Source organism: Vibrio sp. 1401 (assembly GCF_033340295.1).
This window is the reverse complement of the sequence record NZ_JAWOWF010000022.1, coordinates 18,174-72,726: the sequence shown is the minus strand read 5'-3', so window position 1 is coordinate 72,726 and position 54,553 is coordinate 18,174. Positions and strand designations below refer to the sequence as shown.

Here is a 54,553-nt window from a genome sequence, read left to right as displayed (position 1 = left end):
GCAAGGTTAGACTCGATACTCTGTGTGTCACGGTTGTCTAGGTTTTTAAGCCCATATTGAACTTGATAATAATCGTTAGCGACATCTTCTAAAGGAATTTTGTAAGAAGCAGTCACGGTTTGCTCTGGCTTAGATAGGGATAAAGCAGTGTTGAAACTGTGTCCTCGGGAGCTCACCCAAGGTTTCTTCCACTTCAACGTTCCTCGAACGCCTACATCCGTTGAGTAACCAATACCCGTCTCGATCTGATTCTTAGAAGCAGGAGATAAAGACACTTTAATTGGCAAGTCTCGGCCATCATCAAGCCTATCCAATTCAGGCTCAACAAAAACTGAGGAAAACCACTCCGTATTTGATAGCTTCTGGTTAAACTCGCCCAGCTTCGAAACGTTGTATGGGTCCCCTTCTTTAAAAGGTTGTAGTGATGCGACACGGTCTTCCCAGATGTGGTTGCCAATAAAAGAAACGTCGCCAAAATTGAAACGTATTCCACTGCTGTAGTGCAAACGGACATTAGCTTCGTTCAGATCAGGGATAACCTCTAATCGACTTAGCGTAAACTCACCATTGAAGTAACCACGCTGAAGCGCCAAGTTACGAATGCCTGACTTAAGGCTGTCGTATTGGCCTTGATTCAAAACTTGACCAACTTTGAGCGGAGAGCGCTCAATAAGTTTTGCAAACTCTTCATCGTCTTTAGCCTCTCCAGTGATGACCACATCCATGACTTTCACTTTCACTGGCAAGCCCGGCTTGATGAGCACAATTAACTCATCATTCGCTTCAGGAATAGAGTATGAAATTTTTGCATGATAATACCCAAGCGCGTTAAGCGCTTCAGTGATACTTTGATCTAATCTCGCTTGAAAACGCAGAGAAGTGGAGTAATCCTTCTCTGGAATAGATGACAGATACGCACTGACATTCTCTTCTAAAGCGCCATCAATGCCTTTCAAAGTCAAAGAAACATCGGCATAGGCACCATGAGAAAAGGCAAACAGGCCAACGATGGTGGGGAGAGCTTTTTTTATCATGCTTTTATGGCTGAATGAGGTTAAGTAAACGTAAATAATGATAACGCCAATTAGATTCTAAGTCTGTAATATTAATAGCTTTAACGCGGTCTATCTCATAACAGCATCAGATACAGACGAAATGAAAAAGTTCGCAAATTTAAGACACGTATTTAAGGACAAATACCATGCTCAACAAACAAACATTGATCAGTATAGAAGATGCCTTGCCAGGTAGAGATCAACCAATGCAGATTGACGATCATCATTTTGTAAATAAATCTAACCTAAAGGCGCCTCTGGCGTCACACCAACAGCAGATTTTGCTCGGAATGGGCTGTTTTTGGGGCGCTGAGCGCGTATTTTGGCAACTCGACGGCGTTGTATCTACTTCGGTCGGTTACGCTGGGGGGCACACACCCAATCCCACGTATGAAGAGGTCTGTACAGGTAAAACGGGTCATACAGAAGTCGTACGAGTCGTTTTCGATGAACGCGTCATCTCATTAGAAAAGCTACTGGCTGTTTTTTGGGAAAAACACGACCCAACTCAGGGAATGCGTCAAGGTAACGACTTAGGTACTCAATATCGTTCTGCAATTTACACTTATTCGACGGAGCAACTCGAGAGCGCAGAGAAATCGAAACTCTTGTATCAACAAGCACTGCAAGAAGAGCAACGCGCGAACATCACCACCGAAATACAACCAGCAGGTCCGTATTACTTTGCGGAAACCTACCACCAGCAATATTTGGCGAAAAAACCTGATGGTTACTGTGGCATCGGAGGAACGGGAGTTTGCTTCCCACCAAGCCTCCAAGGATAAACCTAACCAGCAACAAAAAGAGCGACCGATATGGTCGCTCTTTTCTAAATCTAAGTGGGTACCAAGCTAACTAAGCCGATAATGATGCTATCACTTGGTTGACTTCTTTAAAGATGGTGAGCCTTTTATGATCGTTGACGTCAGGTAGTAACACTTTGCCATTGTCGAACTGAAAACAGCCAACCCCGACAATAAAAAACTGACCTTTGAACAACGTTTTAACAAAACGGGCCACTTGTAATGGTCGATATACAGCAAACTCACGTAGCATAACTCACCTCAATTCCTTTGAGAAAACACGGATTGCTTATTTTTCCTCTGCAATCTTAATGCGCAATTTGCGGCGGACCTCATTTTAGCAAATTCTAAATATAACGCAAGATTACACCACTCCATACGTTAAATAAATGTTATCAACGGTCCTACAAATTTCTAGGATCTGGATATATACTGGAAGCTTCCAAACCTCGTACGGAATATAACAATATGAAAACTAAGACTCTCCTACCTCTATTACTGGCCTTAACGCCAAGCTTGACCTTTGCACACAACTTGTCAGTAGGAAAAAGCGTTCCTCCTGTCAATGTTGCCGCTTACGGCGAGATTGTTTTACAAGGCGAAGGCGTTGCATACCAACCCTGGGCAACTCAACATATGCAAGGCAAAGTTCGTGTTATTCAAGCCATCGCAGGCCGTAGCAGTTCAAAAGAGATGAATGCCCCTTTAATGTCGGCAATAACAGCGGCAAATTTTCCACAAGAAAGCTACCAGACGACGACTATCATAAACCAAGATGATGCAATTTGGGGGACAGGCTCTTTCGTGAAGTCTTCAGCTCAAGACAGCAAAAAAGAGTTTCCTTGGTCATCCATGGTTCTTGATGAAAATGGCGTAGTTGCTAATACTTGGGACCTGAAAGAAGAAAGCTCGGCCATTATTGTTCAAGACAAAACGGGCAAAGTTCTGTTTGTCAAAGAGGGCGCACTTGAGCAAGATGAGATAACAAAAGTCATTGAGCTTATTAAACAGAACATCTAGCTTCATTGAATGGCTCCTTGTTCTTGTTGTAAGGAGCTATATGAATTTGATTAGAAGCATGGGCAGTGATAACTCTGCTCTTTATAAGTGCGACACTTCCATCAGAGAGTATTACCAATATTTTTCGGCACGTATGTGTGGAGTTAAATTTTTCTGCTAGCCAACAAAAGAGTGAACTTTTATTCATTATGGGTGTTATATTATAACAGTCGGTAAGAGGAGCTCAGATGTACCACCACCAGCAAAAAACACTAAGATATTGGTATCGCACTGCTTTATTTTTCAGTGTTGCGTTGCTGATCGCTTGGAACTTTGCGGTTGTACTTCATCAAGTCGATCTGACGCCCGACCATCATACCCATCATCATTGCCAATTATTTTCTGGTGTTCAGCACGGTATAGCAAAGGTACAACCTACCCTCTCTACACCGACTTTTACGCGCGCCCAGCATCATCATGTTTTTTTGCATCTCGTGTACGGCGAAGAAGTTCTTGGCGCTGCTCGTGCCCCTCCTTATTTTGCTTAATTTCCAAACTATTCCACACTCAAAATTATTGAGTTCATTTCCGCACCTAGTGTGTCAGGGAACAATAACTTAGTGAAACTCGAATCTGAGCAATACCGCCTTTGGTTAATGCCAGTAAAATTAGGAAAAATACAATGTCATCAAAACACGTTTTAGCCCTTGCTATTGGCCTCACTTTATCGACAGCAGCGAATGCAAACGAATACCGCCAGCATGGTGCTCATGTGCATGGTCACGTCGAGTTTAATATCGCCCAAGATGGCAAAGATCTGTTAGTAGAGATCACAGCTCCTGGAGCTGATGTTGTGGGTTTCGAACATGCTCCAGAAAACGCACAACAAGAGCAAGCGCTTAAACAAGCCGTCGCTACACTCGAAGACAGCAACGCATTGTTCGCTATTAACTCACAAGCTGATTGTAATATTGAAGAAGCTTACGTGAGCCACAACCTAAGCGAAACTCATGAGGAACATGATCATAGTGAGCACGACCATGATGACCATGCACATCACGATCATGAAGGACACGAACACCATGATCATAATGAACATCATGATAAACATGACCACCATGATGAGGCGCACGATCATGGCGGTCACGGTGAATTTTCGGTGCAATATCGCTTCAATTGCGAACAAGTTAATCAGCTTAGCCAAATCCAAACCGATTGGTTTAACCAATTCCCAACTACAGAGTCCATCAGCGTCAATATATTCACTGATACCATGCAATCAGCAATTAAATTAAGCAAAGATAACACCCAAATCGTAATCAAATAACACGAGTGGCGTGTAAGTACCCACTTACACGCCACAGCTTTGTTGATTTAATATGACTGAAACCACACCAAATGTTGTCGAGCTAGAGGATGCCCAATTTTTCTGGCCCGGTTCAACCAACGCGACCATCCACATCCCCAAATTACACATTACACAAGGCGAACATGTGTTTATCAAAGGTCCAAGTGGCTGCGGTAAATCGACCTTGCTCGCTTTGTTGACGGGGATTAACACATTAACTTCAGGCTCTCTATCTGTACTCGATACTGACCTTGCTAGTTTAAGTGCCAGTCAGAGAGACCGCTTTCGCGCCAATCATATTGGCTACATCTTTCAACAGTTCAATTTATTGCCGTACCTTAACGTACTTGAAAACGTATTATTGCCATGTCAGTTCAGTAAAATACGACGTGACCGTGCCCATTTAGGTGCCTCATCTCAAACGTTAAATGAACAGGCTCAGGCCCTACTAGAACGACTGCACTTGCCAAACGAGCTTCATACACGCCCTGTCTCTGAATTGAGTATTGGTCAACAACAACGTGTGGCTGCGGCTCGAGCTCTGATAGGACATCCAGAGTTAGTGATCGCTGACGAACCAACCTCAGCTTTAGACTATGACAATCGTAAAGCATTTATTGAGCTCCTTATGGAGCAAGCGAATCAAGCCAATGCCACACTGGTATTCGTTAGCCACGACCCAACACTCGAACCCTTATTCGATCGCACGCTCAATCTACCCGACATTAATCAAGTATCTAGCCTAGGAGCCATATCATGAGTGCTGTTGTAAAGCTCGCCTGGAAAAGCTTGATGAACCGCAAAGCGACGGCAATTCTAACCATCATGACCGTTGCGATTTCAGTGGTACTCCTCTTGGGCGTCGAGCGTATCCGAACTCAAGCCAAGGATAGCTTCTCCAATACAATTTCAGGCACTGACCTCATTATTGGTGGACGCTCTGGGCAAGTGAACCTATTGCTCTATTCTGTGTTTCGTATTGGTAATGCGACCAACAACATCGATTGGAAAAGCTACCAAGAGTTTGCCAATCATCGTTCAGTCGATTGGGCTATTCCAATCTCGCTTGGCGACTCGCATAAAGGCTTCCGAGTTATGGGAACCAATCACAGTTACTTTGAGAATTACAAGTTTGGAAGTAAGCAACCACTAACATTTAGCAAGGGCAGAGAATTCAATGGTTTATTTGAAACCGTGCTAGGTTCTGATGTCGCTAAACAACTTGGTTATGATATCGGTAGCGAAATCATCATTGCCCACGGCATTAGCGACGTTGGCTTTAGCCGTCATGACAATCTGCCATTTAAAGTTGTCGGTATCCTTGCACCTACAGGAACACCAGTCGACAAAACTGTCCATGTATCATTGGAAGCCATCGAAGCCATTCACGTCGGATGGGAAAGTGGTGCGCGTTTGGGCCCGACACCCAAGGCACAAGATCTCAAAAACAGAGACTTTCAGCCCAAACAAATTACCGCTATGCTCGTTGGTTTGAAATCTCGTATTCAAACTTTCGCCCTGCAAAGACAAATTAACACCTACCCCAAAGAGCCGCTCAGCGCCATTATGCCCAGCGTTGCGTTGCATGAGTTATGGGGAATGATGTCTGTTGCAGAGCAAGCCCTAATGGCAGTATCTGGTTTTGTCGTGATCGCAGGGTTGTTAGGTATGTTAAGCAGTCTATTAACTAGCCTACAGGAACGCCGCCGTGAAATGGCGATTTTGCGTGCCATGGGAGCAAGGCCTCGTCATGTTTTCTCACTCTTAATTAGTGAAGCCAGCTTGCTTACAGCTGCTGGTATTATTACTGGCGTTACTGGGCTGTATGCCATTCTTGCTATCGCGCAGCCGATCATCCAACAGCACTATGGAATACATCTCACCTTAAGCATCTTATCTACTTATGAGTGGATGCTATTAGGTTTCGTACAATGCGCTGGTATTGTGATTGGTTTCATTCCCGCACTCCGCGCCTACCGACAGTCACTGAGTGACGGAATGACAATAAGGATTTAATAAAATGTGGAAAAAAATACTCGCAAGTTGCTTGCTGGTCGTCGCATTCACAGCGCCTGTTATGGCTAGCGAAGAACCATTAAAGCTTGACTGGATTGACCTTGTTCCAGAAAAAGAGCGTAAATTGTTCGACAGTATAGGCATGCCCGCATCTGATCACAGTGGTGGCGCAGCCCAGCAGTCCAAGATTGGTAACGTTCGACCAGAACTGAACGGAAGCCAAGTTAAAATTCCGGGGTTTGTTATCCCACTTGAAGGTGATGCCGATACCGTCACCGAATTTTTATTGGTGCCATATTTTGGAGCTTGTATTCACGTGCCACCACCGCCTCCAAACCAGATCATTTACGTGAAGTTTCCGAAAGGCGCGCCTGTTCAAGAGTTGTGGGATGTTATATATGTGGTTGGAACGTTGAAAACCGAGACGATAAACCACGAACTGGCAGAAACGGCTTACGTTATTGAGGGATCAGAAATAGAAGCCTACGACGATATGTAATTTAAGTCGTCGATAAGCCTCGCTACACCTAAGGCGTCACACTGGCGCCTTTTTTAGCTTTGTGCTACACGATATAACGAGATAAATACGCTAACACGCCCACATAAATAACCAAAAGAAACGCTATCGACAGGTGCTTTTTGAGTTTACCTGCTTCTGAGAACTTCATAGCCCCTCCAAAATAACGATAACAATTTTAACAACTCATTATCATTTTGAATAGCCCTATTCGTTCAAAAACTGAGAACTCCTGTCTGGTCGCTTGGTCAGATAAGGTGTAAATTTAAACGTGCGAACCGCGCAGTTCTTGGTAGGAAAACGAATGGCAGACCCGACAAAGCAACCTGTTGTCATCGAACATCAGTCAGACACAAAAAAAAATACGCAACAAGAAAAGAAACAAGGCTACATAAAAGACAGTGCTAGTAAGGTAAAAACCATTGCCCAAATACACGGTCTTGACGCCTTACTGCAAACCGAACCGCCAGCCAAATCTGCGTTTGAAAGAGCCCAATTGCGAGAGCAAAGGCGCCAAGAACAGCGACAAAAAAATTTAGAACAGATTTTAAAATTAGCGCACAGTTCATGCCGAGATGAGACAGCGGGAGAGCCAGACCAAGATTGGTTGCATCGATTTTTTGAGATGGCTCAAGACATCCATAACAGCGCGATGCAAAAGCTATGGGCTCAAGTGATGAAACGTGAAGTGACCAATCCGGGTTCAACATCCATGAAAGCGTTGAAAACCCTCAAAGATATGTCACCAAAGGAAGCACAAACTCTGCAAAGAGCCGCCTCTTTAGCATGCAGTTTTGGAGGGGATCACAGCAGAAAACTGCTGATTGGTTACAAAGCCCAAGGAGGCATATTTAGCTTCGGCAAGCGAGACGTCGCCAACAGCCTAAATATGGGAAGTTTTCAACTGCCGTATTCAAGCTTGTTGCTCTTAATTGAATTAGGGCTGCTGCACAGTGCCGAACTTGAATCTGGCGAAATTAGTATCGAGACACCGTTGGTCCTCACCTACCAAGGTAAAAACTTGTCACTGAACGTAAACAGTAAAGGTGTCCGCCTTTTATATTATCGCTTCACACCCACAGGCAATGAGCTCTGTACCTTGCTCGGTAACAAACCACATGCCGAATACTACGACCAAATGCTTGCACTGTTAAATCATAGATTTAGTGTCCATAGTGAAGCTAAGAGTACGGTTCATCATACCGTCTAGCCAGCTTGAGAAGCATTTGACTACCTATGAGCCAAATACTTCTCCAGCTGCTCAAAGAGCTTTAGGTCACCTATGATCTAAATGCTTTTTTTATCGGATCACACCGCGTTGTTTAAGATCGATTAAGCACAAATCCACCAGCTCATCGACACTCTTTTCTCCCGCGGGCAAATCGATTTCAGGGTTCTCTGGCGCTTGATATTCCGAATCAATACCAGTGAAATTAGGAATCTCTCCCGCACGGGCTTTACGGTATAAACCCTTAGGATCTCGACCTTCGCAAACCTCTAGAGATGCATTGACATACACTTCAATAAACTCGCCTTCTGGCAATAAATCGCGCACTAACTTCCGCTCTGCACGATGCGGTGAAATAAACGCCGACAGAACAATTAAACCCGCATCTGCCATCAACTTCGCCAGTTCACCAATGCGACGAATGTTCTCGCGACGGTCCTGTTCAGAAAAACCTAAATCGCTACACAAACCATGTCGTACATTGTCACCATCCAATAAATAGGTATGGTAACCCAATGCTGCAAGGCGATTTTCCAACGCCCCTGCTACGGTTGATTTACCCGCTCCAGATAGACCAGTGAACCACAATACGGCAGGTTTTTGCTTCTTTAATTCAGCACGAAACTGTTTATCAACCGAATGCTGGTGCCAAACAATGTTTTCATCTTTTACCGTCGTTTCGGCAGTCATAACGTATCCTTGTAAATATCGGAATTAAAACGGGAAAAAGACCGGGATCAAAGTAAGTACTAATACAGAGTACACAATCGAAATTGGCACTCCAATTCTCACGTAGTCGGTCAATTTGTAATTTCCTACGCTGTACACCAGCAGGTTAGTTTGGTAACCGTAGGGAGAGATAAAGCTCGCACTCGCGCCGAACAAAACCGCCATGATGAATGGCATCGGATCCACGCCATAACCCACCGCCATGCTATAGCCGATAGGAAAAGAAAGCGCAGCCGCGGCATTGTTTGTCACCAATTCAGTGAGTACCAATGTCATGATATAAGTCGCCACCAAGGCACCAAATACTCCCCAGCCATTAAACGCTTCAATAAACATCACTCCCATTCTTTCTGACAATCCAGAAGAGATCATCAGTTGAGCAATAGACAAAGCGGAACCGACAATCACGACGATATCGATCGGAAAACGGCGGCGCAGTTCTGAAATCTGCACAATACCAAACGCAATAAGCGCGATAAGGTACGCAGCTAGACCTTTAATAATCGGTACTAACTCTAATAGAGCGCATCCAATTACGGCTGCAAAGCCCAGTAATACAATAGAAGACTTATTCGTATCAAGCCGAGCGCTAGAGTCCAAGTCATGCACTAAAACAAACTCTTTACGATGAGCTCGGCGTTCAGACTCAAAACGCTTTCCTGGAACCAGAACTAACGTGTCTCCTGGCGCTAAGGTAATACTACCCAAGCCACCTTCTAGGCGTTCGTGGCCTCGGCGAATCGCCACAACAACGGCATCGAATCGGTCGCGGAATCGGCTCTCTTTGAGGGTTTTGTAGCAAAACGTCGCCGACGAGCTCACCACAACTTCGATAAAGTTTTGCCCATTTAAGTGCTGCTGACCAAACAACTTGAGGCCCGGAATTTCTTGCAGGGTCGCGACGCTCTCAACATCGCCACAAAATAACAGGCGGTCTTTTGCATTGAGCACAAAATCCGGTCCCACAGAAGAAACAGTAACACCATCGCGCACCACTTCTGCAAGAAACAGTTTGCGCAGCGCACGTAAATTATTCTCGCTGATCGTACGCCCAACTAGCGGTGAGCCTGGCTCAACGCGAGACTCAAGAAAGTAAGGTAAATCTTCTTGGTTTTGATCATCATAATTCGGTAGCAAGTAGCTGAGCGGGATAAGAATCAACATCCCTCCCACCAGCACAGCCAAACCTATCATCGTAGGTGTAAAAAAGCTCAGGCTCGGTAAGCCTGCGTCTTCGACAAAGCTGTTGATGATTAAGTTAGTCGACGTACCAATCAAAGTTAACGTGCCACCAAAAATGGCGGCGTAAGACAAGGGAATAAGTAATTTCGAAGGTGCATGCTGCTGATTACGCTTAATCGCCCCAATCAATGAGACAACCACAGCGGTATTATTCGTAAATGAAGAAAGCAAGGCGGTCGACACACCGAGCTTAGCAATCACGCTGCCTAACTGGCCCTCAGAGATACTTCGGCTCACCCAACTGATCAGCAGTGTTTTTTCTAGAGCACAGGATGCAAGAATCAATAAAACCAGGGTTAACAATGAAGAGTTGGTAAAATTGGATGCGATAGTGGCTGAATCCATCATCCCAGCCATGAATGCAATAAAAGCAGCACCCGCAAAGACGTAACTAGGCTTAATTTTCGTGACAAGCAAGCAAGTGATAATGCCAAGCAAAATCGCTAACACAAACCCTTGTTCCCACATAGCCTTTCCTTACCAAATAGCCCCAAAGGGCACAACAACGACTCATTTATCCATGAAACACCGACAAACGAGTAAACAGACAAAAATCAGCGCAAGCGAAAAGAACATCAGAATGCTCGGTTTTCTTGGGCTCCACCGAAGCATTCTGGTATTAGGAGAATACCTAACGACATTTCGCAATTCAGTTAGGTAGCGACGTCCCAAGTACAACAGCAGACAGAGCCTGAAATTATCGTACTTGGGTAAGCCAGTTACTTTTTCAGAAGCTGGCTGACGTCTTTTGCTTCCCAGTGTGGGAAGTGTTTACGGACAAGCGCATTAAGCTCAACTTCAAACGCAGAGATGTCCGTCAAATCGCGCTCAACCACGGCGAGGCTCTCTTTAACCATGCCAGCACCAACCGTCACGTTTGTCAGACGATCGATAATGATAAAGCCACCGGTATCTGCACAGTCTTGATAATTGTCCAGCGCGACTGACTCATTAAGAGACCATTCACACAAACCAATACCATTCAATGGCAGCTCTGCCGAGCTATGAGTCGAGAGATTATTAATGTCATATTGATGACGAATCGCTTCAACATGACCTACGGTTTTCTTACCTGCGATTTTGATGTCATAGTCACGACCCGGTTGCAGGGGTTGCTCTGTCATCCACACCACATCGGCAAGCAAATGGTTTGTGGTTTCCACTTGAGCATTATCTAGAACAATTAAGTCGCCACGGCTAATATCGATCTCATCGCTTAGCGTCAGAGTGACAGCTAATCCGGCACGAGCTTCTTCGATATCACCATCAAAGGTCACAATACGAGCCACAGTTGACGTTTTACCCGATGGCAATGCTTTAATGGCATCACCGACTTTGATCGAACCAGAAGAAATGGTCCCCGCAAAACCACGGAAATCGAGGTTAGGACGATTAACGTATTGCACAGGGAAGCGGAATTCACCCGCGCCTTTTTCTTGATCCACATCGACCGTTTCAAGAAGCTCAAGCAATGATGGGCCTTTAAACCAAGTCAGGTTTTGGCCTTTATCCACCACATTGTCTCCTTCAAGCGCTGAGATCGGGATGATTTGAATATCAATATCCCCTGTCAGATTCTCAGAGAACTTCAGATACTCGTCGCGGATCTCTTCAAAGCGCTCTTGGGAGTAACCCACTAAGTCCATCTTGTTGATCGCCACAACAAAGTGCTTCAAACCCAACAGGTTGGAAATGAAAGAGTGACGACGAGTTTGATCGAGAATGCCCTTACGTGCATCAACCAGAATCACAGCTAAGTCACATGTCGATGCGCCTGTAGCCATGTTACGTGTGTACTGCTCGTGTCCAGGAGTATCTGCAATGATGAATTTACGTTTCTGCGTCGAGAAATAGCGGTAAGCCACATCAATCGTGATCCCCTGCTCACGCTCAGCTTGTAAGCCATCGACCAACAACGCAAGGTCAGGTTTTTCACCCGTGGTGCCCACACGTTGGCTGTCTGAGTGCACTGCCGCTAGCTGATCTTCATAAATTTGTTTTGAGTCATGGAGTAAGCGACCGATTAATGTACTTTTACCGTCATCCACCGAGCCACAAGTCAAGAATCTAAGTAACGACTTGTACTGGTGTTGTGTTAAATAGCCTTCGATACCAAGCTCGGCTAATTGAGCTTCAACTGCACTGTTCATTATCTTTCCTTAGATCCTTTAGAAGTAACCTTGACGTTTCTTAAGCTCCATCGATCCTGACTGATCGTGGTCGATCGCTCGGCCTTGGCGCTCACTCGACGTTGCCACCAGCATCTCTTCAATAATGCCAGTTAAAGTGTTTGCTTCAGACTCGATGGCCCCGGTCAATGGATAACAACCAAGGGTACGGAAGCGCACACTCTTCTCTTCAATCACTTCACCCGGTTGAAGCTCCATACGATCATCATCAACCATGATCAGCATGCCATCGCGTTCAACAACTGGACGTTTGTCCGCGAGGTAAAGCGGCACGATCTCGATGTTTTCTAAATAGATGTATTGCCAGATATCAAGCTCAGTCCAGTTAGACAGCGGGAATACACGAATGCTCTCACCCTTATTAACCTGACCGTTGTACGTCTTCCATAGCTCAGGACGTTGGTTTTTAGGGTCCCATGTATGGTTCTTATCGCGGAATGAATACACGCGCTCTTTCGCCCGTGATTTCTCTTCGTCGCGGCGCGCGCCACCAAAGGCCGCATCAAAACCGTACTTGTTCAGCGCTTGTTTTAAGCCTTGAGTCTTCATGATGTCAGTGTGCTTAGAAGAACCATGAACAAACGGACTACAGCCCATGGCTAGACCTTCTGGATTCTTATGTACCAAAAGCTCAAAACCGTATTTGGCCGCGGTGCGATCACGAAATTCAATCATCTCGCGGAACTTCCAATCGGTGTCGACATGCAGCAATGGAAATGGAATCTTACCTGGGTAAAAAGCTTTACGCGCAAGGTGCAGCATCACTGATGAGTCTTTACCAATCGAATACATCATGACTGGGTTATCAAACTCAGCCGCAACTTCACGGATGATGTGGATACTCTCCGCTTCGAGTTGTTTAAGGTGAGTTAAACGTTGTTGGTCCATGTTTTGTATTTCCTTTTTAAGCTTGAAGGCGCATTACGTCTCTAATCTTTGGTCTGAAATTATATGGAGTTGGCAATAGCACTTTTGTTGAATTCAGTACTAGACAAAAACCAGTCTAACTTTTGAGACAGTCGCACTACCTCTCCGACAACAATCAAAGATGGCGACTGTGCTTCCTTCGATAAATCAGAGAGTTGGGAGAGTTCTCCCGTAAATACTTTTTGTTGAATCTGCGTGCCACGCTCAATAATGGCAATCGGAGTCGACGCTGAACGACCATGCTTAATGAGTTGATTCTGAATATAGTGTGATTTCATCAGCCCCATGTAGATCACTAAAGTCTGATTCCCACGCGCCAACGTGGACCAATCCATCTCATCACTTTCTTCTTTCAAGTGGCCAGTCACAAAGATGGCCGATTGCGCATAATCACGATGAGTCAGTGGAATACCAGCATAAGCGGTTGCGCCAGCTGCTGCGGTAATGCCAGGGACAACTTGAAAACGAACGCCGGCATCAGCAAGCACTTCTAACTCTTCACCACCACGACCGAATACAAACGGATCCCCACCTTTAATGCGCACTACTTTGTAGCCCTGCTTGGCAAAATCCACCAAAAGCTGATTCGTCTTCTCCTGCGGCACACTGTGATGCCCAGCTCGCTTCCCAACGCACACCAAAATCGTATCGCTTGGAATCAATGCCATGATTTCTTCAGACACCAAGTAGTCGTACAAAACCACATCAGCTTGCTGCAAGCAGTTCAGTGCTTTCACCGTCAGAAGTTCAGGATCGCCTGGTCCTGCACCGACTAAGGCGACTTCACCAGGCTGTAGCGATTGCTTTGCAAAACGAGTAACACCAGCGACTGGGTTGTCAGAAACTAACCGGGGCTTTGGTTTAGGAAAAGAAGTGACTGAATCGTTCGTTGCCATGTGCTTGCTCATCGTCCATTGATATCGTTATGCAAGCATTATGGCGGGGCGTTTATATTACCTGAAATTCTAAAATTTCATTTTTTATTCAAAAATCTGCTAAGAAGTTTTTGTTTGGTCTCATTCAAAAGCGTGAAAAAGTCGGCGGTTAATATGAATAAGGTTCAGTAAACTGATTAATGTTCACAGTTTTCTGTATCTTTATCATCGAGTTGCACCTGTGTTTGATACATTACGCAGTACGATTTCCCCTTATCATTGAATTGGAGCACCAAATGAAAGTGGCAGTTCATCCTATTTCCCTCGCTGTATTAAGTGGCATGCTAACGCTTGCTGGCCCAGCAATGGCCGATACCATCAAGCTTCGTATTATCGAAACCACCGACATTCACACCAACGTGATGGATTACGATTACTACAAAGACCAACCATCACAGCAAATCGGTTTAAGTCGCGCTGCGACAATAGTGAGACAGGCTAAGTCCGAGACAGAAAACACGGTACTAGTAGATAACGGCGATTTAATTCAGGGCAGCCCAATGGGCGATTACATGGCGGCAAAGGGGATTAATCCCGGCGACGTGCACCCAGTCTACAAAGCGATGAACAAGCTAGACTACGATGTGGGCAACATTGGCAATCATGAGTTCAACTATGGCTTAGATTTCCTACAAACGACGTTGAAGGGTGCAAACTTCCCTTACATCAATGCAAACGTATTTGATAAACAAACCGGTGAGCATTACTTCAAGCCTTACCTCATCAAAACTCACACATTTAAAGACACAAACGGCGAAGCGCATCAAATAAAAGTGGGTTACATCGGCTTTGTACCACCACAAATTATGGTGTGGGATAAGAAAAACTTAGAAGGCAAAGTCTTTGCTAAAGACATTAAGGAAACAGCAGAGAAACTGATTCCTCAAATGAAGAAAGAAGGCGCAGACGTGATTGTGGCGATTCCACACTCGGGCATTTCTACTGATCCATACAAACTAGGCGCAGAAAACTCTGTTTACTACCTCACAGAAGTTGAAGGTATTGATGCGATTGCTTTTGGCCACTCTCACGCCGTCTTCCCAGGGAAAGACTTCGCAAACCTACCTGGTGTTGATATAGATAGAGGGACCATCAATGGTGTGACGTCAGTGATGCCGGGTCGCTGGGGAAGTCATGTAGGTGTGATGGATTTGATGCTGAAAGAGAAAGACGGCAGATGGCAAGTCGTCGAAGGCCAAGCAGAAGCACGCCCTATCTTCGATAAAGTAAATAAGAAGTCATTAGCTAAAGCCGATGAAGATATTGTGAAAGCGTTAGAAGAAGATCACAAAGGCACTCGTGAATTTGTAAATCAACCAATCGGCAAAGCAAATGATGTCATGTACAGCTTCTTGGCATTAGTGCAGGACGACCCCACCATTCAAATCGTTAACCTTGCTCAGAAAGACTACGTAGAACGCTTTATTCAAGGCGACCCAGACCTTTCTGACATTCCAGTACTGAGTGCGGCAGCACCATTTAAAGTCGGCGGTCGTAAGAACGATCCGAATAACTTTACAGAAGTAGAATCCGGTCAGCTCACCTTCCGTAATGCGGCCGATCTTTACTTATATCCAAACACCTTGGTTGCGATGAAAGTGAAAGGTAAAGAAGTTCGCGAATGGCTAGAGTGCAGTGCGGGTCAATTCAACCACATCGACATCAACAATCCTGAACCGCAATCTTTGATTGATTGGGATAATTTCCGTACGTACAACTTCGATGTTATTGATGGGGTTAACTACCAAATCGACGTTACCCAACCACCGAAGTACGATGCGGATTGTAAAGTGATTAATCCAGCTTCTCAGCGCATTGTGAATCTGACGTTCAATGGTAAGCCTGTCAATCCGAAGCAAGATTTCATCATCGCAACCAATAACTACCGTGCTTATAGCAATACTTTCCCTGGTACAGGCCCAGATTTCATTGCATTTGACGCACCAGATGAAAACCGCTCTGTCGTCGCCACTTATATTTCTCGCGTGAGTGAAGAAAAAGGAGAAGTGACACCAAGCGCTGACAACAACTGGTCTTTCGCACCGATTAAGTCCAATAACAAGCTAGATATTCGTTTCGAAACCTCCCCTAGCGATAAAGCGGCGCAGTTCATCAAAGAGAAAGGACAATACCCAATGAAACGCGTGTCAACAGACGACATTGGTTTCGCAATTTATCAAATCGGTCTGAATAAATAAGGTTGATTTGACAACAACACTAAGCGGCTCTCATGAGCCGCTTTTTTGTTATCAATAAAACCCGTTAAAATAAAGAAAACCGTTTCTGAGTTATCACATGCACAGCGATCTTTTTTCAGACTTAGTCAATCATGGCTTTTTAGAGACAGAAGCAAACCAACTTATTGAAAATGGTGAGTTGCTCGAACTGCCTACACGCCACATTCTTAATCACCAAGGGGAGTTGAGCTCACACCTTTACTTCATCATTGAGGGGTTATGCCACGCAAGCTATCTCACTGAGCACGGCAAAGAATTCAGTAAAGAATTTTATTGGGAGAAGGACTGGGTTATCGGCTTTGAGAGCATAATAAAGGACCAACCTTCGCCTTACTTATTGGAAACGCTGAGCGCTTGTCAGCTATTTTGCTTGCCAATTGAAACGTTGCATCACTGGCGAGCAGAAAAGCACGCCATTTACTTAAAGCTACTCGAAAACCAACTGGTTAATAAAGAGAATAAAGAACGCTTTATGTTGCTCTACTCTCCAGAGGAACGATATCAATTATTTTGCGCTCATTACCCAGATTTAAAGCAACGTATTACCGATAGTCAAATTGCGGCCTACCTGGGCATTACGCCAATCAGTTTGAGTCGAATCAAAGCACGCTTAACCAAAGATCACACTCTCAAATAAACTCAAAAAAGAAAAAAGCTCTTCAAACGAAGAGCTTTGTCTCTGCTATTTGAGCTATTTAAGAATTCGCGCCCGGAACTGGCGCCCTTTCATCTTGCCGTTACTAATGGTCTGTAGAGCCTTTTTAGCCACAGACTTTTCGACGGCAACATAAGCGCGCACAGGGAATAGGTGAATCTTTCCGACTTGAGAGCCTGGAATACCATTTTTTCCTGTCAAACAACCTAAAATATCACCCGGTCGTACTTTCTGTTTCTTACCGCCATCAATGTTAATCGTCACCATTTTCGCTTGGTATGGCTGCTGATTTGATTTGGCAGGCAATGTTGCTGGTACCACGTCCATCTCTAGGTATTCTTCAATACGAGCTACACGTAAACCGTCTTTCTCACCAAAAAAGCTAAACGCTAAACCTTTACTACCCGCACGACCTGTACGACCAATACGGTGCACATGAACCTCAGGATCGCGCGATAGCTCAAAGTTAAAGACAGCATCAAGATTATCAACGTCCAAACCACGCGCTGCAACGTCTGTTGCAACAAGGATAGACACACTCTTGTTAGCAAACTGCACCAATGCTTGGTCGCGTTCACGCTGCTCTAAGTCCCCGTGGATATCGATAACGCTGAATCCTTTGTGATGCAACTCATCTGCGACACTTTGCACTTCTTTTTTGGTATTACAAAAAACAACCGCGGACTCTGGTTGGTGAGTCAGCAGCAAATTCGCCAATGCTTCATCACGCGCTTCCGAGCCTTCAACTTTATAGAAGTACTGCACAATACTTGAAGTATCATGCGTCGATTCCACCTTAATCACTTCCGGTGTCTGCATTATACGCTGCGCAATTTGCTCAATTTTTTCTGGAAAAGTAGCACTGAAAAGTAGAGTTTGACGCTGCTTTGGCGCTGCATCGATGATTGCATCTAATGCGTCTTGGAAACCCATGTCCAACATGCGATCAGCTTCATCTAGCACCAAGGTATTCAGCTCGCTAAGGTTAATTCGGCCTTTCTCAAGGTGATCCAAAATACGGCCAGGTGTGCCGACTAGGATATGCGCACCATGCTCTAACGAACCAATTTGTGGCCCCATAGGCATCCCACCGCAGAGAGTAAGCACTTTAATATTATGAATGCCGCGACCTAAAGTACGAATTTCCTTCGCTACTTGGTCTGCAAGCTCACGCGTTGGACACAATACTAATGACTGGACACGAAAGCGTTTGACGTTGAGGTTCGATAAAACCCCTAAACCAAATGCAGCGGTTTTACCTGAGCCCGTTTTACCCTGCCCGATGACATCACGATGTTTTAGGATTGCAGGCAAGCTCAAAGCTTGAATTGGCGTCATGTGGGTATAGTTCAGGGAATCAAGTGTGGCGAGTAACGCTGGGTTCAGCCCAACTTGATCGAATGTTTGTTTGCTCACGGGGATATCCTCAGGTGAGATGGAAAGAGGGCACATTATCACCAGATTTGGTGGGAAAACCAGTGCTAATTAACCTTTGTTAATGAGTATGAGCTCAAAACAAAGTAAAGTCAGTCACTCTATTCTCATTACGGATAACAACATGCTCACTTGGATTACTTTGCCCTTTGCTCAGCTAACAACCACACAGCTGTATGAAATGATGAAATTGCGTGTGGATGTATTCGTCGTTGAACAAACCTGCCCTTATCCTGAACTGGATGGCAAAGACACATTGGAAGGCGTTTATCATCTAATAGGTTACCACGGTGATGAACTTGTTGCTTGCGCACGATTGCTACCCGCAGGCACTACGTATGACAATGTGAGTATTGGTCGAGTGGTGACAAAGCAGACCGCGCGAGGCGGTGGCTTAGGTCATAAGTTATTGGACAAGGCCTTGGCACAATGCGAAACATTATGGCCAGGACAGACAATAGATATAGGTGCTCAAGAACACCTCATCCAGTTTTATGCTAGTCATGGATTCAAGGTTATCTCAGAGTGCTATCTTGAAGATGGTATCCCTCATGTGGATATGCGGAAAGAATCCGTAGCGCAATAAGCTTCAATTCGATTGGTTACTATGAAAACTAATCGCTATGAAAAACTAACTAAAAAGACGCGATATCTTCGCGTCTTTTCATTTGAAGCGTTTACTTGTTACGTCCAAAGGTCCCATCCGATAAACGGAAAAACATAACGGACCGCCCGCTTTTTTCCAGCTGTAGCATATCTAACTCACCTTCGTCACTAAGCTTAAAGCGAATCAACTGTCCCTGCTTTATTTGGCTTAGCGGCTTATCACTGCCTTCTATTTTGACCAGAGCGCTAAGATCCGCCATAGAGAGCTGATTACTTCTGAAAACCTGCGCTAATGTATCACCATTTTTAACCGTGTACTCTTTCCAGTCTTCAGATTTCGGTCCAGAGTTCTGAGAGGTTCTCTGCTGGCTTAAACTCTGCGCGTTCAGCTCAATCGCTACGCGTTGATGATCGACCTCAGTCTGCTCAACTGGTTGATCTGTTTTATTTGGCAAAGGAATAACAAGGAGTACCAGAATCAATGGCACTAAGACCATCAAAGCACGCTGATGAAATTTAGGCAGACGCAACCAAAACTGCTTAACAGGCTGTATACGCTCCAACCATTGCTCTTTGTTGAACGGCTGCTTCCAGTCGATAGCAGCGAATTTTTGTTTAACCAATTCGACATAGTCGACTTGCTGCTTTTTCTTTCTGCGACGATTCATTGTAATGAGTCCCTTAATACTTCTACGGTCAGTATAAAAATACCGACGCGGAGAGTATATGTTTTTCACCAAACTAAAATGGAATTGGGATTAAATTAGCAGAAATTTCACTTGGAGTAAGAGATAAGTCACAACCTGGCCGCCTCAATTAAGCATTCAGTCGCAATCATTTAAACCTAAGCTCGAAACTGATATCCTGTTACCTTTATCACTCCTAATAAGAGCGACATTCATGTCTGAAATTAAATTTGAAACTGCAGAACAAAAAGCAAGCTACGGCATTGGTCTGCAAATGGGTCAGCAACTTGCAGGCTCTGGTCTTGAAGGTCTTAGCGTTGATGCTATCGCAGCAGGTATTGCAACAGCACTAACTGGTGACATGCCATCAATCGAAATTGATGAAATCAACAAAGCACTACAAGAACTTCACACTCGTGCAGAAACAGCTCGCCAAGAAGCAGCAAAAATTGCGGCAGCAGAAGGCGAAGCGTTCCTAAAAGACAACGCTCTACGACCTGAAGTTAACGTTCTAGACTCTGGTCTTCAGTACGAAATCATTTCTGAAGGTACTGGTGCAGTTCCTACAGCAGAAAGCTCAGTTCGCGTTCACTACCACGGTGAGCTAACTGACGGTACTGTATTCGATAGCTCTGTATCTCGCGGTCAACCTGCTGAATTCCCTGTTACAGGCGTAATCAAAGGTTGGGTAGAGGCACTACAACTAATGCCTGTTGGCTCTAAGTGGAAGCTATACGTACCACAAGATCTTGCGTACGGTGAGCGTGGCGCTGGTGCGGCTATCCCTCCATTTGCAGCTTTAGTTTTCGAAGTAGAACTATTAGATATTATCTAATTGAAACCATTTTCAATTATGATTAAATAAAACGGCGCACTAGCGCCGTTTTTTTGTCTAAACTGAATAGACTTTCTCACCTCTTAACCTTTCACTCTGATAGCCTTTAAAAATAAAATCACTTTTAAAAAACGCTCAACCTTTGGAGGTACTATGCGTAAAACACTCCTAACTCTAGCACTCCTATCAATCAACATTGGTAGTGCGCACGCATTCTTAGATTCAGTCACTCAAAAAAGTAAAGAAAGTGGCCTGATGGACATGGTCGGCAACAGCTTGAACACCGAGTCGTCTCCATTAACAGACATGCTAACTAGCCAATTACCAGTATCCACTGAGCAAGCAGCCGGAGGCAGTGGTGCACTACTCGCTTTGGCTCAAAGCCAGCTTTCGCAAGAAAATAGTAGTGAATTACAGTCTTTGATTCCTGGACTTTCAAACTTGCAAGGAGCACAAAGCTTACTAGGAAATATTGAGAATATCAGTGCAGTAAAAAGTGCATTCGATACGTTAGGTTTAGACCCATCTATGATCAGTCAGTTTGCTCCAGTAATCTTGGATTACTTGAACAAGCAAGGCGCTAGCGAAGGGCTTCTAAGCTCGTTGGGCGGGTTGTGGAATACTAGTAAATAAGCGTAAGTGATAATCACTTTTTAAATTGCCAGTCTGCATGGGTTGAAATAAATGCAGGCTGGATATAAAGGTTTACTGAATTACAGATACAAAAAAGCCGAGCTAATGCTCGGCTTTCTCGTTCTTACGAACTGATTACTCAGCAGCTTCTTCAGCAGCTGGGCGATCTACAAGCTCAATGTAAGCCATTGGAGCTTTATCACCAGCACGGAAGCCAGCTTTTAGGATACGAGTGTAACCGCCCTGACGAGCAGCAAAACGTGGACCTAGTTCGTTAAATAGTTTTGCAACTACTTCGTTGTCACGAGTACGTGCAAATGCTAGACGACGGTTAGCAACACTGTCAGTCTTAGCTAGTGTAATCAAAGGCTCAACTACGCGACGTAGCTCTTTTGCTTTTGGCAAAGTAGTCTTGATAACTTCATGACGTACTAGAGAGCTAGCCATGTTGCTGAACATCGCTTTGCGATGTGAGCTGTTGCGGTTGAGTTGACGACCACTCTTACGATGGCGCATGACCTAATCCTTCTAACTAGTATCGATTAATCTTCAGCGATTGATGCAGGTGGCCAGTTTTCTAGGCGCATGCCCAGAGACAGACCACGTGACGCAAGTACGTCTTTAATCTCAGTAAGAGATTTTTTACCAAGGTTAGGCGTTTTGAGTAGCTCAACCTCAGTACGTTGTACTAGATCACCGATGTAGTGAATCGCTTCTGCTTTCAGACAGTTAGCAGAGCGAACTGTTAGTTCAAGATCGTCTACAGGACGCAGTAGGATCGGATCGAATTCTGGCTTCTCTTCCTTCTCCTCAGGAACTCGTACATCACGAAGATCTACGAATGCATCCAATTGTTCAGCTAGGATTGTAGCTGCACGACGGATTGCTTCCTCAGGTTCTAGAGTACCGTTTGTTTCCATATCGATAACAAGCTTGTCTAGATCAGTACGCTGTTCTACACGAGCTGCTTCTACAGCATAGGCAATTTTGTCTACTGGGCTGTAAGTAGCATCTACTAGTAGGCGACCGATAGGACGCTCGTCTTCTTCGTTATGGATACGCGCAGAAGCTGGAACATAACCACGACCACGTTCAACTTTGATACGCATTGCGATCTCAGCGTTGTCATCCGTTAGGTGACAAATTACGTGTTCAGGGTTAGCGATCTCTACATCACCATCATGGGTGATGTCACCTGCAACCACAGGGCCCGAGCCTGATTTGTTCAAAGTAATGAACACTTCATCTTTGCCTTCGGCAACGCGCACAGCCAAACCTTTAAGGTTTAGAAGAATTTCAAGAATATCTTCTTGAACGCCTTCTTTCGTGCTGTACTCATGAAGTACGCCTTCGATTTCTACTTCTGTTACAGCACAACCTGGCATAGAAGATAGAAGGATGCGGCGAAGTGCATTACCCAGAGTATGACCAAAGCCACGCTCTAATGGCTCAAGAGTTACTTTTGCGTGAGTCGAGCTGATTTGTTCGATGTCAACTAGACGTGGCTTAAGAAATTCTGTTACAGAACCCTGCATTGTGTCCTCTCTTTAGTTTAAACCTTACTTAGAGTAAAGCTCGACGATCAATTGTTCGTTGATGTCAGCTGATAGATCAGAACGCTCAGGCATACGCTTGAATGTACCTTCCATCTTGCCACCATCTACTTCAATCCAAGTTGGTTTTTCACGTTGTTCAGCAACTTCTAGAGCTGCTTTGATACGAGCTTGCTGTTTAGCTTTCTCGCGAATAGAAACAACGTCATTAGCCGCTACTTTGAAAGAAGGAACGTTTACAACTTTACCGTTTACTAGGATAGCTTTGTGGCTAACTAGCTGACGTGCTTCTGCGCGAGTTGCGCCAAAGCCCATGCGGTAAACTACGTTATCAAGACGACCTTCAAGAAGCTGAAGTAGGTTTTCACCAGTGTTGCCTTTTAGGCGAGCAGCTTCTTTGTAGTAGTTACGGAATTGTTTTTCTAAAACGCCGTACATACGACGTACTTTTTGCTTCTCACGAAGCTGAACGCCATACTCAGATAGACGACCGCGACGAGCGCCGTGTACACCTGGTGCGTTATCAATTTTACACTTGGTATCGATCGCGCGAACACCAGACTTAAGGAATAAGTCAGTGCCTTCACGACGGCTAAGCTTCAGCTTAGGACCCAAATATCTTGCCATGATTCTTCTCCAATTGTCCTAGAAACGTTATACGCGACGTTTCTTAGGTGGACGACAACCGTTATGAGGGATTGGTGTAGCATCAACGATGTTTGTGATGCGGAAACCAGCGGCGTTTAGTGCACGAACAGTAGATTCGCGACCTGGACCAGGACCCTTAACCATAACTTCCAAGTTCTTTAGGCCGTATTCTTTAGCCATTTCAGCACAACGCTCAGCAGCAACCTGTGCAGCGAACGGAGTAGACTTACGAGAACCACGGAAACCAGAACCACCTGCAGTAGCCCATGCAAGAGCGTTACCTTGACGGTCAGTAATGGTTACGATTGTGTTATTGAAAGAAGCATGGATGTGCGCAACGCCATCTGCAACTTGCTTGCGTACGCGCTTACGAGCGCGAGTTGGTTGTTTAGCCATTGTACTCTACCTTCCCGATTATTTCTTGATCGGCTTACGCGGACCCTTACGGGTGCGAGCGTTGGTTTTAGTACGCTGTCCACGTAGTGGTAGACTGCGACGATGACGAAGACCACGGTAACAGCCAAGGTCCATAAGACGCTTGATGTTCATAGATACTTCACGACGTAGATCACCTTCTACAGTGTACTTAGCTACACCATCACGCAGTTGATCGATCTGCTCTTCAGTTAGTTCACTGATCTTAACATTTTCAGCAATACCCACTTCAGCTAGGATAGCTTGAGAGCGAGTTTTACCGATGCCGTAGATCGCTGTTAGAGCGATTACTGCATGTTTCTGATCAGGAATGTTAATGCCTGCTATACGGGCCATTATTCACTCCTAAGTGTTTCTATAAAAGAATTAGCCGCAGCAAAGCCCGTTATGGATACGCTGCGGAATACTACTTCTTTTGCACGCAAAAGGTAGGCCGAGGAATATACTCGACCCAACCTTCATTTTCAAGTAAAAATTTCTGCTAATTAGCCTTGGCGCTGTTTGTGCTTTGGCTCACTGCAAATCACGCGAACGACACCGTTACGCTTGATTACTTTACAGTTACGGCAGATTTTTTTAACGGAAGCACGAACTTTCATTGCTAAACTCCGTAAATGAAACTGAGTCTACCGCCGGATTAACGGCCGTAGCCTTTCAGATTCGCTTTCTTCAACACAGAATCATACTGTTGAGACATCAGATGAGTCTGTACCTGTGCCATAAAGTCCATAATTACAACAACTACGATTAGTAGCGATGTACCGCCGAAGTAGAAACGTACGTTCCACGCGACCATCATGAACTCGGGAATCAGACAGATAAAGGTAATGTACAGTGCACCAGCAAGGGTTAGACGTGTCATTACTTTATCAATGTATTTCGCTGTCTGCTCACCTGGGCGGATACCGGGTACGAATGCACCAGACTTCTTCAAGTTATCTGCTGTTTCACGTGGGTTGAAAACCAACGCCGTGTAGAAGAAACAGAAGAAGATAATTGCTGCTGCATAAAGCATTACATACAACGGTTGACCTGGGCTAAGAGCCAAAGACACGTCAGTTAACCAACCGAACGCGCTGCTCTCACCGTTTTGACCAAACCACTGAGCCAATGTTCCTGGGAACAAGATAATACTTGATGCAAAAATCGCTGGAATTACACCTGCCATGTTAATTTTAAGAGGCAAGTGCGAGCTTTGCGCAGCAAATACTTTACGACCTTGTTGACGTTTCGCATAGTTAACGACGATTCGGCGTTGACCACGTTCCATGAAAACAACGAAGTAAATTACTGCAAAAGCTAATACCGCGATTAGCAACAGAAGAAGTACATGCAATTCACCTTGACGCGCTTGCTCGATTGTTTGACCGATTGCAGAAGGCAATCCAGCAACAATACCTGCAAAAATTAGTATCGAAATACCATTACCAATTCCGCGCTCTGTAATTTGTTCACCTAACCACATCAAGAACATGGTACCGGTTACTAAACTTACGGTAGCAATTAGCGTAAACATGGTTTGGTTGATAACAACCAGATTGTCGACCATGTTTGGTAGGCCAGTTGCAATACCTATAGCTTGGAAGGTTGCAAGTACAAGCGTGCCGTAGCGTGTGTATTGGCTTATCTTACGACGGCCTGCTTCACCCTCTTTTTTGAGTTCAGCTAACGCTGGATGAACTACAGTTAGCAATTGGACAACAATAGATGCCGAAATATACGGCATGATGCCCAATGCTAATATAGATGCACGCTCAAGAGCACCACCGGAGAACATGTTAAACATTTCAACGATGGTACCTTTTTGCTGTTCGAACAAATCGGCAAGTACAGCAGCGTCAATACCAGGAATCGGCACAAAAGAGCCGGCTCGGAATACTAAAAGTGCACCAATTACGAATAACAAGCGCGACTTTAGTTCACTTAAGCCGCTCTGAGCACTACGAAAATCTTGTCCTGGTTTCTTAGCCATCTGTACCTCGTTCCTCGAGATTATTCCTCGATTTTACCGCCTGCAGCTTCGATTGCAGCTTTAGCGCCTTTAGTCACACGTAGACCTTTAACAGTCACTGCTTTGTTGATTTCACCAGAAAGAACAACTTTTACAAATTCGATGTTCTTAGTGATGATGTTAGCAGCTTTAAGACTGTTTAGATCAACTACGTCACCAGAAACTTTCGCTAGCTCAGCTAGACGAACTTCAGCAGACACTAGGCTCTTACGAGAAGTGAAACCGAATTTTGGTAGACGTTGTTTCAGAGGCATCTGACCGCCTTCGAAACCTGGACGAACACTGCCGCCAGAACGTGATTTTTGACCTTTGTGACCACGGCCACCAGTTTTACCTAGGCCTGAACCGATACCACGACCTACTCGCTTCGCAGAAGTTTTCGCGCCAGCAGCCGGTGCTAGAGTATTCAAACGCATTCTGATTACTCCTCAACTTTAACCATGTAGTAAACCTTGTTGATCATACCGCGAATACACGGAGTATCTTCAAGTTCTACTGTGTGGTTGATTTTACGAAGACCTAGACCGCGCAAAGTAGCTTTGTGCTTTGGCAGACGACCAATTGAGCTTTTAGTTTGAGTTACTTTAATAGTTGCCATGGTGTTCTTACTCCGAAATAGATTCAACAGTTAGACCACGTTTAGCAGCAACCATTTCTGGTGACTTCATGCTACCTAGTGCATCGATCGTTGCACGAACGATGTTGATAGGGTTCGTAGAACCGTACGCTTTAGATAGTACGTTGTGTACACCAGCAACTTCTAGTACTGCACGCATCGCACCACCTGCGATAACACCAGTACCTTCTGCAGCAGGCTGCATGTAAACTTTAGAGCCCGAATGGCGACCTTTCACTGGGTGGTGAAGAGTGCCTTCGTTTAGAGCGATCGTAGTCATGTTACGACGCGCTTTTTCCATTGCTTTTTGAATCGCTGCAGGTACTTCACGAGCTTTGCCGTAACCGAAACCTACACGACCGTTACCGTCACCAACTACTGTTAGTGCAGTGAAGCTCATGATTCGACCACCTTTAACCGTTTTAGAAACACGGTTAACTGCGATTAGCTTTTCTTGCAAATCATTCGCTTGAACTTGTTGTTCTTTAGCCATCTTCCAACCCTACCTTAGAATTTCAGACCAGCTTCGCGAGCAGATTCTGCTAGCGCCGCTACTCGACCGTGGTATTGGAAACCAGAACGATCAAATGCAACTGCAGTTACGCCCTTCTCTAGAGCGCGCTCAGCAATAGCTTTACCCACTGCTTTAGCTGCATCAACGTTACCAGTGTATTTCACTTGCTCACGGATCGCTTTTTCTACAGTAGAAGCTGCTGCGATAACCTCAGAGCCGTTAGCCGCGATAACCTGTGCGTACACGTGACGAGGAGTACGGTGTACAACTAGGCGAGTCGCACCCAGTTCTGCAATCTTACGACGTGCACGTGTAGCACGACGGATGCGAGATGCTTTCTTATCCATAGTGTTACCTTACTTCTTCTTAGCTTCTTTAGTACGCACATTTTCATCTGCGTAACGAACACCTTTGCCTTTGTATGGCTCAGGCTCACGGTAAGAACGAATGTCAGCCGCAACTTGACCAACTAGCTGCTTGTCAGCACCAGTGATCACGATTTCAGTTTGGCTTGGACATTCAGCTTTAATACCCGCTGGCAACTCGTGCTCAACTGGGTGTGAGAAGCCTAGTGTTAGACCTACAGCGTTGCCTTTGATAGCAGCACGGTAACCTACACCTTTAAGAGTTAGCTTCTTAGTAAAGCCTTCAGTAACACCAACAACCATGTTGTTAACTAGAGCGCGAGCAGTACCTGCTTGAGCCCATGCGTTAGCAACACCTTCTTTAGGACCGAAAGTCAGGTTATTTTCTTCCTGAGCGATTACAACTGCGTTGTTAAGAACGCGAGTTAGTTCGCCTTTCGCACCTTTTACAGTGATTTCTTGGCCGTTTAGTTTCACCTCTACGCCAGCTGGAATAGCGACAGGTGCTTTTGCAACACGAGACATAGTCTACTCCTTATTAAGCTACGTAAGCGATGATTTCACCACCAAGACCTGCTTTACGTGCAGCGCGGTCTGACATAAGACCCTTGGAAGTAGAAACGATAGCAATACCAAGACCACCCATTACAGAAGGAAGTTCATCTTTCTTCTTGTAAACACGTAGACCTGGACGAGAAACACGTTTAAGTTGCTCGATTACTGGTTTAGCTTGGAAGTACTTAAGTGTAACTTCTAGCTCAGGTTTTGCTTCGCCTTCAACAGCGAAGTCAACGATGTAACCTTCAGCTTTTAGTAGTGCAGCAATTGCAACTTTAAGCTTTGAAGAAGGCATTTTTACAGCAACTTTGTTTGCTGCCTGACCGTTACGAACGCGGGTCAGCATATCCGAAATCGGATCTTGCATGCTCATATGATTTACTCCAAATGATTAAGTGGCAATTACCAGCTAGCCTTACGAAGACCCGGAATCTCGCCTTTCATGCAAGCTTCACGAACCTTAATACGGCTTAGACCGAACTTACGTAGGTAACCGTGTGGACGACCAGTTTGGTTGCAACGGTTGCGCTGACGTGATGCACTTGAATCACGTGGAAGAGATTGCAGTGTAAGAACCGCGTTCCAACGATCTTCTTCAGATGCGTTTACATCGCTGATGATAGCTTTTAGCGCTGCACGCTTTTCAGCGAACTTAGCTACTAGCTTCGCACGTTTTGCTTCACGTGCTTTCATTGAATTTTTAGCCATAACAGTAACCCTTCACCTTACTTACGGAATGGGAAGTTAAAGGCAGCCAGCAGAGCACGGCCTTCCTCATCAGTACCAGCAGACGTCGTAATAGTGATGTCTAGACCGCGTACTCGATCAACTTTATCAAAGTCGATTTCCGGGAAGATGATTTGCTCGCGAACGCCCATGCTGTAGTTACCGCGACCGTCAAAAGACTTAGCGCTAACACCACGGAAGTCACGTACACGTGGAAGAGCGATGTTAATTAAACGCTCAAGAAAATCCCACATACGTTCGCCACGCAAGGTTACTTTACAACCGATAGGGTAGCCTTCACGGATTTTGAAACCTGCAACAGATTTGCGCGCTTTTGTGATAAGTGGCTTTTGACCAGAGATCGTTGCCATATCAGACGCTGCATTTTCTAGCAGTTTCTTATCGTTGATTGCTTCACCAACACCCATGTTTAGGGTGATTTTCTCGATTCTAGGGACTTGCATGACGCTTGTGTAACCGAACTGTTTGGTCAGTTCAGCGACTACAGACGACTTGTAGTAATCATGCAGTTTCGCCATAGTAGAACTCCAAATTACTTCTATTAGTTAGAAACGGTTTCGCCGTTAGACTTGAAGAAACGAACTTTTTTGCCGTCTTCAAAACGGAAACCGATACGGTCAGCTTTACCAGTAGCTGCGTTAAAGATAGCCACGTTAGAAACGTCGATAGCTGCTTCTTGCTCTACGATACCGCCTTGGATACCCATAGCTGGAACAGGTTTCTGATGTTTCTTAACTAGGTTGATACCTTCAACGATAACTTTACCAGTTGCTAGAACCTTAGTTACTTTACCTTTCTTGCCTTTGTCTTTACCAGCAAGAACGATTACTTCGTCATTACGACGGATTTTAGCTGCCATTTCTACGTGCTCCTTACAGAACTTCTGGAGCCAGTGAAACGATCTTCATGAACTTATCGCCACGAAGTTCGCGTGTCACAGGACCAAAGATACGTGTACCGATTGGTTGCTCAGTATTGTCGTTTAGCAATACGCAAGCATTTCGGTCGAAGCGAATGACAGAACCGTCAGGACGACGTACGCCTTTACGGGTGCGCACTACCACCGCCTTCAGAACATCACCTTTTTTAACTTTACCGCGAGGGATTGCTTCCTTCACAGTAACTTTGATGACGTCACCGATATGTGCATAACGGCGGTGAGAGCCACCCAGAACCTTAATACACATTACGCTGCGTGCGCCTGAGTTATCAGCTGCGTCCAGCATACTTTGCATTTGGATCATGTTAGTGCTCCGCTAAATATTAATAACTAGACCCATCACGGGTCGGGCTGCCTCTTTAAAAGGGACGCGAATTGTACCACCCTTTTTTGTGATTGGGTAGTCAAAAAATAAACGGCTCCAAAAATATTTTGGAGCCGCTTTAGTTTCATAGAATTAACGAGATTAAATCTTCGCCTTTTCTAGAACTTTTACCAAAGTCCAAGACTTAGTCTTAGACAGTGGACGACACTCTGCGATTTCAACTGTGTCGCCTAGGCCACACTCGTTGTTCTCGTCATGTGCGTGTACTTTAGTCGTACGTTTTACGTATTTACCGTAGATTGGGTGTTTTACGAAACGTTCGATAGCAACAGTGATAGACTTGTCCATCTTGTCGCTAATTACACGACCTTGTTGAGTACGTTTTACTTCGCTCATTATGCGCCTGCCTTCTCAGTCAAAACAGTTTTCACACGTGCGATATCACGGCGTACAGCTTTCAGAGTATGAGTTTGCTGTAGTTGACCAGTCGCAGCTTGCATGCGCAAGTTGAACTGTTCGCGTAGCAAATTCATTAGCTCAGCGTTAAGCTCTTCAACGCTTTTCTCGCGTAGATCTTGTGCTTTCATCACATCACCTGCTTAGTTACAAATGTAGTTTTGAAAGGCAGTTTACGTGCCGCAAGACGGAACGCTTCACGTGCCAATTCTTCAGGTACACCACCCATTTCGTACATAACCTTACCAGGTTGGATTTGGGCTACCCAGTACTCAACGTTACCTTTACCCTTACCTTGACGAACTTCAAGTGGTTTTTCTGTGATTGGTTTGTCTGGGAACACACGGATCCAGATTTTACCTTGACGCTTAACGTGACGTGTCATTGCACGACGTGCCGCTTCGATTTGACGAGCAGTTAGACGACCACGGCCAACAGCTTTAAGACCGAATTCGCCGAAGCTTACATCAGTACCTTTAGCTAGACCACGGTTACGACCAGTCTGAACCTTACGGAACTTAGTACGTTTAGGTTGTAGCATCTGTCGACTCCTTACTTACGGCCTTTACGCTGCTTCTTAGGCTTGTCGCCTTTAGGCTCTACAGCGTTAGCTGCTGGCATACCACCTAGGATTTCACCTTTGAAGATCCAAGTTTTAATGCCGATCACACCGTATTGAGTGTGAGCCGAAGAAGTTGCGTAATCAATGTCAGCACGTAGAGTGTGTAGAGGCACACGGCCTTCACGGTACCACTCTGAACGTGCGATTTCAGCGCCGCCTAGACGACCGCTTACTTCCACTTTGATACCTTTAGCGCCTAGGCGCATTGCGTTTTGTACTGCGCGCTTCATAGCACGGCGGAACATAACACGACGCTCTAGCTGAGACGCGATGCTGTCACCAACAAGTTGCGCATCTAGTTCAGGCTTACGTACTTCAGCGATGTTAATTTGCGCTGGTACACCTGCAATTTTAGCTACAGCTGCGCGTAGCTTCTCAACGTCTTCACCTTTCTTACCGATAACAACGCCTGGACGAGCAGTGTGAATAGTCACACGGATGCTCTTAGCAGGACGCTCGATAACGATACGTGATAGAGACGCTTTTTTCAGTTCACTTGTAAGGAACTGACGTACCTTGAAGTCGCCGTCTAGGTTGTCAGCGAAATCTTTGGTGTTAGCAAACCATGTAGCATTCCAAGGCTTAACGATGCCTAGACGAATACCATTTGGATGTACTTTTTGACCCATTGCTTACTCTCCTAGTCTCTAGCGATCTGCTACAACAACAGTGATGTGGCTTGAACGCTTCAAGATACGATCCGCACGACCTTTAGCACGAGGCATAATACGCTTCATGGTTGGGCCTTCATCTACAAAGATTTTTGCGACATTCAGATCGTCAATATCTGCACCTTCGTTGTGCTCCGCGTTAGCGATAGCAGACTCTAGAACTTTCTTAACTAGTGCAGCAGCTTTTTTGTTGCTGAACGTTAGGATTTCTAGAGCTTGGTCAACAGATTTACCACGGATTAGATCCGCAACTAAGCGAGCTTTCTGAGGCGAAATGCGAGCAAAGTTATGTTTAGCAATTGCTTCCATTATCTACTCCTTAGCGCTTCTTAGCTTTCTTATCCGCAGCGTGACCGCGGTAAGTGCGTGTTGGTGCGAATTCACCCAGTTTGTGACCGATCATTTCATCAGTTACAAATACTGGTACGTGCTGACGACCATTATGGACAGCGATGGTCAAACCGATCATCGTAGGGATGATCATTGAACGACGGGACCAAGTCTTAATAGGCTTTTTGTCTCCGCTTTCCACCGCTTTCTCTACCTTCTTCAGCAAGTGTAGGTCAATAAAAGGACCTTTCTTGAGAGAACGTGGCATGGCGATTCCTCTTTATATAGATTACTTGTTACGACGACGTACGATGTACTTGTCAGTGCGTTTGTTCTTACGAGTCTTGAAGCCTTTAGTAGGCATACCCCAAGGAGATACTGGGTGACGACCACCAGAAGTACGGCCTTCACCACCACCATGTGGGTGGTCAATCGGGTTCATTACAACACCACGAACCGTTGGACGGATACCGCGATGACGTGATGCACCTGCTTTACCAAGTTCACGTAGCATGTGCTCAGAGTTACCAACTTCACCGATTGTTGCACGGCCTTCAGAAAGAACTTTGCGCATCTCGCCAGAACGTAGACGGATAGTTACGTACGCACCGTCGCGAGCAACGATTTGAGCGTAAGCACCAGCCGAACGAGCTAGCTGACCACCTTTACCAGGCTTAAGTTCAACGTTATGTACTGTTGAACCTACTGGGATATTACGCATTGGTAGAGTGTTACCAGCTTTGATTGGTGCATCAACACCAGACTGAATAACATCACCAGCTACAACACCTTTAGGTGCTAGGATGTAGCGACGCTCACCGTCTTTGTAAAGAACTAGAGCAATGTTTGCGCTACGGTTTGGATCGTATTCAAGACGCTCAACTGTCGCTGGAATACCATCTTTAGTACGTTTGAAGTCAACTACACGGTAGTGGTGCTTGTGACCACCGCCGATGTGACGTACTGTGATACGACCCTTGTTGTTACGACCACCGTTCTTAGAGTTTTTCTCTAGAAGAGGTGCGTATGGCTTGCCCTTGTGTAGGTCAGCGTTAACAACTTTAACAACGTGACGACGACCAGGGGAAGTCGGCTTACATTTAACAATAGCCATTTTTAACTACTCCTGTTATTCCGCGCCGCCAACGAAGTCAAGATCTTGACCTTCTTTCAAAGTAACGTACGCTTTCTTAACGTCGCTGCGGCGACCTTGGCGTAGACCTTGACGTTTGGTCTTACCCTTAGTGATAAGAGTATTTACAGACTTAACTTCAACTTCAAATAGCTTTTCTACAGCTGCTTTGATCTCTTTTTTAGTCGCATCTTTAGCTACTTTGAAAACGATAGTGTTCGCTTTCTCAGCTGCCATAGTTGCTTTTTCAGAGATGTGCGGTGCACGTAGAACTTTTAGGATACGCTCTTCAGTGATCATGCTAGCATTTCCTCTACTTGCTTAACTGCTTCTGCAGTCATTACAACTTTGTCAAACGCGATTAGAGATACTGGATCGATACCAGCAACATCACGTGCGTCAACTTTGTATAGGTTACGAGCAGCTAGGAATAGATTCTCATCTACTTCGCTAGTCACGATTAGAGCGTCAGTTAGCTCAAGCTCTTTAAGCTTAGCAACTAGCTCTTTAGTCTTTGGTGCTTCAACTGAGAAGTTATCAACAACGATTAGACGCTCTTGACGAACAAGCTCAGAAAGAATGCTCTTCATAGCACCACGGTACATTTTTTTGTTTACTTTTTGGCTGTGATCTTGTGGTTTCGCAGCAAAAGTAACACCACCTGTACGCCAGATTGGGCTACGGATTGTACCAGCACGCGCACGGCCAGTACCTTTTTGACGCCATGGCTTAGCGCCACCGCCAGAAACTTCTGAACGTGTTTTTTGAGCACGAGTACCTTGACGAGCACCTGCTGCGTACGCAACAACTACTTGGTGTACAAGAGCTTCGTTAAACTCACGTCCGAAAGTAGTTTCGGAAACAGTTAGTGCATCGGCACCTTTAACCATTAGTTCCATTACTTACTCCTGAGACGTTATGCTTTAACAGCTGGTTTAACGATCACGTTGCCGCCAGTTGCGCCTGGGACTGCACCTTTAATAAGAAGCAGGTTGCGCTCAGCGTCAACACGTACGATCTCTAGGTTTTGAGTCGTTACACGCTCAGCACCCATGTGACCTGCCATTTTCTTGCCTTTAAATACGCGACCTGGAGTCTGACATTGACCGATAGAACCAGGAGCACGGTGAGACAATGAGTTACCGTGAGTCATATCTTGAGTACGGAAGTTCCAACGCTTAACAGCGCCTTGGAAACCTTTACCCTTAGATGTACCAGTAACGTCTACTTTCTTAGTTTCGTTGAATAGTTCAACAGTTAGTTCTGAACCAACTTCGAACTCTTCGCCGTTTTCTAAACGGAATTCCCAAAGACCGCGACCAGCTTCAACGCCAGCTTTAGCAAAGTGACCTGCTTCAGCTTTGTTTACACGGTTAGCTTTCTTAGAACCAGCTGTAACCTGGATTGCTGCGTAGCCGTCAGTTTCAAGAGTTTTCACTTGAGAAACACGGTTAGCTTCAACCTCAACAACTGTTACTGGGATAGAAACGCCTTCTTCAGTAAATACGCGGGTCATGCCCACTTTACGACCGATTAGACCAATCATACTTCTAATCTCCCTTAACCTAGGCTAATTTGAACGTCAACGCCCGCAGCAAGGTCTAGACGCATTAGAGCATCAACAGTCTTGTCTGTTGGCTCAACGATGTCGATTAGACGCTTGTGAGTACGGATTTCGTACTGGTCACGTGCTTTCTTGTTAACGTGTGGAGAGATAAGAACTGTGAAACGCTCTTTACGAGTTGGCAGTGGGATTGGACCACGAACCTGTGCGCCAGTGCGCTTAGCTGTTTCAACGATTTCCGCTGTAGAAGCATCGATTAGTTTGTAATCGAAAGCTTTTAGGCGGATACGGATACGTTGGTTCTGCATGAGACAGAGCTCCAAATTTAATAAATTACACAAACAATATCGCCACTCAAACTCGTCAAGACGAGAGAATGCCGATTGATTTATGTGAAACCGTAGCATCCAAGATTAGGACGCATTGTCAGTTAATTTTCGATTAACTATCCCTATATGCCAAAGTCACCTTTGAGGATAGTTTTTCCGAAGAAAAGATAGCTAATTGTATTAACCGCGAACATAAGCTGAGTATACATTACCTCACAAATCCTTAGATTTGCTCGCTCCTCACTGCTCATTGGTTCACAACTGGCTTAACCAGTGCGCTGCATTATACAGATCACACTTTAGGTTGCAAGCACTGAGTGAAAAATAATCGGGAATATTTCAAACCCTATACATCCCTCTTCGCTTGGTAACCATTAAAGTAAATTACCACCTTCTAAAGAAGGTGGCTTTGTGTGAGCCCCCTAAAAGGGGGCCTTTGTTTAGTCCAGCGCCAATTGCTGCTGCTCTACTCGCTCTTGCTTCTCTTGATGTCTTACATATCGGCGTATTATTTCTTCATTGATTCCAACACTATCGACAAAATAGCCTCTTTGCCAAAAGTGATTACCCCAAAGCCTGTTCTTCCTAAGGTGAGGAAACTTGATTGTATCTACTCATGTTATTTGTCCTCTTTGACTTCTGGAAAAATCAAAGATGCATTTAGCATGAGTAGATTTACAGGCAAAGCCGAGGCGGATGATAACCACCTACTGAAGTAGGTGGTTTAGGGCTGAAAACAAAAAGGACGCCGAAGCGTCCTTTTCTAAACTGTAATCGTAATAGCGGCTGCTATTATTTCTTACCGCTTGATAGTGCACCGAAACGCTTGTTGAAGCGATCAACACGGCCGCCTGTATCAACGATACGTTGCTTACCAGTGTAGAATGGGTGACACTTGTCACATACGTCTAGGTGGATAGACTCTTTACCTAGAGTAGAGTTGAACTCAAAAGAGTTGCCGCAAGAACAAGTCGCTTTTACTGCTTTGTATTCTGGGTGGATACCAGCTTTCATGGGATAACCTCAATAGTAGGCCGTGTCGCTATACGAATCTAAGCCGCACACCACACGCAATTAATAATAAAATGGGATACCGCATCAACTAATTGCCGAAGCCATATCTCAAGGCGCGATATAGTAAAGAATCACATTGCTCGGATCAACACATTTGACAACTTTTTCGCCACTTTTTTAGCCAGACTAATCATAGAGGCACGATTCACGCTGAATCATATTGCTTTACTCGAATTTCCATACCGATTTTAATAGACTCTCATTTCCTTTCCCTCTTTTTAATAGCTAAAAATTTATGCGCCCAACCATTGCTAGAGTGGCATTACCCGTTCCGCTCGACAAACAATTTGATTACGCCATTCCGGGGCACCTGTTTCCGATCATTGGCGGGCGCGTATCCGTACCTTTTGGACGTCAAACGTTAGTTGGCATCGTCACCGCAATGGTAAACCACTCCGACTTTCCTAAAGATCAGCTTAAGCCAATCAAAGCGGTATTAGACTCCCAACCGATATGGCCAGAGACGCTTTATTCTCTGCTAAATTGGTGCAGCCAGTTCTACCAATACCCACTTGGAGATACGCTACACAATGCGATGCCAGCAGCTCTACGTAAAGGAAAGCCTGCAGATTTTGCGACGCTACAAGAGTGGCAAATTACCGAATCCGGTAAAGACAAGCTGATGCAAGGGCTTGATCGTCGGGCCGTGAAGCAACAAAAAGTTCTGCAAATCCTGGTAGACGGAGCCGTACCGCACCAAGAATTTGTAGAGCAAGAGATCGCCTCAACAGTGCTGAAATCGGTCGAAGAGAAAGGTTGGATTGAGCGAATTGAGAAAATGCCAACGATTTCAAACTGGCCTCAGCAAGTCGAAAACGACGTCGACAAACCCAAACTTAACCATGAGCAGGCGTTAGCCATCGCCAGCGTCAATAGCCAAAGTGGTTTTGCCTGCTATTTATTAGAGGGCGTAACAGGTTCTGGTAAGACCGAGGTTTACCTCAATCTGATCAAGCCAGTGTTGGAAAAAGGACGACAAGCGTTAGTTCTGGTGCCAGAGATAGGCCTGACACCACAAACTATCAACCGCTTTAAGCACCGCTTTAACGTGCCGGTTGATGTTATCCACTCAGGATTGAATGATACCGAACGTTTAAACGCTTGGTTATCGGCTCGTGCTAAAGCGGCTGGAATTATCATCGGGACACGCTCCGCCCTACTGACGCCATTTGCCGATCTCGGCATTATTATTGTCGACGAAGAACACGACTCTTCATATAAACAACAAGACAGTTTGCGCTACCACGCTCGTGATGTTGCTGTAATGCGTGCGCACAAAGAGCAAGTGCCTATTGTGTTGGGTTCTGCGACTCCGGCTCTTGAAACGCTGCACAATGCGTTGACGGGTAAATATCATCACCTGACACTAACTCAGCGTGCAGGCTCAGCGGTGCCGACCACCAATAAAGTACTCGACGTAAAAGGTCAGTATTTAGAAAGTGGATTGTCTGCGCCACTGATTGCCGAAATGCGTAAACACCTAAAAGCGGGCAATCAGGTGATGCTGTTTCTTAACCGCCGAGGTTTCTCCCCAGCCCTAATGTGTCATGAATGTGGCTGGATAGCCGAGTGTAAGCGCTGTGATGCCTACTACACCTTTCATCAATACAGTAACGAAATACGCTGCCATCATTGCGGATCTCAGCAACCTGTAATTCATCAGTGTCAGGGATGTGGTTCCACTCAGTTAGTAACAGTCGGTGTCGGCACAGAGCAGTTAGAGCATCAATTGATGCAACTCTTCCCAGAATACAAAGCCATTCGTATCGACAGAGACAGCACCCGCCGCAAGGGCAGCTTAGAAGATGCCCTTGAATCGATTCGTAAAGGTGAGTTCCAGATTTTAATTGGTACCCAGATGCTTGCTAAAGGACACCACTTCCCCAACGTAACGCTGGTTGCCTTGTTGGATGTGGATGGCTCTTTATACAGCAGTGATTTCCGGGCATCTGAACGCCTCGCGCAGCTTTTTATTCAGGTTGCGGGGCGGGCTGGTCGTGCGAGTAAGCCTGGAGAAGTAATTTTGCAGACTCACCACCCCGAGCACAGTTTGTTACAAGCACTGCTGCAAAAAGATTACCGCCACTTTGCCATGACCGCATTAGAGGAGCGGAAATTAGCGCAACTGCCTCCCTACAGTTACCTGACTCTATTTAAAGCAGAGGCAAACCAAAGTGAGGTAGTCGAAGACTTCCTGCGCCAAGTTCGTTTTACGCTGGAGTCTCACCCACTGTTTGACGACACTTGTATGGTACTTGGCCCGACCCCCTCACCTTTGGCTAAACGGGCGGGCAAATATCGCTGGCAACTCTTGCTGCAAACCCAACACCGGTCATTAATGCAAAAGTTATTAACCAGTGCCAAACCTGCTATTGAGTTGTTACCTAATGCCAAGAAAGTACGTTGGAATTTAGACATAGAACCACAGGATCTCAGCTAGCAAACGTTTAGCTATGTAATGAATTACCTTTTAATGTGATACATATCACGTTGTCATTGTGGATTTTGTTAAACAGACCGTAACTTTCGCTATAGAAATGAATAGACTATCCCAATTAGTAAAGTCTTAAGTGCTTTGCAGAAAAAGACTTTAAATGAACACCATAGCGATTCCCCAAATTTGAAGTGTTGTTCTGGTAATAAAGACGTACTTTACTCGGCAAATAAACACCAGAAATGTGATGGTAAAGTGCGAATTTATCTGTACTCAATAACAGTAATTTCACTACAGGGAATAACGTCACCTTGGCGAACAATTTGAGAGGTTAAAAAACTATGGCGACAATGAAGGATGTTGCCCAGCTTGCGGGAGTGTCTACCGCGACGGTATCTCGAGCATTAATGAATCCGGAGAAAGTCTCCTCTTCAACCAGAAAAAGAGTTGAAGACGCGGTACTCGAAGCAGGTTATTCACCAAATTCATTAGCGCGTAATTTACGACGAAACGAATCGAAAACCATTGTTACGATCGTTCCTGACATCTGCGACCCTTACTTTTCCGAAATCATCCGTGGTATCGAAGATGCAGCGATGGAGCACGGCTACCTGGTTTTACTTGGAGACAGTGGCCAGCAGAAGAAACGCGAAAGCTCATTCGTAAACTTGGTATTTACAAAGCAAGCAGACGGGATGCTGCTACTTGGTACTGACTTACCGTTTGATGTGAGTAAGCCAGAGCAGAAAAACCTGCCACCAATGGTCATGGCGTGTGAATTTGCGCCTGAGCTGGAACTGCCAACCGTTCATATCGATAACCTGACTTCTGCCTTTGAAGCGGTCAATTATCTGACTCAGCTTGGCCACAAACGTATTGCGCAAATTTCAGGTCCTGATACCGCGGTATTGTGCCAATTCCGTCAGCAAGGCTACCAGCAAGCGCTGCGTCGTGCAGGGATCAATAAAGACCCACAATACAGTATTGTCACCGAGTTCTCTTTTGACGGCGGAGCAAAAGCAGTGCGTAAACTGCTGGAACTAGCGGAACCACCAACCGCGATTTTCTGCCACTGTGACACGATGGCAATCGGCGCCATTCAAGAAGCGAAAAAACTCGGCTTCCGTGTACCACAAGATCTATCGGTCGTAGGTTTTGATGACATCAATTTCGCGCAGTACTGTGATCCACCGTTAACGACTATCTCTCAGCCTCGCTACGAGATTGGCCGACAAGCGATGCTAATGATGTTAGAGCTTTTAAAAGGCCACGATGTGCATTCTGGATCTCGTCTTCTGGAGACTAACCTGATTGTGCGCGGAAGTGCGGCGCCTCCTCAGCGAGCGTAAGCTTTTCTCGCTAAGAGCAGTTAAGTTTCTGTCCATTAAAAGCAGCACTCATTTGGTGCTGCTTTTTTATATGTATCTATCAAGATTAGAGAAACAGGGTGTTTTCTCAACTCGTTCTGGATTAACATATTTGGAAGAATTCTTGATGACCAGAAATGACCGTGGCAAACAAAGATTATGTAAGAAGGGGGCGTGGTACCCCAAAAAAGTCGACAAAAAAACAGCCTTCAAGAAAGAAACCTTGGCGTAGTGGTCTACTGGCAATCGTGCTAGTTGGTGGTTTTGGCTATGGGCTATATTTGCTAAACAATGATCCAGAGCCCCAGCCACAAGTTGTGCAGCAATCAACGGCTCCAGTCAGCAAGCCTAAGGCAAAGACAGATTTACCTCCCCCACCCGAAGAAAAATGGGAATACGTAGAATCTCTCCCAAATCGCGAAGTGGAAGTGGTCGCCAAAGAGATTCAAGTCTCGAAAATCCCTTACATCATGCAGTGTGGCGCTTATAAGACCCAGGCACAGGCAGAAGAGCGTAAGCTCGCCATCGCTTTCCAGGGCTTAACCAGCAAAATTGTTAAGAAAGAAGGCAGCTCTTGGTACCGGATTATTCTAGGCCCATACAAATTTAAGCGCGATGCAGAGAAAGATCGCCATAAATTGCAACGCGCTAAAATCGAGCCGTGTGCGATTTGGAAAGAGAATTTCTAGCGATAAAGTACAACCTGGGGCCAGTTTAATCGGCCCTAGGTCACTAGAAACCTACTCCACCGAAACCCCATCCTTTAATTTCCCCTTGAATCCCCTTTTCCTATCCCCCATATACAATATTACTTCCAAAGAGAAATAATTAAGAGGTCGACTGTGACTACCATTGTATCTGTACGTCGAAATAATAAAGTCGTCATCGCGGGTGATGGCCAGGTATCTCTAGGCAATACCGTAATGAAAGGTAACGCGCGTAAAGTTCGCCGCCTTTACAACAATAAAGTACTGGCTGGTTTTGCCGGCGGTACTGCGGACGCCTTCACCCTTTTCGAGCGCTTCGAAAGCAAACTGCAAATGCACCAAGGCCATTTGACCAAAGCCGCTGTAGAGCTGGCGAAAGACTGGCGTAGTGATCGCGCGCTTCGTAAGCTAGAAGCACTACTTGCTGTTGCAGACGAAACTGCATCTTTAATTATCACCGGTAATGGTGATGTGGTTCAGCCAGAAAATGACTTGATTGCGATCGGTTCTGGTGGTGCATACGCACAAGCAGCAGCAACGGCACTGTTAGAGAACACAGATCTGGATGCTCGTGAAATCGCAGAAAAAGCATTGAACATTGCGGGCGATATTTGTGTATTCACCAACCACAATCACACTGTAGAAGAGCTAGAATCAACTGCAGAGCTGGCCGCTCCAGCCGAGTAATCGTAACGAAGTAAGGAAAGAATATGTCTGAAATGACCCCTCGCGAAATCGTTCATGAACTGAACCGCCATATTATTGGTCAAGACAAAGCAAAACGTTCGGTTGCGATTGCTCTTCGTAACCGCTGGCGTCGTATGCAGCTTGAAGAAAGCCTACGTGTCGAAGTTACACCTAAAAACATCCTAATGATCGGTCCAACTGGTGTTGGTAAAACTGAAATTGCACGCCGCCTCGCGAAGCTTGCAAATGCGCCGTTCATTAAAGTAGAAGCGACTAAATTCACTGAAGTAGGTTACGTTGGTAAAGAAGTAGAAACCATCATCCGTGATCTTACCGATGTTGCAGTGAAGCTCACTCATCAACAAGCGATGGAAAAAGTAAAATTCCGCGCTGAAGAGCAAGCTGAAGAGCGTATTCTTGATGCACTACTGCCACCAGCTCGTGACAGCTGGGGACAAGCAGAACAGAGCGATGATAGCTCACACACTCGCCAGATTTTCCGTAAAAAATTACGTGAAGGTCAGCTGGACGATAAAGAGATTGAAATCGATGTCGCCGCGCCGCAAATGGGTGTCGAGATCATGGCGCCTCCTGGTATGGAAGAGATGACCAACCAACTTCAAGGTATGTTCCAGAACCTAGCGGGCGATACCAAGAAGAAGCGCAAGCTGAAAATCAAAGATGCGATGAAAGCCCTTGCCGAGGAAGAAGCAGCGAAGCTTGTGAACCAGGAAGAGCTGAAAGAAGCAGCGATTTACAACGTTGAAAACAACGGTATCGTCTTCATTGATGAGATCGACAAGATCTGTAAACGTGGTGAAAGCTCTGGCCCTGACGTTTCTCGTGAAGGTGTTCAGCGTGACCTGCTACCTCTGATTGAAGGCAGCACTGTTTCAACCAAACACGGCATGGTAAAAACAGACCATATCTTGTTTGTGGCTTCTGGTGCATTCCAGGTCGCGAAGCCTTCTGACCTTATCCCAGAGCTGCAAGGCCGTTTGCCAATTCGTGTTGAACTTGAAGCACTAAGCAGTAACGACTTCAAACGTATTCTGACCGAACCTAAAGCGTCATTGACTGAGCAATACATCGCGTTGATGAAGACAGAAGATGTAGACATTGAATTTACTGAAGACGGTATCACGCGAATTGCTGAAGCCGCATGGACAGTAAATGAAACCACCGAAAACATCGGTGCTCGTCGTCTGCATACCGTTATGGAACGTCTGATGGACGAAATCTCTTACGATGCAGCAGAGCAATCTGGCGCTAAGTTTGTGATTGACGCTGCCTACGTGCAAGCTCGTCTGGGCGATACAATTGAAGATGAAGATCTAAGCCGCTTTATTCTTTAATAAGCACGCTAATCAACAAAGCCCAGAGATTTCACTCTCTGGGCTTTTTAGTTCTGCGGAGACAATTCAACATCAGTGTATTTGTGCAATCGCCGGCACTCGTGCTTGAAATGCTATTCTCATACTTCAAAATCCAGAACCTCGCTTTTCAACCAACCCTTAACTTCCTGACTCTCTTTGACTTGCTTTAGGTCAATAGCGCATCTGCTTCTTTATGCTTATACTGGACACATCGGTTACTAGCACGAAATATCCATGAAACAATCTCTACAGATCTGGCTCGACGCCGCTCGTCCCAAAACATTACCACTGGCATTAGTCTCTATTCTTACTGGTAGTGTGCTTGCGTATGCTGCGGGTCAATTTTCTCTGCCTATTTCCTTGATGGCGTTTATCACCGCGACTCTGTTACAGATCCTTTCCAATCTGGCCAACGATTATGGCGACGCAGTAAAAGGAACCGACAATGAAAAACGCCTTGGTCCACTGCGTGCTTTACAGTCTGGCGCGGTAACTAAAGAGCAAATGAAGCAGGCAATTGGCTTCAACATCGTGCTAACCGTCATTTCCGGCCTGATCTTAGTGTTTTACTCTTTGAGCTCTCTTGAAAGTATTCTCACCTTCATCGGATTGGGTATTCTTGCCATCCTCGCCGCCATCGCCTACACAATGGGCAGCAAACCGTACGGTTATGTCGGACTGGGTGATATTTCTGTCTTTCTGTTTTTTGGCTTGCTTGGCGTATCCGGTACCTATTTCCTGCATACCGGACATGTCGATACCACCCTATTCTTACCCGCTTTAGGGTGCGGCTTACTGGCCGTCGCCGTTCTTAATATCAATAACATGCGTGATATTGATAACGACCGTGAGTGTGGAAAACGGACCGTAGCCGTGCGCTTAGGACAACAGAAAGCCAAGCAGTACCATTTCATCTTATTAGGTGGTGCTATTCTCGCTTTCGCTGTTTACCTGCTTATTCAGGACAAACCGGTTTGGATCAGTCTGCCATTCTTATTAAGCATTTATTTTGTCGCCCATCATGGCAAAGCCGTTTGGGAAACCGAAAAGCCTGCACAGATCGCACCTATGATGCCAGTGATCGTAAAATGCTCGCTGGTTACCAACGTTTTATTTGCAACAATTGTGGTAGCTCAAACTCTGGTAAGTTAAAAAAGGATTGTCATTGCATTGACTTAATGCCCAGATATACTCAAAGACAACCAGTTTCTGTTTAGAAAGGTACGCTATGGAATACAATACCTCAGCACTCTGTGATATTTACCTCGAGCAGGTAGATGTGGTTGAACCAATGTTCAGTAATTTTGGCGGTCGCGCTTCCTTTGCCGGACAAATCACCACCATCAAGTGTTTTGAAGACAATTCTCTGATCCGTGAAACGTTAGAGCAAGATGGCTTAGGTCGCGTGCTGCTAATTGACGGCGGTGGTTCCTTACGCAAAGCCCTTGTCGACGCAGAAATCGCAACCATCGCAGAAGAAAATGAGTGGGAAGGCATTGTCGTATACGGCTGCGTTCGTGAAGTCGACGAACTGGAAGATATGAACCTTGGCATTCAGGCTCTCGCCTCTATTCCTGTCGGCGCATCTAGCCAGGGTATAGGTGAACTCGACGTACCGGTGAACTTTGGCGGCGTTAGCTTTCTACCAGAAGACTACATTTACGCGGACAGCACTGGCATCATTCTGTCTCCAGAACCGCTCAATATCGACCTAGAACTGGACGAGGAAGTTGAGGAAGAAGAGTTAGAGGAACAAGATCCTAGGCTTTAGCGCTTTTCCCTACACCAAATACACAAACACCCGCTTATAGCGGGTGTTTTCAATTCTGGACAGAAAAGTAGAATTATTCCACTTCTTCCATTTTGCCAAGTAGTGCACGAATGCGCTCTTGCCACTGCGCGTGCTCTTGCTGTGCTTGCTCAGCTTGTTGCTCAAGCTCTTCACGTTGCGTGCGAAGCTCGTTTGCTTGTGCTTCTAGCTTTACTTTATCTTCTTTCAGCTCTTCAACTTCCATTTGAAGAAGAGTGATTGTGTCAACTGCAGTTTGAATTTTAGATTCTAGTTGTGCTAATACTTCAAAAGACATCTTGGCCTACCTATGTTGTTCCGTTGGGATGATGCACGAGACAGGCGCGCACCTTACCTATATGAGGTTCATTCTACTCAGCGTTGCGACGAGAAACACTCACTATATTCGATATTTTGCATCATTCGGTTAAAAAACCGGCGCAATCTCACTAAATGCTGACTTTTCTGATCACCGAAGCATTTTTGAGCAAGGTATTTGCCTCTCGCCACGAGAAAAACGCACTCAGTATTGATCAAATTCAACTTAACCAAAGTAAAAGCTCGGCAAAAACGCAAACGTTTAACACTCGTTATGGTAAAATCGCCGCGCAAATTCTTCTTCCCTCTTGCTTACTTGGAGACATCATGAAACGTGATTTAGCAATGGCATTTTCCCGTGTTACTGAAGGTGCAGCACTGGCTGGTTATAAATGGCTTGGTCGCGGCGATAAAAACGCAGCGGACGGTGCAGCCGTTGAGGTTATGCGCACACTACTGAACAAAACAGAAATCAGCGGTGAAATTGTTATTGGCGAAGGTGAAATCGATGATGCACCAATGCTGTACATCGGTGAGCAAGTGGGTATTGGTGGCGATGAAGTCGATATTGCAGTCGATCCTATCGAAGGCACACGCATGACGGCCATGGGTCAATCAAATGCTTTAGCGGTTCTCGCGGCCGGTGAAAAAGGCAGCTTCCTTAAAGCACCTGACATGTACATGGAAAAACTCGTGGTTGGCCCAGGTGCAAAAGGCGTTATCGATTTGGAGAAGCCTCTAAAAGAAAACCTAGAGAACATCGCCAAGGCCCTGAACAAAACTCTAGACACTTTAGTTGTGATCACGCTGGCTAAGCCTCGTCACGACAAAGTGATCGCAGAAATGCAGGCAATGGGCGTACGTGTATTTGCTGTGCCAGACGGTGACGTGGCTGCTTCAATCCTGACTTGTATGCCAGACAGCGAAGTCGACGTCATGTACTGCATTGGCGGCGCACCAGAAGGCGTAGTTTCTGCGGCGGTCATTCGTGCACTAGATGGTGACATGCTTGGCCGTCTACTTCCTCGTCATGAAGTAAAAGGTAATACAGAAGAAAACCGCATCTACGGCGCAGCAGAACTAAAACGCTGTGAAGAGATGGGTGTGAAAGCAAACGTCGTGTTGAAACTGGAAGACATGGCATGCAGCGACAACGTTGTTTTCTCCGCGACAGGCATCACCAAAGGTGATCTGTTAGAAGGCATTACTCGCCAGGGCAATATCGCGACAACAGAAACCTTACTCATTCGTGGTCGCTGCCGCACCATCCGTCGCATCAAGTCAATCCATTACTTAGAGCGTAAAGACCAAGAAGTGCGCGATATTATTCTTTAATAAATATCAGAGATTTTAGGGCCTGGATAAACGGCCCTAGAATCTCGCTTATCTCACCAAAACTAAGTCAACACTTTTCTTTACAAAACCTATCGCGCATAATATGTCATGACATATAAATGGTGGGAATATGAAAACCGTAGATAGGATATTGCAAATCGTTAAGCGTGACGGCTCTGTCACGGCAAAACTACTCTCTTCTGAACTTGGAATGACCACCATGGGTGCTCGCCAGCATCTGCAAGGTTTAGAAGATGATGGCATCCTGTCTATCTACGACGTCAAAGTCAAAGTCGGTCGCCCGACCAGACACTGGGCTCTCACTCAAAAAGGCCATGAGCAATTTGCCGACCGCCATGGTGAACTCACCGTACAATTCATCGAAGCGGTCGAACACATCTTTGGTAAAGATGGCCTCGAGAAAGTGACCTCTGAACGCGAAAAGCTCACGTTACAAAACTATCGCCTACATCTTGAGCAATGTGACACGCTGGAAAGCAAATTGAAAACGCTCGTCTCATTACGAGAACAAGAAGGCTACATGGCAGAACTAGAGCAAGATGAGCACGGTTTTATCTTAATTGAGAACCACTGCCCTATTTGTAAAGCTGCTACACGTTGTCCTAGTCTCTGCCAGTCAGAGCTAAGTGTGTTCCAAGCACTACTTGGCGATGAAACTCGTGTGGAACGCACTGAGCATATCATTAGCGGCCAGCGACGTTGCGTATACCGTATTCAAGCGTAGGTAATGATTAGAAACACGCTGCTCCTGCCTACAACTCACCTATGAAAATGCTCTCTTATATCTGAGACTACAGAGTCATTTCGCCGTTCTCCCCTTCTCCGTGATATACGCTTTTAATATCGAAGTGTAACTATCCGTATGGATTGGGAGACAAACGATGGCCAATCTGCGTACTCACAAACCGCAACCTCTGCCCTCTTTCGACGAACTGATGCAAATGGCACAAGATGACCCGGAAGCTTTTGAGCAATTCCGACAAGATAAGGCCCGCGAAATGATAGAAGGCGCATCGAAAAGCATGCAGCCACGACTTTGGGCGCAGCAGAGCCATATAGACAGAGTGATCAACAACTGTAAAAACCCAAATCATGTCAACGTGGTATTGATGAATGAACTACAGAAACAAGTGATGAAGTTCAGAGAAGCGTTGCAAGGAACACCACAACCTGAAAAGACACGTAATGTGGTTCAATTCAGGTCAATGAGGGACAATGACGATTATTGTTGATGACTCTCGGATCCTGTAATAATCGCCCTTAAACTTACCAATACGCTCACTCGTCGTCCTAGCGAGCAGCATCATTTATCCAACCGGATCAGGACCGTACTTATTAGGGCCTTTCGTTCCTTTTAATAAACCACATTCAACCAAAATCCATACGCCACAAATTAAAGATATAGAAGCAATGAACAGTTGCGGCGTAGCCGACTCTTGTGAAACTGGACTCGTCATTGGTGTAGCGAGTCGGCCCAAAACCAAAGGAATATTCAGCGCTAACCAATAAATCGATTTATCACGGTCATGCCAGCGCTTTGTGGTAATTGCGAGATCAGGAATAAGCATGACCAAGAGAAAAATAGGCAGCAGAAGGTGAGAAAAAGCCGGAAACAGCTGATTGATACCCACACCAAAACCTAAGATAGAAACGTAATAGATAATGTTCCATATCCAAAACGTTTTACGCCCGATGCGTCCTCGAAAAGAAAACAGTAGCTCTTTAGTCAACATTCACAATTACCCCGAAAATAAAAACTCTAGATTAGCCGAGCCCGTTCACTTTAGGAAGGAACAACGTAAAACTAAAGACACGAGAAACAAGCTGTTTCTATCAATTCACTACTTTTTGAAAACTCTCCACATCCATATCGCGAATGTTCACCGTTAAGCTATGAACATGGCTGGCTTGCTCTTGAAGTACAACCATTAAGTCTCGGGATAACGCACGTTTTTGTTCTGACGTTCTCCCTGCCAGTAACTCAAAGTTTACATGGATAAAATCCAGACTGTCGCCTTCTTCACCTATTAGCCAGTTATGACAGCGGAGTGTTCTTGACTTCACTGATGCCAATTCAAAAAGCCCGCAATCCAACGCTGCTCTATGTAAATCTTCTAGTAAACCTTGAACGTTGACGCGCTCTTCCACTGAGTTCGAATACTCTAAAACCAAATTTGGCATTTTGATTCCTTTCTACAACATTAAAATCCAGTGCGTAGTAATACCAATCCAAGCTGCAATTTCCGAGGAATGAACTATCATTCTGTCTACGTGATCACCAATCGATTGCTTTTGATAAAACTGACAGAAACAAGTGCTACGCTGACCAGATGTACAAAGCCGAACAAGACATGATACCAATCATGATCTGTTCAAATTATTCTGTTATATTCTTTCGTAGATTTTTTACATTAATCATTAATAGATAATACGGAGATATTCCTATGCGTCGTCCTGTAGTTATGGGTAACTGGAAACTAAACGGCAGCAAAGCGATGGTAACTGAGCTGCTAACTGGTCTTAACGCTGAGCTTGAAGGCGTTGAAGGTGTTGACGTAGCAGTAGCTCCACCAGCACTTTACATCGATCTAGCAGAGCGCGTAATCGCAGAAGGCGGTAACAAGATCATTCTAGGTGCGCAAAACACTGACCTAAACAACAGCGGTGCTTTCACTGGCGACATGTCTCCAGAAATGTTGAAAGATTTCGGTGCTACTCACATCATCATCGGCCACTCTGAGCGTCGTGATTACCACAACGAATCAGACGAGTTCATCGCGAAGAAATTTAACTTCCTTAAAGAAAACGGCCTAACACCAGTTTTCTGTATCGGTGAATCAGAAGCTCAAAACGAAGCTGGTGAAACTGAAGCAGTATGTGCTCGTCAAATCAACGCAGTTATCGACGCTTACGGCGTTGAAGCTCTAAACGGCGCAATCATTGCTTACGAACCAATCTGGGCAATCGGTACTGGTAAAGCAGCAACAGCTGAAGATGCACAACGCATCCACGCTTCTATCCGTGCACTAATCGCAGCGAAAGACGAAGCAGTTGCTGAGCAAGTAATCATCCAATACGGCGGTTCTGTTAAACCAGAAAACGCAGAAGCATACTTCTCACAACCAGACATCGATGGTGCTCTAGTTGGTGGTGCTTCTCTAGACGCGAAGAGCTTCGCAGCAATCGCTAAAGCAGCGGCAGCAGCAAAAGCTTAATCTTGTTTTAAACAAGACAAATAACAAAGGGATGCTCAATGCATCCCTTTCTCTATCTCGGTTCAAAACCTTCACGCACCAACATCAAACTACCAAATAAAACACCTTCAAAGGTACAGGGCTTCAAACTTATCGATTTTTTTACCGTAAGCCTCTAACTCTTCAACTGTTTTTTTTCTTCTTGATGAAGACGTGCAAGTTTTTCCTTAGAAATTTCTTAAACTTACGATTAATCTTCTTATGCATTAGGTAAGGGATAAAGTCCGATACCGGAATAAACTCTGTATTACCAAATCCATCAATCAAATAGAGTGTAATAGCCCCTTCAGACTGCCGCACCAACAAGTTCGTCAACACTAAATCGCTTGGTATAACTCGGTTCTCGATCAAGTAATCTTTTAGAATTCGAATCTCCAGCAGCAAATGATCGATATCGAGTTCATTCCCTTGCTGCACAATATATTGTGTAAGGTTTAATGAAACTGACAGGTCCTCGTCCAAAACCACTTGCTGCTTAAAGCCAACTTGAGTCTCTGTTGTCACCTTCCCCAAAAATTCTGGGATATGCGTGAACTGAACGCTTTTCTTTTTTAGTCGCTCAAAAAACTCAATTTCTCGATAGGTTTGCTTCGCGGCGTCTTTCTGGCTCAACTTAACACATTGAGCAGGATTGGAAGGGTTTTGAAAACAAACTCGCTCTGCACCTTTACCGATAACCGTCCAGTTTTGGAATTCATGATCTGATTGCATCTTTAACCTTTACATGTTTTCTCTTGTAATCGACAGCAGGAAAGCGCTTACGTTGTATTTACGAGAGGAACTCTTTGAACTTAATACTAATTGTACCACGAACTTGAAAAACTGTGACGAGTCGCTCGCGTCTTGGTAAGATAAGCCTCGACCTAGCTCATCTCCTCAACACCGTCATTCCGAGAAGTTCCTGCAACATCAGGAATATCCAAACAGAAAGTAAACTAATGCAAATACACTTAACAACAGCTAACTATTTCCGTATATCCTAAACTCTCCTTATTAGCCCTTTAAGGTGGCAATGTTTTTCGGTGCTAACCTCATCGCATTTCGTTACTTTTCCAACTTATTACATCTAATCTACGGAAGCATAAGCCTTACTCTTTCACTGCCTGCTCGCCTATGCTGAATAGTTAAGGAGAAAGCATGACGACACCAATATCAGACATCGCCAGTGTGATCCATCATGGCGGAAAGCATACCGTTACTGGCTCCTGTCATGAGCTTAAGCTCGCCAATGGCAGTATTTTGATTGATTGTGGACTATTTCAAGGCAAGGACTTCAGCTTTGGTGGACGCAATGCCTCACTGAATATCGAGTTTCCTATCGAGCAGATAAAAGTTCTCGTTCTCACTCACGCTCATATAGATCATATTGGCCGACTGCCTTGGTTACTGGCTGCTGGATTTAAAGGGCCAATCTATTGCACGCAAGCAACTGCGGAACTCGTTCCCTTAATGCTTGAAGACGGCTTGAAACTGCAACTCGGTTTAAACTACCACCAGCGAAAACAAGTCCTCAATATCATCAAGAAACAACTCAAACCTTTTGATTATCAGCAGTGGATAGAACTCCCTGTTCTCGCAGATGTTCGCTTTCAGCCCGCAGGTCATATTCTGGGTTCCGCCTATGTTGAGTTTAAACTGTCAAATGGTGAAATCGTCGTTTTCTCTGGAGATTTAGGACCATCGAATACGCCACTTTTACCCGATCCACACCCTCCTAAAAGAGCTGATTACCTATTTATAGAGTCAACCTACGGCGATAAACAACATGAAGACATTGCGACACGTACAAAGCGTTTAAACAACATCATTGATCATGCGTTAAAAGACGGTGGTGTAATTTTGATTCCTGCCTTTAGTGTCGGTCGAACGCAGGAGCTGCTGTTTGACATTGAGCAACTGATTAACCAGCATGATTTGGCATCTTCCTTGCCGATCATCTTAGACTCACCTCTCGCCAAAGAAGTCACCAAAACGTATCGTCGCTTCAAAATGTTATGGAGCCAGGAAGCCAAGCACAGGCTAGAGAATCAACGCCACCCACTCGCGTTTGAACAGTGTATTACTGTAGAGAGTCACACCGAGCATAAAGCCCTAGTCAACCGGCTTGCTTCAACCGATGAACCCGCCATCGTCGTGGCCGCTTCTGGTATGTGTGAAGGTGGCAGAATCGTCAACTATTTAAAAGCACTACTCCCTGATAAGAAAAATGATGTGCTATTCGCAGGTTATCAAGCTCAAGGCACGTTAGGTGAGGAGATACAATCAGGCAATTCAGAGATTGAGATAGATGATCAAGAAGTCCAAGTTAATGCTCAGATTCATACTATTTCTGGTTATTCCGCCCATGCAGACAAAAGTGATTTACTCAAGTTTATTACTGGCATTCCCACACAACCAAAAGCCATTCATTTGATTCATGGGGAAGATGAAGCCCAACAAGTATTGGGGAAGGAGTTAGAGAAGAAAGGATTTACGGTGGTTTATTGATGTATGAGGTTATAGGGCCTAGGACTTAAGTACCTAGGCCCCAACGTAATTAAGCTACCTTCTCGGCAGGCACTTCTTCAACCTGGTTTTTCGAAGGTTTGTTGTAAATATTCTCGAAGCAGTAATTTGTCGCCTCAATATAACCTTCTACGCTACCACAATCGAAACGCTGACCTTTAAACTTGTACGCCAATACGCAGCCGTTCTGTGCCTGCTGCATCAGCGCATCCGTGATTTGAATTTCGCCACCTTTGCCCGGCTCAGTATTTTCAATTAATTCGAATATATCCGGAGTCAAAATATAGCGACCAATGATCGCCAGATTACTTGGTGCGGTGCCCGGCTCTGGCTTTTCAACCATATTGTCGATGCGGAAGATGTCATCTTTGATCATCTCACCCGCAATCACACCGTATTTATGCGTCTCTGTTTCTGGGACTTCTTGTACGGCGACAATCGAACAGCGGAACTGCTTGTACAACTCAACCATCTGCGCCAGCACACCTTTGTCTTCGTTAACACACAGGTCATCGGCCAATACCACGGCGAACGGTTCATCTCCCACAAGCTCACGCCCGGTCAGAATAGCATGACCTAAGCCTTTCATTTCGCGCTGACGGATATAGGTGTAGCTCGCTGAATCAATCAAACTACGAATATCATCTAGCAGCACTTCTTTGCTGCTGCCGCTGATTTGATGCTCTAATTCGTAGTTTTTATCGAAATGATCCATCAGTGAATGCTTGCCACGACCCGTCACAATACACATGCCGTCCATGCCTGCTTCAATAGCTTCTTCGACGCCATACTCGATGAGTGGTTTGTTGACCACTGGCATCATTTCTTTTGGCATGGATTTAGTCGCAGGCAAGAAACGCGTACCGTAACCCGCTGCTGGGAATAGACATTTTTTTATCATTTTTAATTACCAACTGAAAAAAAGCTCCACGGAAGGAGCCTTTAGCTTTAAGAAAATTGAAATTAATCGCTACCAAACAGGTCACGTGTATAGACTTTATCAGCGACGTCAGCCAGTTCTTCTACCATGCGGTTTGAAACGATCACATCAGCAGTCTGTTTAAACTCATTGAAGTCTTTAACCACACGGGAGTTGAAGAACTCCTCTTCTTGAAGAACAGGCTCATACACCAAGACTTCAATGCCTTTTGCTTTGATGCGCTTCATGATGCCCTGGATAGAAGATGCGCGGAAGTTATCGGAGCCGGCTTTCATGATCAGGCGGTAGATACCGACTACCTTAGGCTGACGTTTGATGACCGACTCTGCAATGAAGTCTTTTCGTGTGCGGTTTGCATCTACAATCGCACCAATGATGTTGTTGGGTACATCTTGATAGTTCGCCAGTAGTTGCTTGCTATCTTTTGGTAAGCAGTAACCACCATAACCGAATGATGGATTATTGTAGTGATTACCTATACGAGGGTCTAAACCAACCCCTTCAATGATTTGACGAGCATCTAGGCCATGCGCTTCCGCATAGGAATCGAGTTCATTAAAGTACGCAACGCGCATCGCCAGGTAGGTATTTGAAAACAGCTTAACCGCTTCAGCTTCTGTTGAATCCGTAAACAGGACTTGAATATCTTCCTTTACTGCCCCTTCAACTAACAAACCTGCGAAGGTCTCAGCGCGCTCACTGCGCTCACCAACGATAATACGAGATGGATGCAGGTTATCGTAAAGCGCTTTGCCTTCACGCAGAAACTCGGGAGAGAAGATGATATTTTCGCAACCTAGTTCTTGCTTGATACGAGCGGTATAACCGACCGGTACCGTTGACTTAATGACCATTACCGCATCGGGATTAATGGTCATCACATCGTTGATCACCGCTTCGACTGAAGAGGTATTAAAATAGTTAGTCGTCGGATCATAGTCGGTGGGTGTCGCGATAACAACGTACTTGGCTTCGCGATATGCCGATTCTTTGTCTGTCGTGGCAACAAAGTTGAGTGGCTTATTCGCGAGAAAATCTTCGATTTCCGCATCCACGATTGGGGATTGCTTGTTGTTTAGCAACTCAACCTTTTCGGCAATGATATCGAGCGCTACAACTTCGTGGTTCTGCGCTAACAGCATGGCGTTCGACAAGCCAACATAACCGGTACCTGCTACTGCTATTTTCATCGTTTAATCCTTACGTAATCTCTACTTAGAGCATATCAGAATCGGCAAAGTGCGACTAGCGTTTGCGTCCGCAAAGCCGCGGTGGTCTCGTGGGGGATGAGGTTTTTGCAAAAAGAGCCCCCAAAGGCTTGGGCACATTAGCCCCTTGTCAAAGACCATTCAACAATAGTTAATAAATTCAACATCTTAACAAATATATAATTTTACCCTGAGACAACTTTCTGCCTCAAAATGGCCAATTGAGACAGTTCTTGTTGGCCAAACACTGAGATGAAAACCCGCCTTTTACCCCGTGTCACTCGTGTTTACCACACGCCTGCCTGCGGCGTATCCACCGGAAAAAGCGCCAGAGCGACCGCGCTCAGAGTGAGAAGCGTGCCCCCTCGTCATCGAACTTTACTTGACAATCGTAGTTCATTGTTTATTCTGGATAAATGGGCAATCGTTTACCGTTTGCTCTGTCAAAAGAAACACATAAGACAAAACGGCGGGCAATAACCGCTCGCCCTAAAAAACAAAATGGCTGGCATTAACTGCCGCCCTAAAAAACAAAATGGCTGGCATTAACTGCCGCCCTAAAAAACAAAGCGGCTGGCATTAACTGCCGCCCTAAAAAACAAAACGGCTGGCATTAACTGCCGCCCTAAAAAACAAAATGGCTGGCAT

Annotated in this window: 69 protein-coding genes and 1 pseudogene (1 of these 70 running past the window's edge); 25 read left to right on the top strand and 45 right to left on the bottom strand. The window is 45.3% G+C overall.

Annotated elements, in window-relative coordinates; genetic code table 11:
• Positions 1 to 1,034, bottom strand: partial view of an autotransporter assembly complex protein TamA gene (locus tag R7Z77_RS13120; protein WP_005383121.1) — the 5' portion only. Its footprint begins 679 nt before the window's first position; the window shows 1,034 of its 1,713 coding nt (coding positions 1–1,034); the start codon lies at positions 1,032 to 1,034; its stop codon lies beyond the left edge, outside the window.
• A 167-nt stretch (positions 1,035 to 1,201) separates the two neighbouring features.
• On the opposite strand from R7Z77_RS13120, the gene msrA reads away from it, so the two are divergent.
• Positions 1,202 to 1,840: a peptide-methionine (S)-S-oxide reductase MsrA gene (gene msrA / locus R7Z77_RS13115; protein ID WP_054574247.1), complete on the top strand. Its 639-nt coding sequence runs from the start codon at positions 1,202 to 1,204 to the stop codon at positions 1,838 to 1,840.
• A gap of 70 nt (positions 1,841 to 1,910) precedes the next feature.
• Here msrA and R7Z77_RS13110 read toward each other — a convergent pair whose 3' ends face one another.
• Complete coding sequence (locus R7Z77_RS13110; RefSeq protein ID WP_005379612.1) at positions 1,911 to 2,111, bottom strand: DUF1107 domain-containing protein; 201 nt, start codon at positions 2,109 to 2,111, stop codon at positions 1,911 to 1,913.
• A 215-nt stretch (positions 2,112 to 2,326) separates the two neighbouring features.
• Here R7Z77_RS13110 and R7Z77_RS13105 point away from each other — a divergent pair, with 215 nt between their 5' ends.
• From R7Z77_RS13105 to R7Z77_RS13075, 7 genes are all read left to right on the top strand, one after another.
• The gene (locus R7Z77_RS13105) at positions 2,327 to 2,878 is read left to right on the top strand and encodes a YtfJ family protein (protein ID WP_005383122.1); all 552 of its coding nucleotides are present in this window, start codon (positions 2,327 to 2,329) and stop codon (positions 2,876 to 2,878) included.
• 227 nt (positions 2,879 to 3,105) lie between these two features.
• Positions 3,106 to 3,405, top strand: a complete 300-nt coding sequence (locus tag R7Z77_RS13100; RefSeq protein WP_005379608.1) for a DUF2607 family protein — start codon at positions 3,106 to 3,108, stop codon at positions 3,403 to 3,405.
• A 134-nt stretch (positions 3,406 to 3,539) separates the two neighbouring features.
• On the top strand, positions 3,540 to 4,184 hold the full coding sequence (gene zrgA, locus R7Z77_RS13095) for a zinc uptake protein ZrgA (RefSeq protein ID WP_213885600.1): 645 nt from the start codon (positions 3,540 to 3,542) through the stop codon (positions 4,182 to 4,184).
• Positions 4,185 to 4,236: 52 nt separating this feature from the next.
• Entirely contained in the window at positions 4,237 to 4,965 is a 729-nt protein-coding gene (locus tag R7Z77_RS13090; RefSeq protein WP_042522447.1) for an ABC transporter ATP-binding protein, read from the top strand.
• Positions 4,962 to 6,221, top strand: coding sequence for an ABC transporter permease (locus R7Z77_RS13085; RefSeq protein WP_318136702.1), 1,260 nt, complete (start codon positions 4,962 to 4,964; stop codon positions 6,219 to 6,221). The genes R7Z77_RS13090 and R7Z77_RS13085 overlap by 4 nt, the downstream gene beginning before the upstream one ends.
• A 4-nt stretch (positions 6,222 to 6,225) precedes the next feature.
• Positions 6,226 to 6,720 carry a DUF3299 domain-containing protein gene (locus R7Z77_RS13080; RefSeq protein ID WP_005379600.1) on the top strand — a complete coding sequence of 165 codons (495 nt, stop codon included), beginning with the start codon at positions 6,226 to 6,228 and terminating at the stop codon, positions 6,718 to 6,720.
• Positions 6,721 to 7,042: 322 nt separating this feature from the next.
• The gene (locus R7Z77_RS13075) at positions 7,043 to 7,948 is read left to right on the top strand and encodes a TIGR03899 family protein (protein ID WP_005379599.1); all 906 of its coding nucleotides are present in this window, start codon (positions 7,043 to 7,045) and stop codon (positions 7,946 to 7,948) included.
• Positions 7,949 to 8,038: 90 nt separating this feature from the next.
• On the opposite strand, the gene cysC is transcribed toward R7Z77_RS13075, so the two are convergent.
• From cysC to cobA, 5 genes are all read right to left on the bottom strand, one after another.
• Positions 8,039 to 8,656, bottom strand: a complete 618-nt coding sequence (gene cysC / locus R7Z77_RS13070; protein ID WP_005379598.1) for an adenylyl-sulfate kinase — start codon at positions 8,654 to 8,656, stop codon at positions 8,039 to 8,041.
• 24 nt (positions 8,657 to 8,680) lie between these two features.
• Positions 8,681 to 10,405: an SLC13 family permease gene (locus R7Z77_RS13065; protein ID WP_005379596.1), complete on the bottom strand. Its 1,725-nt coding sequence runs from the start codon at positions 10,403 to 10,405 to the stop codon at positions 8,681 to 8,683.
• A gap of 251 nt (positions 10,406 to 10,656) precedes the next feature.
• Positions 10,657 to 12,087, bottom strand: a complete 1,431-nt coding sequence (gene cysN / locus R7Z77_RS13060; protein WP_318125022.1) for a sulfate adenylyltransferase subunit CysN — start codon at positions 12,085 to 12,087, stop codon at positions 10,657 to 10,659.
• Between the two features lie 18 nt (positions 12,088 to 12,105).
• Positions 12,106 to 13,014 (bottom strand): sulfate adenylyltransferase subunit CysD, encoded by a 909-nt coding sequence (gene cysD, locus R7Z77_RS13055; protein ID WP_005379592.1) that lies wholly within the window; start codon positions 13,012 to 13,014, stop codon positions 12,106 to 12,108.
• Between the two features lie 59 nt (positions 13,015 to 13,073).
• Positions 13,074 to 13,949: a uroporphyrinogen-III C-methyltransferase gene (gene cobA, locus R7Z77_RS13050; RefSeq protein WP_031780800.1), complete on the bottom strand. Its 876-nt coding sequence runs from the start codon at positions 13,947 to 13,949 to the stop codon at positions 13,074 to 13,076.
• 275 nt (positions 13,950 to 14,224) lie between these two features.
• Between cobA and cpdB the strand changes: the two genes are divergently transcribed.
• Both cpdB and R7Z77_RS13040 read left to right on the top strand, forming a co-directional pair.
• Positions 14,225 to 16,186, top strand: coding sequence for a 2',3'-cyclic-nucleotide 2'-phosphodiesterase (cpdB, locus tag R7Z77_RS13045; RefSeq protein ID WP_318136701.1), 1,962 nt, complete (start codon positions 14,225 to 14,227; stop codon positions 16,184 to 16,186).
• 97 nt (positions 16,187 to 16,283) lie between these two features.
• The gene (locus tag R7Z77_RS13040) at positions 16,284 to 16,862 is read left to right on the top strand and encodes a Crp/Fnr family transcriptional regulator (RefSeq protein ID WP_033906009.1); all 579 of its coding nucleotides are present in this window, start codon (positions 16,284 to 16,286) and stop codon (positions 16,860 to 16,862) included.
• A 54-nt stretch (positions 16,863 to 16,916) separates the two neighbouring features.
• On the opposite strand, the gene dbpA is transcribed toward R7Z77_RS13040, so the two are convergent.
• On the bottom strand, positions 16,917 to 18,296 hold the full coding sequence (gene dbpA / locus R7Z77_RS13035; RefSeq protein WP_262646686.1) for an ATP-dependent RNA helicase DbpA: 1,380 nt from the start codon (positions 18,294 to 18,296) through the stop codon (positions 16,917 to 16,919).
• A gap of 142 nt (positions 18,297 to 18,438) precedes the next feature.
• Here dbpA and R7Z77_RS13030 point away from each other — a divergent pair, with 142 nt between their 5' ends.
• Positions 18,439 to 18,900, top strand: coding sequence for a GNAT family N-acetyltransferase (locus R7Z77_RS13030; RefSeq protein ID WP_104976039.1), 462 nt, complete (start codon positions 18,439 to 18,441; stop codon positions 18,898 to 18,900).
• Between the two features lie 91 nt (positions 18,901 to 18,991).
• Here R7Z77_RS13030 and R7Z77_RS13025 read toward each other — a convergent pair whose 3' ends face one another.
• Positions 18,992 to 19,588: a LysM-like peptidoglycan-binding domain-containing protein gene (locus R7Z77_RS13025; RefSeq protein WP_017820296.1), complete on the bottom strand. Its 597-nt coding sequence runs from the start codon at positions 19,586 to 19,588 to the stop codon at positions 18,992 to 18,994.
• Positions 19,589 to 19,820: 232 nt separating this feature from the next.
• On the opposite strand from R7Z77_RS13025, the gene R7Z77_RS13020 reads away from it, so the two are divergent.
• Together R7Z77_RS13020 and R7Z77_RS13015 are read left to right on the top strand one after the other, a co-directional pair.
• Entirely contained in the window at positions 19,821 to 20,441 is a 621-nt protein-coding gene (locus tag R7Z77_RS13020; protein ID WP_005383137.1) for an FKBP-type peptidyl-prolyl cis-trans isomerase, read from the top strand.
• Between the two features lie 153 nt (positions 20,442 to 20,594).
• Positions 20,595 to 21,074: a DUF2780 domain-containing protein gene (locus tag R7Z77_RS13015; protein ID WP_130544802.1), complete on the top strand. Its 480-nt coding sequence runs from the start codon at positions 20,595 to 20,597 to the stop codon at positions 21,072 to 21,074.
• Positions 21,075 to 21,209: 135 nt separating this feature from the next.
• Here the strand turns inward: R7Z77_RS13015 and rplQ are convergent, their stop codons facing one another.
• From rplQ to rpmE, 30 genes and pseudogenes are all read right to left on the bottom strand, one after another.
• Positions 21,210 to 21,590: a 50S ribosomal protein L17 gene (gene rplQ, locus R7Z77_RS13010; protein ID WP_005383141.1), complete on the bottom strand. Its 381-nt coding sequence runs from the start codon at positions 21,588 to 21,590 to the stop codon at positions 21,210 to 21,212.
• Between the two features lie 26 nt (positions 21,591 to 21,616).
• Positions 21,617 to 22,609, bottom strand: a complete 993-nt coding sequence (locus R7Z77_RS13005; RefSeq protein ID WP_005383143.1) for a DNA-directed RNA polymerase subunit alpha — start codon at positions 22,607 to 22,609, stop codon at positions 21,617 to 21,619.
• A 24-nt stretch (positions 22,610 to 22,633) separates the two neighbouring features.
• Positions 22,634 to 23,254 (bottom strand): 30S ribosomal protein S4, encoded by a 621-nt coding sequence (rpsD, locus tag R7Z77_RS13000; RefSeq protein WP_005383146.1) that lies wholly within the window; start codon positions 23,252 to 23,254, stop codon positions 22,634 to 22,636.
• 27 nt (positions 23,255 to 23,281) lie between these two features.
• Positions 23,282 to 23,671: a 30S ribosomal protein S11 gene (gene rpsK / locus R7Z77_RS12995; RefSeq protein WP_001118870.1), complete on the bottom strand. Its 390-nt coding sequence runs from the start codon at positions 23,669 to 23,671 to the stop codon at positions 23,282 to 23,284.
• An 18-nt stretch (positions 23,672 to 23,689) separates the two neighbouring features.
• On the bottom strand, positions 23,690 to 24,046 hold the full coding sequence (gene rpsM, locus R7Z77_RS12990) for a 30S ribosomal protein S13 (protein WP_005383154.1): 357 nt from the start codon (positions 24,044 to 24,046) through the stop codon (positions 23,690 to 23,692).
• Between the two features lie 149 nt (positions 24,047 to 24,195).
• Positions 24,196 to 24,309, bottom strand: a complete 114-nt coding sequence (gene rpmJ / locus R7Z77_RS12985) for a 50S ribosomal protein L36 (protein ID WP_000868186.1) — start codon at positions 24,307 to 24,309, stop codon at positions 24,196 to 24,198.
• A 38-nt stretch (positions 24,310 to 24,347) separates the two neighbouring features.
• Positions 24,348 to 25,682, bottom strand: a complete 1,335-nt coding sequence (gene secY / locus R7Z77_RS12980) for a preprotein translocase subunit SecY (protein ID WP_005379562.1) — start codon at positions 25,680 to 25,682, stop codon at positions 24,348 to 24,350.
• Between the two features lie 20 nt (positions 25,683 to 25,702).
• On the bottom strand, positions 25,703 to 26,137 hold the full coding sequence (rplO, locus tag R7Z77_RS12975) for a 50S ribosomal protein L15 (protein ID WP_005383155.1): 435 nt from the start codon (positions 26,135 to 26,137) through the stop codon (positions 25,703 to 25,705).
• Between the two features lie 5 nt (positions 26,138 to 26,142).
• A complete protein-coding gene (gene rpmD, locus R7Z77_RS12970; RefSeq protein WP_005379565.1) occupies positions 26,143 to 26,319 on the bottom strand; it encodes a 50S ribosomal protein L30 in 177 nt (58 codons plus the stop codon).
• A 7-nt stretch (positions 26,320 to 26,326) separates the two neighbouring features.
• Positions 26,327 to 26,830: a 30S ribosomal protein S5 gene (gene rpsE, locus R7Z77_RS12965; RefSeq protein WP_004745894.1), complete on the bottom strand. Its 504-nt coding sequence runs from the start codon at positions 26,828 to 26,830 to the stop codon at positions 26,327 to 26,329.
• Positions 26,831 to 26,844: 14 nt separating this feature from the next.
• Complete coding sequence (gene rplR, locus R7Z77_RS12960; protein WP_005379568.1) at positions 26,845 to 27,198, bottom strand: 50S ribosomal protein L18; 354 nt, start codon at positions 27,196 to 27,198, stop codon at positions 26,845 to 26,847.
• Between the two features lie 9 nt (positions 27,199 to 27,207).
• Positions 27,208 to 27,741: a 50S ribosomal protein L6 gene (rplF, locus tag R7Z77_RS12955; RefSeq protein WP_005379570.1), complete on the bottom strand. Its 534-nt coding sequence runs from the start codon at positions 27,739 to 27,741 to the stop codon at positions 27,208 to 27,210.
• A 13-nt stretch (positions 27,742 to 27,754) separates the two neighbouring features.
• Positions 27,755 to 28,147: a 30S ribosomal protein S8 gene (gene rpsH / locus R7Z77_RS12950; protein WP_005379572.1), complete on the bottom strand. Its 393-nt coding sequence runs from the start codon at positions 28,145 to 28,147 to the stop codon at positions 27,755 to 27,757.
• Between the two features lie 29 nt (positions 28,148 to 28,176).
• The gene (rpsN, locus tag R7Z77_RS12945) at positions 28,177 to 28,482 is read right to left on the bottom strand and encodes a 30S ribosomal protein S14 (RefSeq protein WP_004410442.1); all 306 of its coding nucleotides are present in this window, start codon (positions 28,480 to 28,482) and stop codon (positions 28,177 to 28,179) included.
• A 17-nt stretch (positions 28,483 to 28,499) separates the two neighbouring features.
• Complete coding sequence (gene rplE / locus R7Z77_RS12940) at positions 28,500 to 29,039, bottom strand: 50S ribosomal protein L5 (protein WP_005379573.1); 540 nt, start codon at positions 29,037 to 29,039, stop codon at positions 28,500 to 28,502.
• A gap of 23 nt (positions 29,040 to 29,062) precedes the next feature.
• On the bottom strand, positions 29,063 to 29,380 hold the full coding sequence (gene rplX, locus R7Z77_RS12935) for a 50S ribosomal protein L24 (protein ID WP_005379574.1): 318 nt from the start codon (positions 29,378 to 29,380) through the stop codon (positions 29,063 to 29,065).
• Positions 29,381 to 29,393: 13 nt separating this feature from the next.
• Entirely contained in the window at positions 29,394 to 29,765 is a 372-nt protein-coding gene (gene rplN / locus R7Z77_RS12930) for a 50S ribosomal protein L14 (protein WP_004410450.1), read from the bottom strand.
• 162 nt (positions 29,766 to 29,927) lie between these two features.
• Complete coding sequence (rpsQ, locus tag R7Z77_RS12925; protein ID WP_140367210.1) at positions 29,928 to 30,182, bottom strand: 30S ribosomal protein S17; 255 nt, start codon at positions 30,180 to 30,182, stop codon at positions 29,928 to 29,930.
• Positions 30,182 to 30,373, bottom strand: coding sequence for a 50S ribosomal protein L29 (gene rpmC / locus R7Z77_RS12920; RefSeq protein WP_005379576.1), 192 nt, complete (start codon positions 30,371 to 30,373; stop codon positions 30,182 to 30,184). The genes rpsQ and rpmC overlap by 1 nt, the downstream gene beginning before the upstream one ends.
• Positions 30,373 to 30,783: a 50S ribosomal protein L16 gene (gene rplP, locus R7Z77_RS12915; protein WP_005379577.1), complete on the bottom strand. Its 411-nt coding sequence runs from the start codon at positions 30,781 to 30,783 to the stop codon at positions 30,373 to 30,375. Before rplP ends, rpmC begins: the two co-directional genes overlap by 1 nt.
• 11 nt (positions 30,784 to 30,794) lie before the next feature.
• Positions 30,795 to 31,493, bottom strand: a complete 699-nt coding sequence (gene rpsC / locus R7Z77_RS12910) for a 30S ribosomal protein S3 (protein ID WP_005383161.1) — start codon at positions 31,491 to 31,493, stop codon at positions 30,795 to 30,797.
• A gap of 18 nt (positions 31,494 to 31,511) precedes the next feature.
• Positions 31,512 to 31,844, bottom strand: coding sequence for a 50S ribosomal protein L22 (rplV, locus tag R7Z77_RS12905; protein ID WP_005383164.1), 333 nt, complete (start codon positions 31,842 to 31,844; stop codon positions 31,512 to 31,514).
• Between the two features lie 10 nt (positions 31,845 to 31,854).
• Entirely contained in the window at positions 31,855 to 32,133 is a 279-nt protein-coding gene (gene rpsS / locus R7Z77_RS12900; protein ID WP_004394525.1) for a 30S ribosomal protein S19, read from the bottom strand.
• A gap of 21 nt (positions 32,134 to 32,154) precedes the next feature.
• Complete coding sequence (rplB, locus tag R7Z77_RS12895) at positions 32,155 to 32,979, bottom strand: 50S ribosomal protein L2 (protein WP_005383168.1); 825 nt, start codon at positions 32,977 to 32,979, stop codon at positions 32,155 to 32,157.
• A gap of 15 nt (positions 32,980 to 32,994) precedes the next feature.
• Entirely contained in the window at positions 32,995 to 33,297 is a 303-nt protein-coding gene (rplW, locus tag R7Z77_RS12890; protein WP_004398471.1) for a 50S ribosomal protein L23, read from the bottom strand.
• Entirely contained in the window at positions 33,294 to 33,896 is a 603-nt protein-coding gene (rplD, locus tag R7Z77_RS12885) for a 50S ribosomal protein L4 (protein ID WP_005379556.1), read from the bottom strand. Before rplD ends, rplW begins: the two co-directional genes overlap by 4 nt.
• A 17-nt stretch (positions 33,897 to 33,913) precedes the next feature.
• Complete coding sequence (rplC, locus tag R7Z77_RS12880; protein ID WP_005379555.1) at positions 33,914 to 34,543, bottom strand: 50S ribosomal protein L3; 630 nt, start codon at positions 34,541 to 34,543, stop codon at positions 33,914 to 33,916.
• Positions 34,544 to 34,557: 14 nt separating this feature from the next.
• Entirely contained in the window at positions 34,558 to 34,869 is a 312-nt protein-coding gene (gene rpsJ, locus R7Z77_RS12875) for a 30S ribosomal protein S10 (protein ID WP_004410492.1), read from the bottom strand.
• Between the two features lie 461 nt (positions 34,870 to 35,330).
• Positions 35,331 to 35,492: pseudogene (locus R7Z77_RS12870) on the bottom strand (transposase); the annotation flags it as partial.
• A 190-nt stretch (positions 35,493 to 35,682) separates the two neighbouring features.
• Positions 35,683 to 35,904 carry a 50S ribosomal protein L31 gene (gene rpmE, locus R7Z77_RS12865; protein ID WP_005379546.1) on the bottom strand — a complete coding sequence of 74 codons (222 nt, stop codon included), beginning with the start codon at positions 35,902 to 35,904 and terminating at the stop codon, positions 35,683 to 35,685.
• A gap of 295 nt (positions 35,905 to 36,199) precedes the next feature.
• Between rpmE and priA the strand changes: the two genes are divergently transcribed.
• The 7 genes from priA (at position 36,200) to rraA (ending at position 44,306) form a co-directional block, all read left to right on the top strand.
• Entirely contained in the window at positions 36,200 to 38,404 is a 2,205-nt protein-coding gene (gene priA, locus R7Z77_RS12860; protein ID WP_318136700.1) for a primosomal protein N', read from the top strand.
• Positions 38,405 to 38,739: 335 nt separating this feature from the next.
• Positions 38,740 to 39,747 carry a DNA-binding transcriptional regulator CytR gene (cytR, locus tag R7Z77_RS12855; protein WP_014230660.1) on the top strand — a complete coding sequence of 336 codons (1,008 nt, stop codon included), beginning with the start codon at positions 38,740 to 38,742 and terminating at the stop codon, positions 39,745 to 39,747.
• A 161-nt stretch (positions 39,748 to 39,908) separates the two neighbouring features.
• Positions 39,909 to 40,454: an SPOR domain-containing protein gene (locus R7Z77_RS12850; protein ID WP_014230659.1), complete on the top strand. Its 546-nt coding sequence runs from the start codon at positions 39,909 to 39,911 to the stop codon at positions 40,452 to 40,454.
• A 153-nt stretch (positions 40,455 to 40,607) separates the two neighbouring features.
• On the top strand, positions 40,608 to 41,159 hold the full coding sequence (gene hslV / locus R7Z77_RS12845) for an ATP-dependent protease subunit HslV (RefSeq protein WP_014230658.1): 552 nt from the start codon (positions 40,608 to 40,610) through the stop codon (positions 41,157 to 41,159).
• 23 nt (positions 41,160 to 41,182) lie between these two features.
• Complete coding sequence (gene hslU / locus R7Z77_RS12840; RefSeq protein WP_014230657.1) at positions 41,183 to 42,514, top strand: HslU--HslV peptidase ATPase subunit; 1,332 nt, start codon at positions 41,183 to 41,185, stop codon at positions 42,512 to 42,514.
• 255 nt (positions 42,515 to 42,769) lie between these two features.
• Positions 42,770 to 43,687 carry a 1,4-dihydroxy-2-naphthoate polyprenyltransferase gene (locus R7Z77_RS12835; RefSeq protein ID WP_014230656.1) on the top strand — a complete coding sequence of 306 codons (918 nt, stop codon included), beginning with the start codon at positions 42,770 to 42,772 and terminating at the stop codon, positions 43,685 to 43,687.
• Between the two features lie 76 nt (positions 43,688 to 43,763).
• Positions 43,764 to 44,306: a ribonuclease E activity regulator RraA gene (gene rraA, locus R7Z77_RS12830; RefSeq protein ID WP_014230655.1), complete on the top strand. Its 543-nt coding sequence runs from the start codon at positions 43,764 to 43,766 to the stop codon at positions 44,304 to 44,306.
• Positions 44,307 to 44,379: 73 nt separating this feature from the next.
• Here rraA and zapB read toward each other — a convergent pair whose 3' ends face one another.
• A complete protein-coding gene (gene zapB, locus R7Z77_RS12825; protein WP_318136699.1) occupies positions 44,380 to 44,622 on the bottom strand; it encodes a cell division protein ZapB in 243 nt (80 codons plus the stop codon).
• Positions 44,623 to 44,969: 347 nt separating this feature from the next.
• Between zapB and glpX the strand changes: the two genes are divergently transcribed.
• The 3 genes from glpX (at position 44,970) to R7Z77_RS12810 (ending at position 47,230) form a co-directional block, all read left to right on the top strand.
• A complete protein-coding gene (glpX, locus tag R7Z77_RS12820; protein ID WP_025532746.1) occupies positions 44,970 to 45,977 on the top strand; it encodes a class II fructose-bisphosphatase in 1,008 nt (335 codons plus the stop codon).
• 130 nt (positions 45,978 to 46,107) lie between these two features.
• Positions 46,108 to 46,722 (top strand): helix-turn-helix transcriptional regulator, encoded by a 615-nt coding sequence (locus R7Z77_RS12815; RefSeq protein WP_025532745.1) that lies wholly within the window; start codon positions 46,108 to 46,110, stop codon positions 46,720 to 46,722.
• A gap of 157 nt (positions 46,723 to 46,879) precedes the next feature.
• Entirely contained in the window at positions 46,880 to 47,230 is a 351-nt protein-coding gene (locus R7Z77_RS12810) for a DUF3135 domain-containing protein (protein ID WP_025532744.1), read from the top strand.
• A 75-nt stretch (positions 47,231 to 47,305) separates the two neighbouring features.
• Here R7Z77_RS12810 and R7Z77_RS12805 read toward each other — a convergent pair whose 3' ends face one another.
• A complete protein-coding gene (locus R7Z77_RS12805; protein WP_025532743.1) occupies positions 47,306 to 47,731 on the bottom strand; it encodes a DUF805 domain-containing protein in 426 nt (141 codons plus the stop codon).
• 100 nt (positions 47,732 to 47,831) lie between these two features.
• On the bottom strand, positions 47,832 to 48,179 hold the full coding sequence (locus R7Z77_RS12800; protein ID WP_025532742.1) for a 5-carboxymethyl-2-hydroxymuconate Delta-isomerase: 348 nt from the start codon (positions 48,177 to 48,179) through the stop codon (positions 47,832 to 47,834).
• A gap of 263 nt (positions 48,180 to 48,442) precedes the next feature.
• Between R7Z77_RS12800 and tpiA the strand changes: the two genes are divergently transcribed.
• On the top strand, positions 48,443 to 49,213 hold the full coding sequence (gene tpiA, locus R7Z77_RS12795; RefSeq protein WP_014230647.1) for a triose-phosphate isomerase: 771 nt from the start codon (positions 48,443 to 48,445) through the stop codon (positions 49,211 to 49,213).
• A gap of 162 nt (positions 49,214 to 49,375) precedes the next feature.
• Here tpiA and R7Z77_RS12790 read toward each other — a convergent pair whose 3' ends face one another.
• On the bottom strand, positions 49,376 to 49,963 hold the full coding sequence (locus R7Z77_RS12790) for a YrbL family protein (RefSeq protein WP_229651917.1): 588 nt from the start codon (positions 49,961 to 49,963) through the stop codon (positions 49,376 to 49,378).
• A 426-nt stretch (positions 49,964 to 50,389) separates the two neighbouring features.
• Here R7Z77_RS12790 and R7Z77_RS12785 point away from each other — a divergent pair, with 426 nt between their 5' ends.
• The gene (locus tag R7Z77_RS12785) at positions 50,390 to 51,739 is read left to right on the top strand and encodes an MBL fold metallo-hydrolase (RefSeq protein WP_318136698.1); all 1,350 of its coding nucleotides are present in this window, start codon (positions 50,390 to 50,392) and stop codon (positions 51,737 to 51,739) included.
• Positions 51,740 to 51,788: 49 nt separating this feature from the next.
• On the opposite strand, the gene galU is transcribed toward R7Z77_RS12785, so the two are convergent.
• Together galU and R7Z77_RS12775 are read right to left on the bottom strand one after the other, a co-directional pair.
• Complete coding sequence (galU, locus tag R7Z77_RS12780; protein WP_025532740.1) at positions 51,789 to 52,658, bottom strand: UTP--glucose-1-phosphate uridylyltransferase GalU; 870 nt, start codon at positions 52,656 to 52,658, stop codon at positions 51,789 to 51,791.
• A 62-nt stretch (positions 52,659 to 52,720) separates the two neighbouring features.
• Positions 52,721 to 53,887 (bottom strand): nucleotide sugar dehydrogenase, encoded by a 1,167-nt coding sequence (locus R7Z77_RS12775; RefSeq protein ID WP_025532739.1) that lies wholly within the window; start codon positions 53,885 to 53,887, stop codon positions 52,721 to 52,723.
• Between the last annotated feature and the right edge of the window lie 666 nt (positions 53,888 to 54,553).

Bases quoted from the DNA above. Each gene is read 5' to 3' on its own strand.
- rpsK (WP_001118870.1), bottom strand. From the start codon at position 23,671: ATGGCTAAACAACCAACTCGCGCTCGTAAGCGCGTACGCAAGCAAGTT.
- R7Z77_RS13005 (WP_005383143.1), bottom strand. From the start codon at position 22,609: ATGCAGGGTTCTGTAACAGAATTTCTTAAGCCACGTCTAGTTGACATC.
- R7Z77_RS12810 (WP_025532744.1), top strand. From the start codon at position 46,880: ATGGCCAATCTGCGTACTCACAAACCGCAACCTCTGCCCTCTTTCGAC.
- rpsD (WP_005383146.1), bottom strand. From the start codon at position 23,254: ATGGCAAGATATTTGGGTCCTAAGCTGAAGCTTAGCCGTCGTGAAGGC.
- cobA (WP_031780800.1), bottom strand. From the start codon at position 13,949: ATGGCAACGAACGATTCAGTCACTTCTTTTCCTAAACCAAAGCCCCGG.
- R7Z77_RS13020 (WP_005383137.1), top strand. From the start codon at position 19,821: ATGTCTGAAATTAAATTTGAAACTGCAGAACAAAAAGCAAGCTACGGC.
- rplF (WP_005379570.1), bottom strand. From the start codon at position 27,741: ATGTCTCGTGTTGCAAAAGCACCTGTCGCTATTCCAGCTGGCGTAGAG.
- cysN (WP_318125022.1), bottom strand. From the start codon at position 12,087: ATGAACAGTGCAGTTGAAGCTCAATTAGCCGAGCTTGGTATCGAAGGC.
- R7Z77_RS13025 (WP_017820296.1), bottom strand. From the start codon at position 19,588: ATGAATCGTCGCAGAAAGAAAAAGCAGCAAGTCGACTATGTCGAATTG.
- R7Z77_RS12800 (WP_025532742.1), bottom strand. From the start codon at position 48,179: ATGCCAAATTTGGTTTTAGAGTATTCGAACTCAGTGGAAGAGCGCGTC.
- rpsC (WP_005383161.1), bottom strand. From the start codon at position 31,493: ATGGGTCAAAAAGTACATCCAAATGGTATTCGTCTAGGCATCGTTAAG.
- rplB (WP_005383168.1), bottom strand. From the start codon at position 32,979: ATGGCTATTGTTAAATGTAAGCCGACTTCCCCTGGTCGTCGTCACGTT.
- rplV (WP_005383164.1), bottom strand. From the start codon at position 31,844: ATGGAAGCAATTGCTAAACATAACTTTGCTCGCATTTCGCCTCAGAAA.
- tpiA (WP_014230647.1), top strand. From the start codon at position 48,443: ATGCGTCGTCCTGTAGTTATGGGTAACTGGAAACTAAACGGCAGCAAA.
- rpsQ (WP_140367210.1), bottom strand. From the start codon at position 30,182: ATGAGCGAAGTAAAACGTACTCAACAAGGTCGTGTAATTAGCGACAAG.
- rplQ (WP_005383141.1), bottom strand. From the start codon at position 21,590: ATGCGCCATCGTAAGAGTGGTCGTCAACTCAACCGCAACAGCTCACAT.
- rpsJ (WP_004410492.1), bottom strand. From the start codon at position 34,869: ATGCAGAACCAACGTATCCGTATCCGCCTAAAAGCTTTCGATTACAAA.
- rplE (WP_005379573.1), bottom strand. From the start codon at position 29,039: ATGGCGAAACTGCATGATTACTACAAGTCGTCTGTAGTCGCTGAACTG.
- R7Z77_RS13065 (WP_005379596.1), bottom strand. From the start codon at position 10,405: ATGTGGGAACAAGGGTTTGTGTTAGCGATTTTGCTTGGCATTATCACT.
- rraA (WP_014230655.1), top strand. From the start codon at position 43,764: ATGGAATACAATACCTCAGCACTCTGTGATATTTACCTCGAGCAGGTA.
- secY (WP_005379562.1), bottom strand. From the start codon at position 25,682: ATGGCTAAGAAACCAGGACAAGATTTTCGTAGTGCTCAGAGCGGCTTA.
- R7Z77_RS13030 (WP_104976039.1), top strand. From the start codon at position 18,439: ATGCTCACTTGGATTACTTTGCCCTTTGCTCAGCTAACAACCACACAG.
- R7Z77_RS13085 (WP_318136702.1), top strand. From the start codon at position 4,962: ATGAGTGCTGTTGTAAAGCTCGCCTGGAAAAGCTTGATGAACCGCAAA.
- R7Z77_RS13090 (WP_042522447.1), top strand. From the start codon at position 4,237: ATGACTGAAACCACACCAAATGTTGTCGAGCTAGAGGATGCCCAATTT.
- rpmJ (WP_000868186.1), bottom strand. From the start codon at position 24,309: ATGAAAGTTCGTGCTTCCGTTAAAAAAATCTGCCGTAACTGTAAAGTA.
- rplX (WP_005379574.1), bottom strand. From the start codon at position 29,380: ATGGCAGCTAAAATCCGTCGTAATGACGAAGTAATCGTTCTTGCTGGT.
- rpsE (WP_004745894.1), bottom strand. From the start codon at position 26,830: ATGGCTAAAGAACAACAAGTTCAAGCGAATGATTTGCAAGAAAAGCTA.
- rpmC (WP_005379576.1), bottom strand. From the start codon at position 30,373: ATGAAAGCACAAGATCTACGCGAGAAAAGCGTTGAAGAGCTTAACGCT.
- zrgA (WP_213885600.1), top strand. From the start codon at position 3,540: ATGTCATCAAAACACGTTTTAGCCCTTGCTATTGGCCTCACTTTATCG.
- R7Z77_RS13040 (WP_033906009.1), top strand. From the start codon at position 16,284: ATGCACAGCGATCTTTTTTCAGACTTAGTCAATCATGGCTTTTTAGAG.
- zapB (WP_318136699.1), bottom strand. From the start codon at position 44,622: ATGTCTTTTGAAGTATTAGCACAACTAGAATCTAAAATTCAAACTGCA.
- rpsM (WP_005383154.1), bottom strand. From the start codon at position 24,046: ATGGCCCGTATAGCAGGCATTAACATTCCTGATCAGAAACATGCAGTA.
- rplW (WP_004398471.1), bottom strand. From the start codon at position 33,297: ATGATCACTGAAGAGCGTATCCTAAAAGTTCTACGTGCACCGCACATC.
- R7Z77_RS12785 (WP_318136698.1), top strand. From the start codon at position 50,390: ATGACGACACCAATATCAGACATCGCCAGTGTGATCCATCATGGCGGA.
- rpsH (WP_005379572.1), bottom strand. From the start codon at position 28,147: ATGAGCATGCAAGATCCGATTTCGGATATGCTGACCCGCGTTCGTAAC.
- R7Z77_RS13080 (WP_005379600.1), top strand. From the start codon at position 6,226: ATGTGGAAAAAAATACTCGCAAGTTGCTTGCTGGTCGTCGCATTCACA.
- rplC (WP_005379555.1), bottom strand. From the start codon at position 34,543: ATGATTGGTCTAATCGGTCGTAAAGTGGGCATGACCCGCGTATTTACT.
- cysD (WP_005379592.1), bottom strand. From the start codon at position 13,014: ATGGACCAACAACGTTTAACTCACCTTAAACAACTCGAAGCGGAGAGT.
- rplR (WP_005379568.1), bottom strand. From the start codon at position 27,198: ATGGATAAGAAAGCATCTCGCATCCGTCGTGCTACACGTGCACGTCGT.
- glpX (WP_025532746.1), top strand. From the start codon at position 44,970: ATGAAACGTGATTTAGCAATGGCATTTTCCCGTGTTACTGAAGGTGCA.
- rplD (WP_005379556.1), bottom strand. From the start codon at position 33,896: ATGGAACTAATGGTTAAAGGTGCCGATGCACTAACTGTTTCCGAAACT.
- R7Z77_RS13100 (WP_005379608.1), top strand. From the start codon at position 3,106: ATGTACCACCACCAGCAAAAAACACTAAGATATTGGTATCGCACTGCT.
- R7Z77_RS12815 (WP_025532745.1), top strand. From the start codon at position 46,108: ATGAAAACCGTAGATAGGATATTGCAAATCGTTAAGCGTGACGGCTCT.
- hslU (WP_014230657.1), top strand. From the start codon at position 41,183: ATGTCTGAAATGACCCCTCGCGAAATCGTTCATGAACTGAACCGCCAT.
- rpmD (WP_005379565.1), bottom strand. From the start codon at position 26,319: ATGGCAACTATTAAAGTAACTCAAACTAAAAGCTCAATTGGTCGTCTG.
- rpsS (WP_004394525.1), bottom strand. From the start codon at position 32,133: ATGCCACGTTCTCTCAAGAAAGGTCCTTTTATTGACCTACACTTGCTG.
- R7Z77_RS12790 (WP_229651917.1), bottom strand. From the start codon at position 49,963: ATGCAATCAGATCATGAATTCCAAAACTGGACGGTTATCGGTAAAGGT.
- R7Z77_RS13105 (WP_005383122.1), top strand. From the start codon at position 2,327: ATGAAAACTAAGACTCTCCTACCTCTATTACTGGCCTTAACGCCAAGC.
- R7Z77_RS13075 (WP_005379599.1), top strand. From the start codon at position 7,043: ATGGCAGACCCGACAAAGCAACCTGTTGTCATCGAACATCAGTCAGAC.
- cysC (WP_005379598.1), bottom strand. From the start codon at position 8,656: ATGACTGCCGAAACGACGGTAAAAGATGAAAACATTGTTTGGCACCAG.
- rplP (WP_005379577.1), bottom strand. From the start codon at position 30,783: ATGCTACAACCTAAACGTACTAAGTTCCGTAAGGTTCAGACTGGTCGT.
- msrA (WP_054574247.1), top strand. From the start codon at position 1,202: ATGCTCAACAAACAAACATTGATCAGTATAGAAGATGCCTTGCCAGGT.
- galU (WP_025532740.1), bottom strand. From the start codon at position 52,658: ATGATAAAAAAATGTCTATTCCCAGCAGCGGGTTACGGTACGCGTTTC.
- R7Z77_RS13015 (WP_130544802.1), top strand. From the start codon at position 20,595: ATGCGTAAAACACTCCTAACTCTAGCACTCCTATCAATCAACATTGGT.
- cytR (WP_014230660.1), top strand. From the start codon at position 38,740: ATGGCGACAATGAAGGATGTTGCCCAGCTTGCGGGAGTGTCTACCGCG.
- R7Z77_RS12775 (WP_025532739.1), bottom strand. From the start codon at position 53,887: ATGAAAATAGCAGTAGCAGGTACCGGTTATGTTGGCTTGTCGAACGCC.
- cpdB (WP_318136701.1), top strand. From the start codon at position 14,225: ATGAAAGTGGCAGTTCATCCTATTTCCCTCGCTGTATTAAGTGGCATG.
- priA (WP_318136700.1), top strand. From the start codon at position 36,200: ATGCGCCCAACCATTGCTAGAGTGGCATTACCCGTTCCGCTCGACAAA.
- rplN (WP_004410450.1), bottom strand. From the start codon at position 29,765: ATGATCCAAATGCAAAGTATGCTGGACGCAGCTGATAACTCAGGCGCA.
- rplO (WP_005383155.1), bottom strand. From the start codon at position 26,137: ATGCGTTTGAATACTCTAGCACCGGCTGCTGGCGCGAAAACTTCTGCG.
- R7Z77_RS13110 (WP_005379612.1), bottom strand. From the start codon at position 2,111: ATGCTACGTGAGTTTGCTGTATATCGACCATTACAAGTGGCCCGTTTT.
- rpsN (WP_004410442.1), bottom strand. From the start codon at position 28,482: ATGGCTAAAAATTCAATGAAAGCACGTGAAGCAAAACGTGCGAAGCTA.
- R7Z77_RS12835 (WP_014230656.1), top strand. From the start codon at position 42,770: ATGAAACAATCTCTACAGATCTGGCTCGACGCCGCTCGTCCCAAAACA.
- R7Z77_RS12805 (WP_025532743.1), bottom strand. From the start codon at position 47,731: ATGTTGACTAAAGAGCTACTGTTTTCTTTTCGAGGACGCATCGGGCGT.
- rpmE (WP_005379546.1), bottom strand. From the start codon at position 35,904: ATGAAAGCTGGTATCCACCCAGAATACAAAGCAGTAAAAGCGACTTGT.